Source organism: Hymenobacter taeanensis (genome assembly GCF_013137895.1).
Classification (GTDB): domain Bacteria; phylum Bacteroidota; class Bacteroidia; order Cytophagales; family Hymenobacteraceae; genus Hymenobacter; species Hymenobacter taeanensis.
In genome coordinates this window covers 3,247,319-3,304,989 of the sequence record NZ_CP053538.1, presented here as the reverse complement: position 1 = coordinate 3,304,989, position 57,671 = coordinate 3,247,319, and the positions used below count along the sequence as shown (strand labels likewise).

Genomic DNA, 57,671 nt, shown 5'->3' with positions numbered 1-57,671 from the left:
CCAGCCTTAAACTCGGCTTCGGCGGCCGTCAAGTACACATCAGCCAAGCGAATCACGTAGGCGTCGCGGGCGCTCTGCTCCTCGGCAATGGTGGGCCGGGTAGGGTCCATGAACTTCTTCATGGTCACGTAGTGAATACGGTCGCCGCTGATGGTGCCATTAGGTCGGTACACGGCACTCTGGTCCCAGATGCGATACTTCTTCTGGGCCTTTACCGAGGCCGGAATAATGTACTTGCTGGCTATAATGGCGGTATCACCCACGGCAATGCCCGTTACGGCCCGGTTGGCCAGCCACACCGTCTGGAAGGTGGCGGCGTAACGCGAGTCTATCTTCTCATTGAACAGGTTCAGGTAGAAGAGCGAAGGCATGAAGCGGTTGAACGGCCGGCCGTACGGAATGTCGCGGATTACGCCGGGCTGGTCGTCGTACTTCATCAGGAAGAGTAAGTGCCCATTATTGCCGCCGCGGGGGTGGCCATCGGGATACAGCGTGGCATCTACCCGGTCGTTCAGGCTGAGGTCCTTGGAGTAGTTCACCGCCCACAGAATCTCCTTGTTCTCCAGGTTGCTCATTGACCATAGGTCGGCAAACTTGGGCTGCAGCGCGTACCCGTAGCTGCTAATTACCTTTTGGGCCAGATCCGCGGCTTCGCGGTTTTGGCCGCGGGTCAGGTACATCTTCGCCAGAAACGCTTCGGCAGCGGGCTTGGTTACGCGGCCGTAGTCGGTGGTAGTGGTGGGCAGGTTGGCCACTGCCACGGTCAGGTCCTCAAAAATTTGCTTGTAGAAGGTTTCTACCGGGGTTTTGTTGGCCGTATTCTGCACGGCGGTGGCCTCCTCGGTGGTGAAGTGTACGCCTCCCCAGGTTTCTACAATCTCCCAGTAATAAAAGGCCCGCAGGAAGCGCAGCTCCCCTTCGCGGGTCTTCTTCAGCGCATCCGTCATGCCCGACTGGCCTACGCGGCCAATACCAGCGTTGCAGACGTTTACACCGGCGTACAAACGGTTCCAAAGATCGGTGAGGGCGGCGGAGCTGCCCTGCAGCGTAGTATATTCCGTTAGGTCAGGATTCACGTCGCCGGCACCGCGCTGCCAGAGGTCGGTGCCCATCTCTGAGATGCTGTAGCCGTTTTCCTTGCCGTACCACCAACGGTTATACGAGTAGGCGGCGTTTACCAGCGTCTCAAAGCCAGCAGGGGTGCTGTACACGGCTTCGGCCGTGAGGCCCGAGGGGTTATATTCTTCCAGCTGCTTGTCGCAGGCCGGTAGGGTGAGCGAAAGCACCCCGGCGGTCAGCAGCAGTTTAAGCGTATGTTGAGTGGAGATTTTCATCTTTCTATGCAGCGTTAAACGAGCCCTATCCTCTTAAAAACCCAGGTTGATACCAGCAGTCAGCACCCGCGGGATGGGGGTGGTGATGGCGCCGCCCCGCTCGGGGTCGTAGTTGTCGATGTGGCTCCAGGTGTAAAGGTTTTTGCCCTGCACGTACACCCGCAGCGCCGACATATGCAGGCGCGAAGCCAGGCCTGCCGGGAACGTGTAGCCCAGCGTGGCCGCCCGCAATTTGGCGTATGAGCCGTTTTCGTAGAGCAGAGAGGTGCCGTAGAGGGAGTTCTGCAGCGTACTCTTCGAGAGGCTGGCGTCGGGACGAGGATAGGCGTTGGAAGGGTTTTCGGGCGTCCAGTAGTTTTGGTGCGAGCTATTCTCAATGCCCTGCGGATCGAAGAAGCCGTTGTACTCGTAGTTGAGCATCTGGCCAATGCGGGCAAACAGCTGCAACGACAGATCGAAGCCTTTGTAGCTCAAATCAGTGTTCAGGGAACCGCTCCACTTTGGCACCGTTGAGCCCAGTACTTTACGGTCGTCGGTGGCCGTGATGCGGCCGTCGCCGTTCAGGTCGCGCACCTTGATCTGGCCAGGCTTCTGGCCGAAGGCTTTCGCCTCATCAGCCTCACTGGTCTGCCAAATACCAATCTTTTCGTAGTCGTAGAACACGTTTACCGGTGAGCCGATAAACCAGCGGTTGCTTACATCGTTGCCAGAGATGGTGAGGGCCGTAATTTCCTCCTTGTTCTTAAACCAGGTAGCCCCTACGTTCCAGCGGAAGTTATCCGTTTCTACTACTCGAGCATTTAAGCCTACCTCTACCCCACGGTTGCGGGTCTTACCCGCATTTTCCGTCACTACTGAGTAGCCGGAGGTAGCAGGCAGCACCCGGTTCAGCAGTAGGTTGCTGGTGCGGGTATCATACACATCCACCGAGCCGGAGACGCGGTTCTGCAGCAGCGCAAAGTCAAGGCCGAAGTTCAGAGTATTCGACAGCTCCCAGCCCAGCTCTTTGTTGCCGATGCGGTTAGCGAAGGTGTAAGCCGGTGCCGATGTTTCGCCGAAGGCAAACGGAATGCGCACCAGCAACGACTGCGTGGAGTATGCCGGAATATCATAGTTGCCGGCGCGGCCGTAGCTGGCCCGCACTTTCAGGTCGGTGATGGGCGTTACGTTCTTCATGAAGTCCTCCTCAATGATGCGCCAGGCCACGGCCGCCGAGGGGAAAAAGGCCCACTTGTTGCCGGGCGCCAGCACGGAGGAGCCATCGGAGCGGCCCGTGAGCGTGAGCAGGTAACGGCTCTTGAAGTTGTACTGCACGCGGCCCGTGAAGGAAATCAGCTTGCTATCTACATAGCCGCTGTTGATACCTACCTGCTGGTTGGCGTTGGCCAGGGCGTAATAGCCTTGATAATCAAGCAGCTGGTTGCGTCCCTGGGCGTTAGAGCTTTCCGTGTTAAACGTAAGCAGCGAGGTTACCCCCGTCGCGCTAATGGTATGGTCACCGAAAGTCTTGTTGTAGTTCAGGATATTCTCCCAGCTCCAGTTGGTCAGGAAATCTGTGCCGTAGGCCGACTGTGCCACCGAGCCGTTGCGGTCCAGGGTATTAGACCCTTGGTAGATACCGGTGCGGGTATTAGATAGCGTGAGGCCCAGGTTGGAGCGCAGGTTCAGGCTAGGTAGAATCTGGTAGCTGGCGTAGGCCGTGGTGAACGTGCGGGTAGTGCGCACATTGTTCTGGTAATTGCCCGGCTGCTCGTCAATGAGTGGGTTGATGAAGTTACCCGCATTCGGGAACACAGCCAGGTTGCCGTTCTCATCATACGGCGACAACAACGGGTTGATCTTGTTGGCCTGGTTGGTGGGGTCGCGGCGGCGGTTCTGGTTGAAGTAGGTGAGCTGGCTCTGCAGGCCTACGCGCACCTTGGAGTTAATTTCCTGATCGAGGTTGAAGCGGATAGAGTACCGGTTCAGATCATCCATCCGGAACAAGCCTTGCTCGTTGAAGTAATCGAAGGAAGTGTAGATCTTGGTTTTGTCGGAACCGCCGGAGAGGCCAATCTGGTGCTCCTGCTGCACACCCTGGCGCAGCAGCTTATCCATCCAGTTGGTGCTGACGCCATTGGCAATGTTCTGGATTTCCAGGGGCGTAAAGATCTTTGAGTCGTCGGCGGGGCTGGCCCAGTTGCCAGTGGTACGGTTAGCCTCGCGCTTCTGCGCTACGTAGGCCGCCGCGTCGTTTACGCGTGGGTAGTACACGGCATCGGTAATGCCGTAGTAAGAGTTTATAGTTACGCGGGGCTGACCAGCAGCCCCCTTCTTGGTGGTTACAATGATTACCCCGTTGGCGCCGCGTGAGCCATAAATGGCAGTGGAGGCGGCATCCTTGAGCACTTCCATGCTCTGAATGTCATTGGGGTTGATGTCCTGAATGGAATTGTACTGCACGCCATCCACAATGAACAGCGGACCGTTCTGCGCCGTGATGGAGCGGTTACCCCGCACGGCAATATTCACTCCTGAGCCGGCCGAGCCACTGCTGCGGGTGATATCTACGCCGGGCAGCCTGCCCTGCAGGGTTTCCATCACGTTGGCCGAGGGCACCTTCTTGAGGTCCTCTTCCTTCACCGATACAATGGCACCCGTAACATCACTCTTCTTGACCTGCCCGTAGCCGATTACTACTACTTCATCGAGGGCTTTTTGGTCAGACTTAAGCGCAATCTTGAGCTTGGTCTGTGAGCCAACACTCACCGTTTGCGGCACGTAGCCTATGTAGCTGAAAGTCAAGGCCACATCGCCTCCTTCTGGCACGCCCAGCGTGAAGTTGCCTTCCCCATCAGTGGTAGCACCTAGCGTAGAGTTCTTGACGATAACGGTTACGCCTGGCAGGCCTTCGCCCGTTGTTCCATCAATCACCCGTCCCTGTACCTGGCGAGTTTGCTGCGCCATTGCCGACACGGCTGTGCTAAGCGCTAGAGCACTTAGTAGTAAACCTTTTCTCATGGTGTGGGAATTTGATTACTCGAAGAAAGAACTGCTAGGCCACCCGAAGTAAGCCCTTACTAATGTTAGAGGAATGGCGCCGGAATGCGCTGAATAGGGCGCTGAATATTTGTGCAATCGTTATCGGGAACGTTGCCAGAAGCGCAAAATCAACGCTTGTTAGTCTTTTTCTTAGCCGCCTTAGTCCTTTTCCTGCTTCACTCACCCTATCCCACAGTGCTTAGTCAGCCTAGTAACTATTGCACTAAAGCCAGAACTAGCCGGGCTCTCTTTCTACTTCTGCCTCACCTGCTAGGCCTAGTCTATGCGTCGCAAAATCCATAGCACGGCACTCACCAGCAGGCTCACCAGTAACATAGAGACAATAGGCGCATACAACCGGAAGCCCGGCCGCTCAATCCGGATGTCGCCGGGCAGGTGACCGAACCAACTTATCAAGCGTCCGCTACCCAACCACAGAAAGAGGCCTAGCGCTACGAGGAACAGACCTAAAATGAAGATAGTTTTGCCGAGTTGCGGGTTCATATCAGGCATTACTCATGCTCTATAGCTCAACTCTTACCGCAGTATCAGAAACGCTGCGCCTAGCACTACCACTAAGAAAACACCAAAGGCTAGCCACTCCTCCCGGAGCTTGAAATCTTGGGGGTAAGACTTTCGAATTTTGGCCTGCCCCCAAATGGCCGCGAAAATCGCTCCCATGAGCAATGCCAATGATATAGTAGATGGCAACAGATTGCGGGTGAAGAAATAAAGCACCAGCAGTACAGGCAAGCCCATGCAATAAGCGGCGAACCGAGGAAGGAAGGTAGATTCTTTCACTGCACTATAGCTTTTAGAGAGTTATAAATGTAGGCCTTGCGGATGATTTAGGCTGGATAAGAAGAATGGCAACTCAGCGCCACTGAGCTTGACCATGCTTATCTACGATTTTGGTGCGTTTTTCAATATCATAATATACTATTGCAAGCATTTATCAATCAACCATATACAGCGCAGCAACTCAAGACGCAAAGTCTAACAGGGTAACTTTTAGAGTGCGGCTAGTGCGGCAGATTCTTCAACTAGCAGTGCGATTCCAACACACTACCACCCCACAACTACTTATTCCGATATGCTTTTACTGTTACTGCCCACGTCACCAGCGTACTACTTCATCTTCTACGTTGCCGGTTTCGCGGTAGCAGGCGCCTTGCTCACGTGGGAAGCTCACCGGCGGCAATACGTATGGCGTCAGTGGCTTCCACTTCTTGCCGGAACGATGCTGAGCCTGATTCTCGGCACGCGCCTGGTAGCTGGCTCCGGTGCTGAATGGCAGCACCTGTTTGCGCACGGGGAGTGGACGGGCCCCGACAGCCGGTCTATTCTGGGCGGAATACTGGGCGCTACGCTGGCCCTGGCGGTGCTGCGGCGGGTACTGGGTTTTAGTCGCAATGTATATGATGCCTTTGCCCTGCCCTTGTTTGTAGGGTTAGCGGTTCAGGGCGTGGGCTGCTTGCTTACTGGGTGCTGCTTTGGCACACCCACCGAAGCACTAGTGGGAATTAGGTACGCACCGCATACTCTCCCCTTCCTGGCGCAAGCAGCCCGGGGTGTACTACCAGCCACTGCGGCGTATTCGCTGCCCGTGCACCCGGCCCAACTGTATCAAATTCTGCTTTGCTTGCTGATAGTGAGGTGCCTGAAGTGCAGCCGCCGCCGCCAGCAAGCGCCGGGGCAGCAGTTTATCTTGGCTATTCTGCTGTACGCGGTGGGCCGGTTTGGGCTGGAGTTCGTGCGAGATAGTGCCGGCGATGTGCTGGGTACTTCTCTCTGGCACGGCCTGAAACAGGTGCAATGGTTCCTGCTGCTGGCAGTAGCTACGCTGGCAGGACTATGGCTCTACCGGGGCCGCGCAGGGCACCAGCATTTCGCACCAACTTCACTAGGCCACTGGCAGCCGCGGCTGGTACTAGGTGCGCTCCTGATGATTACCGCACTGCTGAGCACTGGTTGGCTGACAGTGCCCGAGCAATTGGTTATAAAGAGCCTGCTCCTGGTAAGCTTAGTACTTGAGGCTAGTATTTGGTTACGCAAGCAAACGGCTCAGTCACCGCAAGCACTAGCCTTGCCGGTATTATTAGGTGGCGTGGTTATGCTGCTAACTAGCCAGGCTCCGGCCCCGAACTCGCGGCGTTACACTACCATCAGCGCGGGTGGCGTAGCGGGCACCTCTGAGCAGTATTTCGACTACCCTTACGGCTGCTCCGGAACGAAGGCCCCCGCATACACCTATCAGCAAAAATTTAAGGTTGGCTCCGTAGGCCTTGCGCGAACAATACCTATCAGGGAAGCTGGCACGCTCACGTTTGGCTTGGATCTGAGCTTAGGGCGCAGCAATTTTTACACTCCTCAGGATTGTGTTTACGTCCGGAGTTCTTACGACTCCTTCAATGAAAAGCCTTTTGAGCAAGGACTCGCCCCGCTGTACAGCATCAGCCCATATGTAGAGCTTGCTCACCCTACTTATTTCCGGTTTGGCCTAGGCGCCCACATAGGCAAGGTGGCCTACGACTATGTGTACCGGCCTGGGGAAGTAAACCCGGTTCGGCTACAGAGTATGCTGGATGTGGGCCTGCTACGGGTTATCTATTTACATACCAGTATCAACCACGGCTTACAGGGCCTGGGCAATGGGTTCAGTACTCTTGGGCTAGGTACCGGTTTCGGGCAGGACCGCCTGCGTTTGGTTGGGGGCGTTGCTTTGGCAAACAGCCAAGCCAATGCCGGTCTACTTGACCGCACCGAGGCCCGCTCGTTCCCTTTCCTGCAGGCGCAACTACCTCTAGGGGAACGCTGGACTTTGGAGCCATTTGCAGCAACTAATTTTGGCTCCGTACAGAAGTTCCAACTGTGCGCAAGCTTCCGGTTACCTCCTAGTCGCGCCACGGCAGATAGCAAGTAAGTGGCCTACTTACCTGCGTAACCCCACTACTGAATTATCCTTTATCAAATACCGGCTCAATCCGGCCATCTGCACCTACTTGCAAGGCGGCTTCGTAGCGGTTGCCAGTTTTGGAGGAGATAAAGCCCCGGATGACACCGGTCTTGCCCTTGCGCAGGAGTTGGTTCATTTGGGCATCGGTGAGGGTTTTACCACCCCACTCAAAGGGCGCGCGGAATTGACAATCCTCCCGGAAGCGGGAGCAGCCCCAGGCACTTTTGCCTTTCAGCATCTGGCCCAGGCGGCACACCGGGCACGGAATCTGGCCGGGGTCAACGGCGGTAGTGGGCTTGCTTTCGGCGGCGCGTACCAGCTCCAGCGTGTGCTGGGGCGTGAGCTTGATGGCGGCGCCAAACTTGTTGCCGGCATCATCCAGAAAGCCCTGCATTACCTGCGTACGGCCTTTTTTCAGCAAATCACCCACTTGCTTGTCGGTAAACTTCTTACCTTCAAACTCAATGGGCAGGCGCAGACTACAGCCCTCACGCCAGCGTGAGCAGCCAAACGCCGACTTGCCCCGCAGCACGTGCCCACTGCCACAAGCCGGGCACTGGCCTAGCGCCCCCGGCACAGCGGGTGTAGCAGCTGCTTTTGGGGCGGCCGGGCGCGGAGCAGCTGTTTTGCCAGCTACTGCAGTTTCAGCGTTGGCTACCGTAACGGCGCGGCCGGAACCATCCTGCTTTACCTCCTGCACCATCTCGCGCACCAGCTGCCGCAGCTCACCCAAAAATTGGTCTGATTGCAGCTCACCACCCTCAATCTGGCGCAGCTTCCGCTCCCACTGCCCCGTCAGCTCCGCCGACTTGAGCGTGGGGTTGCGGATGAGGCCGATAAGCTCAACACCGGTAGGTGTAGGCACAATTTTCTTTTTGTCGCGCCGGATGTAGCCGCGCTTGAACAGCGTTTCAATGATGGCGGCACGGGTACTAGGCCTCCCGATGCCGTTTTCCTTCATGGCTTGGCGCAGCTCCTCATCGTCCACGTTGCGGCCCGCGGTTTCCATGCCGCGTAGCAACATGGCCTCGGAGTACTCGCGGGGCGGTTGGGTTACTTTCTGGTCGAGGCGGGGCTTATGGGGGCCGCTTTCGCCCTTCTCAAAGTTGGGCAACACCGTGTTTACTACGTCGTCTTCGCCCTCAGTGCCGGGAGCTTTGGGCGCGGACGGTGCCTGTTGCTTCTCTGGGTCGCCGTACACTACACGCCAACCGGGGTTCAGAATCTGGCGGCCCCTCACCCGGAACGGGTAACCGCCGGCTTCGGCGGTAACGGAAGTATTCGAGACTTCGCAGTCGGGGTAAAAAGCTGCCAGAAAGCGCCGCACAATGATATCGTATACGCTCTGCTCAGTGCCACCCAGGCCACCCGCACTGGCCCCCGTTGGGATGATGGCGTGGTGGTCGGTGACTTTGTTGTTGTTAAATACCTTGCCCGACTTCTTGATTTTACCGGCTAACAGCGGCGCCGTGAGGACACTGTAGGCACTCAGGCCGCGCAGAATACCGGGTATTTTGGCGTACTGGTCGTCGGGCAGGAAGGTGGTGTCAACGCGGGGGTAGCTCACCACTTTTTTCTCGTAAAGGCCCTGCACGGTTTTGAGCGTATCCTCGGCGGAGAGGCCTAGCTGGTTGTTGCACTGCACCTGCAGGGAGGTGAGGTCGAACAAAGAGGGTGGCGTTTCCAGGCCCTTCTTGATTTCGACGTTCATCACCGTCAGGGGCACGTCTTTCACGGCGGCCAGGGCCACATCGGCTTCTTCCTGGCTCACAAAGTAGCCACGGGCTTTTAGGCGAGCCTTCTCGTCGGGCTCATCATCTTCCCCTTTGCCCTTCTTGGGTGGTGCCACGTGGCTGAACATAGTACCGCGGTACTCCGTGCGCAGCACCCAGTAGGGCTCCGGCTTAAAGTTCTGGATTTCGTGGTAGCGGTCTACCAGCAGGGCTAGCGTGGGGGTTTGCACCCGCCCAATGCTGAGCACCTGGCGCTGACCAGGCGCATACTTTAGCGTAAAGAGGCGCGTGGCATTCAGGCCCAGCAGCCAGTCGCCGGCGGCGCGGCTCTTGCCGGCCTGGTAGAGGTTATCAAACTCAGAGCCCTCACGCAGGTTAGAGAAGCCCTGCCGGATGGCTTCTTCGGTGAGCGAGGATATCCAGAGGCGCTTAAACGGCTTGCGGTATTTGGCTTCCATCAGCACCCAGCGCTGAATTACCTCCCCTTCCTGCCCGGCGTCACCGCAGTTAATCACTTCCTCGGCGTTGGCCAGCAGGTTCTTAATAACATTGAACTGGCGCACCACGCCATCATCGCGGCGCATAAGCTTGATGCCGAACTGCTCGGGCATCATGGGCAGGTCGTGAATGCTCCAACGCTTCCACTCGGGGCGGTAATCTTCGGGCTCCCGGAGCTGGCAGAAATGGCCGAACGTCCAGGTAACCTGGTAGCCATTGCCCTCAAAGTAGCCATCCATTTTGCGGTTGGCACCCAGCACCTGGGCAATTTCGCGGGCTACGCTGGGCTTTTCGGCAATGCAAACTTTCAAAATCGCTGAATCTCGCTGGGTAAACTGATTTTTGCCAACTGGTAAGGTCAGCCAGGAATCAACAAAGATAACAGGAGAAAAAGTCGGTGCCGTGCGCCAAATTATACGTTGGCGCCAGCGTCACTAACGCAAGGCCTAGCGTTTACTCAGGAAGCCGAGGCCATGCGCAAGTGGCCGCTGGCTACCATAAAGTGGTAGCGCACTTCGTAGAAACCCATATCGAGGGTGCGGTCTAGCAGGGTTACACTCTCAATTTCGAATGGCAGCCCGCGCGAGACAACTTTCACCGGGTTCAGGCTACGCTGCAGCGTTATTTCTTCGCGAGCCATATTCAGGGCTGCCTCCTCATTAGAGGCCTTTACCCGCACATAGAACAGGTTAGCCATTGGGAACTGCATATGTTCCTGAACTTCCCCGTCCCAGTTATTGAAGTTGTCAAGCTCCTCCGGGAATACGCCTTCGTAGCGCTCATCCAGCACCCGCTGCTTCACTTGATGGTAGGCCACCGTTGTATTCATATGGTGGGTGAGCAGCTTAATCAGGTCGTCTACGCTAAGGTTTGAAGCCTGACTAACCAGCTTGCTGCGGTAGTACAAGCCGTAGCTATCCTGGGCCTCATTATGCGCAATAACTACCCCGTTTTCGGCGGCTACCTGTTGCAGCTTCTGGCCGTAGGCAGTTTGGTTGGTGAGGAGCTGCCCCCAAGCCTGATTAGGCTGCATAATCACCCCGAACTCATCCGGAGGCGTGAGCACCATGGTGGTTGAGTTGTCGCCGTCGAATACTCGCGGGTAGTATTTCTTTAGCTGGCTGAGGCTTAACCCAGCCACCCACAGAGCCAGCGTAGTACGGAGCAGGCAAAAGGTTCCTGTACCGTTGCTTACCTGATAACCAAGGCATGAGCTAACGTTACCCTGGTGCAGCGGCAAACTGATAACTTGAGTCTGCTGCGTGTCTATGCCGGAAAACCTGGGGTGGCCCTGCTCCTCCAGTTCCAGCATGTATAGGCCAAAGGGGATATACTCCTGCTCCCCAATTTGGGTCTCAGGTCTGGACCGGGCGTCGTGCTCACGCAACTCGCTGGCGAGTTGCATGAGTGCATCGTATGTAAACAGCCGTTCGACTTTCCGTAACCCAGACATATCTGCAGGATATGATTTTTGTATTTTTCTGCAATATATTACGTTGTTTCTAATCTATCGCAATTAATAATGCAATATAGAGAAGATATAATTATATTGGATAAATACTATATAATTAACTGCAATAAACTCTTACATTTAACGACGTGTGTAACACCCTAGTTATTCCCATAATGGGAATAACTCGACTTTAAGTCGAGTTTCCAAGCTGCCTTAACTCTAAATAAACCACTCATAGAAAGGCATTTATATCAACATCAACAGTAGTCCTGCCTAACATCAGTACTTCTCCATTTTTAGGCGGGTCTTAGTGGGGCCAATTGCTGGTTTGGCTATAGCCCAGGTTAGGTTCTTCTTATTGGGTCACTATAAGAGGTGTTTTTGCCAGTCAATTACCAGCCAAGCTCCTGAGTTCATTCAAATTGCTTTCTTCTTGGAAACAACCGCCAAAACTCCTGGCTAAGCCTTAGGCGTTGGTCATAGCTAAGAGCTACTTACCTGATCTACGGGCAGTTGTATGTACTTACACCAATCAATAGAGCTTCCTAAGTTTCACCCTACCAAGTTTATTGTAACCTACGGCTCACAAAGGTGCGTAAACACAACCCTGTGCATCTTTATCTTCCACCATGGAAGCCGCCTCTCCCCTACCCAACCTAGAACTCCCTACGCCTGCCGACGGCCTTAAAGCCTGGACTCGTACTGGTTTTGCCTCAATTGGGTTTGTACACCTTGTACTAGGAGGCCTAGCCGCTATGGCAGCCCTTGGCGTGCGAGGCAGCAACACGCCTAACCAGCGGGAGGTATTTCAGGCAATCCAGCACATGCCTTTAGGCCAGGTACTATTGTGGCTGGTGGCAGGAGGTTTGTTGGGTTACGTAGCTTGGCGCATGGCACAGGCCTTTTATGACACAGAAGGCAAGGGTACTACAATTCAGGGAATTGCCGTGCGTTGTTTTTACTGCTTTAGCGGACTGCTGTACGGATTTTTAGCTTACTATGCGGGCAAGCTAGCTTGGTACGGGCATTTACCAAAAGCCCCCGAAACGGGCAAATCAACCTTGCAACAGGTACTGCACCACCCACACGGCCAAGCCATAGTGGCGCTTATAGGCCTAGTGGTACTTGGGGCCAGCGCCGTTCAGTTATACCGGGCCTGGTCTGGTAAATTTGATACCGATGTTAATTCCAGCCCGTTCACGCATGCCCAGCGGCGCTTGGTGTACCACATGGGCCAAATAGGCTACACTGCCCGTGGGATAGTATTGGGCAGCATGGGATATTTCTGCTTTCTAGCGGCTCAGCACGCTAACGGCAACGAGATTCGAGACACCGAAGGCTGCTTCAATGCCTTCCAGGCCATTGGACCACACGTATTAAGCCTAGTGGCTACTGGCCTCATAATTTATGGTTTGTATATGCTGGTTCAGGCTCGCTTCCCTATTCTACGGGGCCTCTAGCTTTTGGGCGCTGCTGCTTATTGGGTGTTTGTTACTTTATTGAGGACTTATGCTTCGATACATGTCCTTTTAAAAGGCAATTAGCGTACCCATAAATCAGTCATCATCAGTCCTGATTTATCTGTATGTGGGTATTGTTTTCATTGTTAGCGGCGCTTTCTGCTGCTGCTGTTGTAACGCTATCAAAAGTAGGCGTAAAAAATATTGAGTCCAGCCTAGCCTTTGCCATTCAATCGGTGCTGATTATTACGGTAGCCTGGAGCGTGGTGGCCTACCAGGGGCACCTCTCCCAAATTGCACAAATAGACCGGCGCACATGGCTTTTTCTGATTGCAGCGGGCATTGTTACTTGTTTGTCTTCGCTGTTTTCGTTTCAGGCCTTGAAGCTAGGTCAGGCTTCGCGCACGTCATCATTCGATAAAATCTCCCTAGTGTTTTCTATCATTCTGGCCAGTGTATTTCTGAAAGAGAAACTCACCTGGCAAGTAATACTTGGGGCCACTCTCATGGCCGGTGGTGCTATTCTTATTGCCTTCTCCAAACCCTCAGAGGGCTAGGCAGCCGAAACCGATAGTCTGAATTTTCTTCGTCAGGCAGCGGGAGAGAAATCGATATTCGCCGTTTTGTCGTAAATATCTCCTGGCACGCTAGTTATGGCGGCGCGCAGCTTACCCAATAAACACACCGGCTATGCAACTATCTGCTACCGGCAAAGTCCATTTACGCACTGTTCTACCTTCTCGCTCACACCATGCCTTCTATTGCACCCAACCCTTGCCTTGCCGCTTTCCCCAGCACTTTAAAAGCTTTGATTCTGTTGTCGAGTCAAAGAATGTAAACCGGCGCCCCAGCACCTGCCATTTAGAAAATGATGCCACTGGTGCGGTAGCGGTCAGCTAATATCTTGTCCATAAGTTCAAGATATAATTCTATATTGAATTCTTAAGCTATTAGCTGCCAGCTCCGGCTAGCTGCTGGTTCTGTTGCGTCCTTTTCAGCCAAGTTTTGGCTGGCAGTGCACATCCCTCAGGTTGCGCCTTTCCCCTCAATTTCTTTTACTGAGAACAGCGGTGCTGTGTTCCGACAGTTCGGCTGGCGACCCGCTGTTTTACCGAAGTACTCCCTTCGAGAAGGACTATCCTTTTTAATCCACTAAGCCCTTATGCTCCCTAATTTATATGATGCCCCTTCTATATTTTGAAAATGCCATGGGGCGCATTCTGGAGCATCCGAACGGCTATGTGCTTATCCGCTACCATCCTGGCAAACGCTCTCTCGTTGACTTGCAGGAGTTTTTAACGCACGTAGGCCGCTTGCTACAACTGCGAAACTGGCACAAGCTGCTCAGCGACCAGCGTTTGCTCAGCCCGTTAACGGAGGAAGAGCAGGCCCTGATTCTGGACTATTGGCAAGCGCGCCATTTCACCTTCGGGGCTACCGATGGCGCGGTGCTGCTCTCCCACAACGTGCATTCCCAGCGTACCTTCGCGCACTTTCGGGACCAAACCCACGGCTCCCTACGTTACCGCCAGTTTGAGAATGAGCTTGATGCGGATGCCTGGCTGCGCCAGCTATAGCACACCCCAGGGCCTCAGATACACCGGGGCCGTTCTGTAGTGTGCCACGGGAACACCGCGCAAGCAGGCCTGGAAGTTTGGCAGGCATTTTAGCTAGCTATTAAGTCACAAAAAAGGGTACCCAAAAAGCAGTTAGGCAAGTAGAATGAGGATATGCAGCCGCCCTACCTTAATATTGAGGCCGGCGTACTGCTGTTTTCTTCACCCTTCTGTCGTTTTTGCTATGCCCTTGTCCTCTATTCGGGCTGCCTTTGAGCAGCAGTTCCAGCATCAGCCCCTGGTGGTGCGCGCTCCTGGCCGCGTTAATCTGATTGGTGAGCATACGGATTACAATAATGGCTTTGTATTGCCCGCCGCCATCGACCGTGAAATATTTTTTGCGGTAGGCCTGAACGGAACTTCCCAAATCCGTCTGTTCTCCTACGATCAGCAGGAGTCATTTCAGACGGAGGTAACCGCTGTGCATCCCAGCGAAACGCAGTGGGCTAATTACCTGCTGGGCGTAGTAGCACAGTTTCAGGGCAAGGGAATAACTATACCCGGCTTCGACTGCGTGTTTGGTGGCAATGTGCCCATTGGCGCGGGCCTGTCATCGTCGGCGGCCGTAGAATGTGGCTTAGCCTTCGCCCTCAACACCCTGCTCAACACCAACCTGGAGCGCATGCAGCTAGCCCGCATGAGCCAGCTGGCCGAGCACACCTATGCCGGCGTACAGTGCGGCATCATGGACCAGTTCGCCAGTTTGTTTGGGCAGGCCGGCCACGTAGTACGCCTCGACTGCCGGTCGTTGGAGTACGCCTATTTTCCCTTCGATACCACGCATCATCAACTGGTGCTGTGCAACTCAGGAGTGAAGCACTCCTTAGCCAGCTCTGAGTACAATACCCGCCGCCAAGAGTGCGAGCAAGGTGTATCTATTCTGCGGCAGTATTACCCTGAGGTGCAAAGCCTGCGCGATGCTACCTTGGCCCAGCTGGAAGAGCACCGGCAGGAGCTAGGCGACGTAGTGTACCGCCGCTGCAGCTACGTGGTGGAGGAAAACCTGCGCGTAGAAGCAGCCTGCCAGAGCTTGGTAGCCGGTGACCTGCGCGCGTTTGGCCAAGAAATGTATGGTTCGCACGCTGGCCTGCGCGATAAGTACGAAGTAAGCTGCCCTGAGCTGGATGTACTGGTGGAACTGGCCCAGGAATTTCCGGGGGTGCTGGGTTCCCGGATGATGGGGGGCGGCTTCGGCGGCTGCACCATTAATCTGGTAGAAACCGGCCAGGTTGAGGCCTTCGTGCAGCACGCTACTCAAGGCTACCAGCAGCGCCTAGGCCTGCCCCTCGAAACCTACCAGACCACCATTACGGCCGGAGTAGGCGTGCTGGAGCCTACCATTGCGTAAGCTATCAGCTAAGGTAACTAGTGGCCTAGGGCCCCGTTCATCTACCAACCTGCCGCAGGCGGGTACCAGCTTTTTAGATCATGAGTGAGTTCAATCCGAAAGAGCAAGCGCACCGGCGCTTTAACCCGCTAAATGGCGAATGGATTCTGGTGTCGCCGCACCGCTCTAAGCGGCCGTGGCAGGGTCAGCAGGAAGCCCCTGACCGTAGCCAGCGCCCTACCTACGACCCTACCTGCTACCTCTGCCCCGGCAACACGCGCGCTAATGGAGAGGTAAACCCCAACTACGAAGGCACGTTCGTATTCGACAACGACTTTGCCGCCCTTACGCCCGAGGTACCTACCGGCTCTACCGACATTGGGGGCCTATTGCGGGCAGAGGCGGAGTCGGGAGTGGGACGCGTTATCTGCTTCTCCCCACGGCACGACCTGACGCTACCGGAAATGAGCGTATCGGACATCCGGCGCGTGGTAGATGTCTGGACCGATGAGTACCGAACCCTCGGGGCCCGGCCCGACATCAACTACGTGCAGATATTCGAGAACAAAGGTCAGGTGATGGGCTGCTCTAACCCGCACCCGCACGGGCAAATCTGGGCGCAGCGCACCGTACCCGGTGAGCCCGCTAAGGAGACAACCCAGCAGCTGGCTTACTTTGAAAAGAACGGCCGCAGCCTGCTCTCTGATTATCTGAGAATTGAAGGCCAAGAGCAGCAGCGCATCGTATTTGAGAATGCGCACTGGGTGGTGCTGGTGCCGTACTGGGCCATCTGGCCCTTTGAAACACTGGTGGTACCCCGCCGCCACGTGCAGGATATCACCCAACTCACTGACGAAGAGAAAGATGCGCTGGCCGAAGCCATACAGCAGCTCACCATCCGCTACGACAACCTCTTCCAGACCTCTTTCCCATACTCCGCTGGCCTGCACCAGCGCCCCACCGATGGGCAGGAGCACCCGGAATGGCACCTGCACATGCACTTCTACCCACCCCTGTTGCGCTCAGCCACGGTTCGTAAGTTTATGGTGGGCTATGAGCTGCTAGCCAATGCCCAGCGCGATATTACGGCCGAGTACGCTGCCCAGCGCCTGCGGGAGCAGTCCAATGTGCACTACAAGCAACAGCCGGATGTAACTCCAGCACCAGAACAGGCCTAGACCCTACTATCAGTTTCGACAGCATGTCATCCTGACGCAGAAAAGATCTTCTCATAGTAGCACGAGGCGTTAGGCTAGTTGTGCACTGCTGAGAGGATCTTTCCTGCATCAGAATGACGTACAGGGCTGATGGATTCAACCAAATTAGTGCAGTATTCAGCTAAGCTGTCTTTCGCCAATGCAAACTGACCAAAGCTTTTTGGCTCCCCCTTTTCAGGCCACTAGCGGTTGGCTAGCCGTACGTAGCGAATTTGTTGGAACACCCTCTGTTCCGGCTTCCAGATAGGAATTTCCACTTGCAGTACTTTCCGCGTCAGCTTTGTAATTGCCTGAGTGTCGAGGGTTGGGGCTGAGTGGTCGGTGTCTGCGCTGTAACTGGTGAGCACGCCGTTTTTTACTTGGTAGCGGCCTTGCTCTGTGTAGAAGGGCTGCTTCTCCCGAATCATCTCGTAGCGGTACGTACCATCGGCCCGGAACTCTATTTGTACGGTGAGCGTGCCTTCCTTCACGGCAGAGTTGGTTTCACCGGCGGGGCTGTAGAACAGCTTTTGCTGCAATGAATCGGGCAGTGGCCTACGGGCCTCAAAGGAAATCTGCTGCAGCGCCCAGCGCCCTACCAGCGCCTGTGGCACCTGCGCCTGCACGCTCTGCGCCAGCAGTAGCAGAAACAGGACAAGGCAAAAGCGCCAGCTATACAGTTGGCGCTTTACTGTTTCAAAGGGTATTAGGATACGCCACATGGGGCCAAGTTGCGAAATACAACTATATATCCCGTTTTAAGGGCCAGCAGCCCGGCTGAACGGCTCGTTATTCCTGGCACTCGCGGCACACCCCGGCCAGCAGGTAGTCGCGGGTTTTAGCCTCAAACTTAGCGGGCAGCGTCACGGCCGGAATGGCTACCTGGTTAAGGCAGTAAATGTGCTGGCAATTGGTACACTTAAAATGCACGTGGTTATCAAAGTGCTCGTGGGCACTGCATTCAATAGAGCAGGCGGCGTAGCGCACCGTGTCGCTGGTATCAATCACCCGATGAATCAGACCGCTTTCCTCAAAGGTTTTGAGGGTGCGATACAGCGTGATTCGGTCAATCTCGCTCCCAATCTTTTGCTCAATCTCATTCCCCGAAAGGGCGAAGGAGGAATCAAGCAGCGTTTGGAGCACGGCCCGGCGCACGGGCGTCTGGCGCAGCTCGTGGCGAACGAGGGTTTGTGAAATACGGTCAGAACTTGCCATAGAACTACAAAGATACGGCGAATATGCGGGGCTATTCTTGAGGAGAGAACACAGATTCCGGCCGTTAAGTTGACGTCAGTTGAGCTCCGGTTAGCGGCACTTCGCGGGCTTATTGCGAAGAAATGCGAAACTTGGGTGTCCGCTCCTCTAATTCCCATGAATCGTTGTTCTTTCCTACCGGCGTTTTTTAGGCTCTGCGGCCTATGCTGCGGCATTCTGCTGTGGTTGGTGGGCTGCTCCCCTTCTACCCCACCTCCCAAGTACACCATCGGCTTTTCGCAGTGTACCAATGGCGATGCGTGGCGGCAGGCTATGCTGGCGGGCATGCAGAAGGAGCTGAGCTTTTATCCCGAAGTGCGCTTTCGCATCAAGGATGCCCACGATGACAGCCGGCTGCAGGAAAAGCAGATCCGGGAGTTCCTGCGGGAAAAGGTAGATCTGCTCATCGTATCCGCCAACGAGGCTGAGCCCATTACGCCCATCGTAGAAGAAGCCTTTAACCGGGGCATTCCCGTCGTGATTCTTGACCGGCGTACCACGTCTAAGCTCTACACGGCTTACGTGGGTGGCAATAACCTGGAGGTGGGCCAGGCCGCCGGCAACTACGTAGGCAACCTGCTGCAGGGCCGGGGCAACGTGCTGGAGGTGCTGGGCGCGCCCGGCGCCTCTCCGGCCGTAGATCGGCACCGGGGCTTTGCACAGGCACTGGCCTCCTACCCTGGCCTACACTTAGTGGCTCAAGTGCACGGCGACTGGAAGCGCCCCTCCGTAATGGCGCGCCTGCCCACCATACTGCGCCAGCACCCTGAAACCAACCTGATTTTTGCCCACAACGACCGCATGGCCCTGGGTGCCTATCAGGTCTGTAAGAAGCTGGGCCTTGATCAGCGCATTCGGGTGATTGGGGTTGATGGGCTGCCGGGGCCGCACGGAGGCCTGCAGTTTGTGCAGGATGGCGTGCTGGCGGCTACCATGCTGTACCCGCCCGGCGGGGAAGAGGCCATCCGGACGGCCATGAAAATTCTGCGCAAAGAGACCTACGAGAAAGAGAACACGCTCAGCACCATGGTCATCGACTCGACCAACGTGCTCACCATGAAGCTCCAGACCGAAAAGCTCACCAGCCAGCAGCAGGACATTCAGCGCCAGCAGCGGCTCCTACAGCAGCAGCGCGACACCTACGCCAGCCAGCAAACGGTGCTGTACGTATTGGCGGCGGCGCTGCTGGGCGCGGGCGTGCTAGGCCTGCTGGTGTGGCGGGCGTTTCGGGCCAACCGGCGCATCAATCGGCAGCTGGGCGAGCAGAATCAGGAAATACTCTCGCAGCGCAACCAGATTCAGGAGTTTGCGGAGCGGGCCCGGGTAGAGACGGAGGCCAAGCTTCGCTTCTTTACCAACTTTTCGCACGAGCTGCGCACCCCGCTTACACTTATTTTGGGGCCCGTTGAGGAAATGCTCACCAGCGGCCCGGAGATGCCCGCCGCCCAGCGCCAGGACCTGGGCCTCATCCGGCGCAATGCCCAGCGCCTGCTGCAACTCGTTAATCAGCTCATGGATTTCCGCAAGATTGATGTGGGCAAAATGCCCGTGCGCGCTACCGAGGGCAACCTGGTGGCGTTTGTGCGCGAGATTATGGATGTGTTTGAGCGGCCAGCCCGGCAGCGCGGCATTAGTCTACGCTTTCTGCCCGCAGAGCCGGTTATTCCGCTCTGGTTTGATGTGAACATTCTGGATAAGGTATTCTTTAATCTGCTCAGCAACGCCCTAAAGTTTACGCCCGACCGGGGCCACATCACCGTCAGCATTCAGCCCCTGCCCGCCGACCGCACGGTGCGCATAAGCGTGGAAGATGACGGCAGCGGCATTTCAGATGAAGACAAAGCCCACATTTTTGAGTGGTTTTACCAAGGCCAGCAGTCAGTGGCGAAAGGCTCTGGCATGGGCCTGGCCCTGGCGCTGGGTCTCACTCGCCTGCACCAAGGCCAGCTTACCTTCACCAGCCAGCCCGGCAAGGGCAGCACCTTCGTGGTAACGCTGCCCCTGGAGCTGCCCGCTACCCTGCGTTCTGATAGCCCATCTGCCCTGGTTTCGCCGGCATTCGCGCTTGATGAAGGCATTACCAACCCGGGCTTAGCACCAGACCTTGCCGGCACACTTGCGACGGGCGCCAGCAGCGAAGCCCTGGTGCTCGTTATTGAGGATAACCCCGAAGTCAACGCCTTTCTGGCGCAGAAGCTGCAGCCACACTTCCAGGTAAGCACGGCTTTCGATGGGGCTACTGGCCTACGAATGGCCGCGGAGTCAATCCCTGACCTGATTGTGTGCGATGTGATGCTGCCCGAGCTGAGTGGCCTGGAAGTGGTAGCCCAACTAAAAGGCGACTGGCGCACCTCCCATATACCAGTGGTGCTGCTTACGGCCCGCAATGCCCCCGAGCAGCAGGTAGAAGGCGTGCAGGCTGGCGCCGACCTTTACCTCACTAAACCCTTCAACCCCACGTTTCTGCTCGAAAGCCTGCGCACGTTGCTTGCCAACCGCGAGAAACAGCGGGAGCATTTCCGGCGGGAGCTTTCCGTAGACACCGTTACAGTGGCTCCGCAGCGCGTAGACCAGAAGTTCCTGGCCGACCTCACGGCCATTATAGAAGCTAACCTTAGCCGCTCGGAGCTCAGCGTGGAGGATGTGGCTCGCAGCCTCGGTATTTCGCGGGTGCAGCTCTACCGCAAAGTAAAGGCCGTGCTGGGCACCGGCGTTACTGATTTTATTCAGGGAATCCGCCTTACCAAAGCCCGCCAGCTCCTGCTCGATGATGAGCTGACCATTGCCGAAGTGGCCTACCAGCTTGGCTTTTCCTCGCCCTCGTATTTCTCTACCAGCTTCAAAGCACGCTACCAAGTTTCGCCCTCTGAGTTTCGGGCCATGCATACCACAGCTGGCTAGCCGGCTGTAGCACATCAAGCCTGCTGATTCGCAATGGTGAATCAGCAGGCTTGATGCAGCCTTCCACTTTTTATTAAGGGCTCTATTGCATAGGTGCGGTGTTATGCCTCCGTCATGTTTGATCCGGCGGCCTGTTGGCTCCCGTGCTTCCTCGAAGCCAGCACACGATATAGTTTAGGCCGCACCCCAGTTTCCGCCATCGGCGTAGAGGGTTTGCCCCGTAATCCAGCTGCCGGCGTCACTGGCCAGAAACGTTACTACCGCGGCAATATCCCCCGCATTGCCCAACCGACCCAGGGCGGTAGATTGGGCAATGTAGTTGCGTACTTCCTCCGGGAAGCCACTGGCCATGTCGGTGGCCGTTAGGCCCGGCGCTACGGCGTTTACCCGAATGCCGCGCGGCCCCAGCAACGCCGCCAGACTTTTGGTGATAGAGTCAACCGCCGCTTTGGTAGCTCCGTAGGCCACACTCATGGTGGAGGGGCGGCTGCCCAGCACCGACGATAAGTTGATGATGCGCCCACCATCAGGGCCGAAGCGCGCAGCAGCTTCTTGGGCCGCAAACAGCACGCCGCGCACATTCACATCAAACAAGGCCGCAAAGCCCACCTCATCGAGGGAGCCGAACGCTGGCTCTCCCGCAACCCCGGCGTTGTTAACCAGAATATCAAGGCGGCCAAACTCCTGCTGGGTTTGCTCAAACAGGCGGCGTATATCACTAGCGTTACCGATATTGGCCTGCACGGCCAGCGCCCGGCCTCCTTGGGCTATGAGGGCCGCTACTACTTCCTCGGCTTTAGTGGCATTTTGAGAGTAGTTGACCACCACTGCCGCGCCCTGCTGGCCTAGCTGCTCGGCCACCGCCCGCCCAATTCCGCGTGAGGCGCCCGTTACAATGGCTACTTTGCCGGCAAGCGGCCTCCCTGAATTTTGTACGTTTTCCATGAGATGGAGTAAGATGAAAAGAGAAAAAACGAATTTGACCAATCGGTCAAAAACAAGACAAAAAAATTAATCGAGGGCGGCCAGGGCCAATTTCGCTATCTGATGAAGCTCCCGCACATTCTCATGGGTGCGGGCCAGTACGCGCAAGCCCTGCAGATTATTGAGCAGGAAAGCGGCCAGCACCTGCAACTCCTGGGGTGAGCGGCTTGGTATTTCCCCCGCCGCCTGGGCTTCCTGGAGCGCCTTCAGTAACCCCTGCCCTAGCTGCTGTTGACTAAGGGCAACTTTCGCCGCTACCTGTTCATCGCACAGGCTCAGCTCCATGGTGGCATTAGTGTACAGGCAGCCCCGACGCCCATTGTCAGTAGCGAAGTTGTTGACCATCGTCTGAAACAGCGCCTGGATAGCGGCCTTCTTTGAGCCGGGCTGCTGCAGAATAGTCAGCAGCTTAGCGCCTACTTTCTTCTGGTAGAAATCAAGCACCTCTAGATAGAGCGTGTGCTTGTCGCCGAAGGAGTCGTAGAGCGTGCCGCGGTGAATGTCTAGGCCAGTAAGCAGGTCCTGCACCGACGTGGCTTCGTAGCCCCTGGTCCAGAAAAGGTCCAGGGCTTTTTCTAGCATCACATCACGGTCGTATTTGGCGGGGCGAGCCATAGCACTGCGGAGAAGTAAGGAGGCAAAGATAGATATTTGAACGAAAGGTCAAAAATAAAGTTGCTTTTCACCTCCTGCTAGAGTGGCCTAGCAACATGGTGCCGCGCAGGTGATATATCGGCTTGCTGGCAGGTGGTGCGTGAGGTCACGGCCTTGGTAGGCAGGCATGCCTCCAATACTATGCAGCTCATCATGATATAGTGCCGTCACAACATGTCAAAACCCATGTATCATTTTTAAAAACAGGTATCAAAAACGAAAATCATGGGCTGTAACAAAACCATTAAACACAATACAATTTGTTGATTTACAATATTATATAACACAAATCAATATTGACACAAATTCAAAAGACTTTGAGTGAATAGAGTAAGCCTGTGCTCTGATACTCCCGGATATTTGGAACAGTTCTTCGGCTCTGCTACTGGGATAGGTATTCCCTTCCTGACTCTAACCAGTGGGTACTAGTGGACCATAAGTAGCCTATGTAGAACCCATCAGCGTCATGGCTTCTCCTGCCTGAGTGCTGCCAGATTGTCCCACACTTCTCTTTCTAATTCCCACATGAAACACACCGTACCCTCGCTGCGTCGGGCCGCCGGACTCACGCTGCTCGCCGCCTTGCCGCTGGCCACCGTTGCGCCCTCGCAGGCCTCTGCACTAGGCCACGCTACACCGGCCCCCGGTACCACTGCCGACGTTCCGGTAAAGGGCCGCGTGCTCGATGAGAACGGCGCCGGTATGCCTGGGGTAACCATCGTTGCCAAGGGTACCGCCATCGGTACCTCCACCGATAACGACGGCAATTTCACGTTGTCGGTGCCCGATAATGTTACCACTCTACTCGTCTCTTTCGTGGGCTACAAGTCGCAGGAGGTAGCCGTAGCAGGTGGCAACTTCAACATCACGCTGGCGCCCGATGCGGCGGCTCTGGATGAAGTGGTCGTGACCGGCTACCAGACCCAGCGCAAAGCCGACCTGACGGGTGCCGTGGCCGTGGTGAAGACGGAGGAAATTAAAGACATGGCCTCCAATGACGTGACGCGCAACCTGCAGGGCCGCGTACCAGGTGTGCAGATTACTACCGACGGTGCCCCGGGCAGCGCCGCTACCGTGCGTATTCGGGGCATTGGCACGCTGGGCAACAACGACCCGCTGTACGTTATCGACGGCATCCCGACCAAGGAAGGCATCAACCAGATCAACCAGAACGATATCGAGTCGATTCAGGTGCTGAAAGATGCGTCGGCGGCCAGCATCTACGGCTCACGGGCGGGCAACGGCGTTATCATCATCACGACTAAGAAGGCCAAGAAAGGCGCCACCCGGGTTGACTTCTCCACCTTCTTCAGTGTGCAGCAGCCCGGTCCGCACATTAAGCTGCTCAACACGCAGGATTACGGCCGCGTGTATGGTCAGGCCGCCATCAACGATGGCACCGTGCCCAGCCTCCCCTACTACAACTTCCAGACGCACCGCGACGCCGGCGGTAAGCTCGTGCTGGACGGCGTGACGGTGCCGGAGTTCATTGACGCCGATAAAACCCAGCGCGCCTCCAATACCGACTGGTTTAAGGAAACGCAGCAAAACGCCCTGATTCAGAGCTACAACCTGAGCCTGAGCAGCGGCAGTGAGCGGGGCGGCGCCCTATTCTCGCTGAACTACTACGACAACAGCGGCACCCTGAAGCACACCAGCTTCGACCGCATGACGGCCCGCATCAACTCCGACTACAACTTCCTGGAGGGCAAGCTGAAAGTAGGCGAAAACCTGACGGTGGTGAAGTCGCAGCGGGCAGAGTTTGACCTGAACCTGGTGCGCGACCGGACTACGCAGCTGCCCTCCATTGTGCCCGTGCATACCGTGGATGGTGTGGGCTGGGGTGGCCCGGTAGCAGGCATGAGCGACCGGGACAACCCGCTGCGCCTGCTCACCGACAACCAGCAGAACCGCTCGAACACGGGCCGCGTGTTTGGTAACCTGTTTGCCGATGCGGAGATACTGAAAGGCCTGCACCTGCGCACCAGCTTCGGCATCGACTACAGCCTCTTCAAGTACCGCCAGATTTATAAGACCTACAAGGCGGGCTTCCTGTCGGAGCAGAACAACCGCGTAACCGACAACAACCGGTTCTGGGGCAACTGGGTGTGGCAGAACACCCTGAACTACGACATGACCCTGGGTGGCAAGCACCAATTGGGCTTCGTGGCCGGCACCGAGCGCATCAGCTACTATGATGAGAGCAGCTACGCCTCGCGCACCAACTTTGCCAGCGAAGACCCTAACTACGCCTACCTCGATGCTGGTGCCGCTAACAAAGACAACGGCGGTGGAGCCACGGCTTACCGCCTGGCCTCTTACTTCGGCAAAATCAACTACTCCTTCGCCGATCGTTACCTGCTCTCGGCCACTATCCGCCGCGACGGTTCTTCGCGCTTCGGGCAAGATGAGCGGTTTGGGGTATTCCCGGCTCTCTCGGCGGGCTGGCGCCTGAGCGAGGAGACGTTTGTGAAGGACGCGGTACCGTTCCTGTCGGACTTGAAACTGCGTGCTGGCTGGGGCCAGACCGGCAACCAGGACATTGCCAACTTTGCCTCGCGGGGCCTCTACCAGTCGTTGCTGGGTACTCTGGACCCCAACTTCGACTACGACCACGGCACGGCCTACGACATTTACGGCAACGATACCAACCTGCCCTCGGGCTACCGGCGCTTTCAGCGGTCTAACCCCAGCCTGAAATGGGAAACCACTACTCAGACCAACGTAGGCCTAGATTTTGGCCTGCTGCAGAACAAGCTCTCGGGCTCGGTTGACTACTTCGTTAAGAACAGCAAGGATATTCTGGTGAATCTGCCTTTCCTGGCCGTAGTGGGTGAAGGCGGCGACAAGTTTGTGAACGGCGCCTCCATCCAGAACAAGGGCTGGGAATTCCTGCTCAGTTACCAAAGCGAGCTGACCAACGGCCTGACGTACGGCATCACGGGCAACCTTTCTACCTACCGCAATAAGCTCACCTACCTGCCCGATGAGGTGATCAATGCCTATGGCGGCAACGGCCAGGATGTAACCCGCCTAGGCCACTCCATTAATGCCGTGTACGGCTACGTGGCCGATGGCCTGTACCAGAACTCCGCCGAAGTGAGCGGCGGGCCTACGCAGGTGGGCGCCGCCCCCGGCCGCATCCGCTACAAAGATCTGAACGGCGACGGCAAAGTAGACAACTTCGACCAAACCTGGATTACGGAAGGTGTGCCCGATTTCAACTACGGCCTCAACCTGAGCGCAGGCTACAAAGGCTTCGATGTGCAGGTGTTCTTTCAGGGGGTGCAGGGCCTGTATGCCTTCAACAACGCCAAATTCCGGACCGATTTCTCGTCGATTGCCTCGGGTGAAAACTGGGGCCAGCGCCTGCTCGATGCCTGGACGCCGACCAACACCGGCTCTACCATTCCGGCCGCTACGCTCATCAACACCAACAATGAGGGCCGCGCTTCTACTTACTTCATCGAAAACGCTTCTTACATGAAGCTGCGCAACGTGCAAGTGGGCTATTCGCTGCCGAGTGGCCTGGTGAGCCGCTTTAAGCTGCAGGGCGTGCGCCTGTACGTGCAGGGCCAGAACATCTTCACGGTCAAGAGCAAAGAGTACACCGGCGCCGACCCCGAAGTGACCAACTACCAGTATCCGCTGCCGCGCATTTTCACCACCGGCCTTAACGTTTCCTTCTAAGATCAGAACTCAGAAACGAGAGCTCAGACCCCAGGCTACTACCAATAGTCGCCGCCTTCTAAGCTCTACTATCTAGGTTCTAAGTTCTAATCTAAATTCCCATGAAAATCTTCAAAACCAGCGTGTTGGCCCTGTCGCTACTCGCATTTGCTTCCGGCTGCAACGATAACAAGTTCCTCGACGTGGCCCCCATTGGTGCCCTCAGCGACGACCAGCTGAACACGCCCGCCAATATTGAAAAGCAGGTTATTGCCGCTTACTCCCAGCTCGGCAACGACGTGTACCGCGCCCCCTACACCTCCATGTGGCCCTACGGCAACGTGCGCGGCGGCGACGCCTACAAGGGCGGCAACGGTACCGCCGACGTAGACGCTTTCCACTTCTACGAAACCTTCACCTTCAACCGCGTCGATGTTGGCAACACCGACGAGCTATGGTTCCTGCTCTACATTGGCGTGTCGCGCTGCAACGATGCCCTGCGCCGCCTCGATGCCGTAGATGCCGCCGCCATGCCCACCAAGGCCGTGCGCCAGGGTGAGGTGCGCTTCCTGCGGGGCCACTACTACTTCCTGCTCAAGGAGCTGTTCAAGCGCGTGCCGTACATTGATCAGTCGGTGCCCACGGACAAGTACGGCGAGGTATCGAACGTAGACCTAAGCAATGATGCGCTCTGGACCAAGATTGCCGACGACTTCCGGTTTGCGGTAGCCAACCTGCCCGAAACTCAGCCCGAAACCGGACGTGTTACGAAGTCGGCGGCCCAGGCCTACCTGGCTAAAACGCTACTCTACCAAGCCTACGTGCAGAACGACAACCACGCCGTGACGAGCGTAGACCAGGCCAAGCTGCAGGAAGTAGTAACGCTCACTAACCAGGTTATCAACTCGGGCAAATACTCGCTGCACCCCGACTTTGCCACCAACTTTCTGACTGCCGGCGACAACGGCGTGGAGTCGGTGTTTGCCATTCAGTTTTCGCGCAACGATGGTACGCCCAAGGGCCGCACCCAACGCGGCAACGAGCTGAATTACCCTATGAACCCCGACTACGGCTGCTGCGGCTTTCATCAGCCCAGCCAGAACCTGGTCAACTCCTTTAAGACGGATGCGCAGGGCCTGCCGCTGTTCACCACCTTCAACAACTCGGACCTGACTACCGCTGCTGATTTCCAGGCCAATACCGTTGACCCGCGCCTCGACCACACCATTGCCATTCCGTCGCACCCCTATAAGTACCTGCCGTCGTTCATCTTTGAAACCTCGTGGCTGCGCGACCAGAACACGTACGGCGTGTACATGTCGATGAAGGAAACGGTGCTGCCCACTGACCCCAGCTTCCAGAAGACGCCGCCGTTCATGAACTCCTCCAAGAACTGGGCGCTGATCCGCTTTGCCGACGTGCTGCTGTGGAAGGCTGAAGCCCTGATTGAGCTGAACCGCGCATCTGAGGCTCTGCCCATCATCAACCAGATTCGGCAGCGCGCCCAGAACAGCACGGCCCGCCTGAAAACCACCACTGGCGCTAACATCTCCAACTACAAAATCGGGTTGTATTCCGCTGCCCAATGGAACCAGCAGTACGCCCGCGAAGCCCTGCGCTTTGAGCGCCGCCTGGAGTTTGCCATGGAAGGCTACCGCTTCTTTGACCTGGTGCGCTGGGGCATTGCCGGCGACTACCTGAACACCTACTTCGACAAGGAAAAGACCAAGCGCCTGTACCTGAAAGAAGCCCGCTTCACGAAAGGGCGCGACGAGTACCTGCCCATTCCACTCAACCAGATTAACTTCAGCAAAGGTCTGTACAAGCAGAACCCCGGCTGGTAGAGGTGAAATTGTGAAGTGGTGAAATGGTGAGTTTTCCTTTCGCCTGGCCAAGGCTGCGCAAATGACGCCATGCGTGCAAGGTTGCCCTGCAGACCCACCATTTCACCACCTCACAAATTCACCACTTCACCATTTCACCCTTGATTTCCCCGCCGTGAAAAATAGCAACGTTTTCTTCTGGTCCCTGGTGGTTGCGCTGGGCGGCTTCCTGTTCGGCTTCGATACCGCCGTGATTTCGGGAGCCGAAAAGGCCATCCAGCAGGTCTGGAGCCTAAGCCCCGTGGAGCACGGCTTCACCATTTCCATTGCTCTGATTGGCACCGTATTCGGCGCCATCTTCGGCGGTGTTCCTTCGGATAAGCTGGGCCGCCGCCAGACGCTCATCTGGATTGCGGTGCTCTACTTCGTGTCGGCGCTGGGTGCGGCGCTTACGCACAGCTGGTTGGCGTTTGTGGTGTTCCGCTTTTTGGGTGGCCTAGGCGTAGGAGCGTCGTCGGTTACGGCGCCGCTATACATCTCGGAGGTGTCGCCGCGCGAGTCGCGGGGGCGCATGGTAAGCATGTTCCAGTTCAATATTGTGCTGGGCATTCTGGTGGCCTACCTCTCCAACTACCTCCTGACGGGGGTGGGCGAGCAGGATTGGCGCTGGATGCTGGGCGTGCAGGTGGTGCCCGCGGCTCTGTTCTTTGTGCTGCTGTTCCGTGTGCCGGAAAGCCCCCGGTGGCTCATTGGGCGCGGCCGGGTGGAGGAAGGCCGCCAGATTTTGCACCTCATCAACCCCGCTTCCGCCAACGAAGACGTGACCAGCATCCTGACTACCAATGCCACTGATGAAGCTATGGTAGGCGGCCGTTCGTTGTTCGCCAAGCAATACCGCACCCCAGTTATGCTGGCCGTGCTGTTCGCGGTATTCAATCAGGTATCGGGCATTAACGCCATCATCTACTTCGCCCCGCGTATTTTCGAAATGACTGGCCTAGGCAAGGGCTCGGCCTTGCTGTCGTCGGCGGGCCTGGGCCTCGTGAACTTCGCCTTTACGCTGCTGGCCCGCCAGTTCATTGACCGCGTAGGCCGCCGCCAGCTCATGCTCATCGGCTCGTATGGGGTTATTGTTACGCTAGGCCTGGTGTCGTGGGCTTTCTATTCCCAGAATTTCAGCGCCTTGGGTGGTATGCTGGTGCCGGTGCTGCTGTTTGTGTACATCGCCTTTTTTGCCTTCTCACAGGGCGCAGTCATTTGGGTATTCATCTCCGAAATATTCCCGAATACGGTACGCGCAAAAGGTCAGGCCCTGGGCTCCTCCACGCACTGGGTTATGGCGGCTATCATTGCCTTTACCTTCCCTTATTTGGCTGAGAAACTGGGAGGAGGACACACCTTCGCCTTCTTTTGCGCCATGATGGTGCTGCAGCTGCTCTACGTATGGCGCCTGATGCCCGAAACCAAAGGCACCTCTCTGGAGCAGCTTGAAAAGACGCTTGTCATTCACTAGACCTCTTTAGCAAACGTACAAGAACGTCAAGCTAAGCAGTTTATCGCACCCAATAAGCCCGTCATGCTTGATCTGGCGTCCGCGCAGCCGAAGCATGACGGATAAACATTATCAGCGCGGGAAATAGGTGGTACCCTGCATGACGTTCTACTAAAACTCAACTTCTGATATCCATGTCTGACAAGAATATAGTCTGCTTTGGCGAAGTGCTCTGGGACGTGCTGCCCTCGGGCAAGCAGCCCGGCGGTGCCCCCTTCAACGTGGCCGTGCATCTGCATCAGCTGGGCCTGTCTGCCGACCTCATTAGCCGCGTCGGTGATGATGATCTGGGAACGGAGCTACTTGACTTTATCGAATCGAAAGGCCTCAGCACCGAGTTCGTGCAACACGGCAAAACCCACCTCACCGGCGTAGTGAAGGCCAACGTGGATGACGCCAACGAAGTCACCTACAAAATTGTGCAGCCCGTTGCCTGGGACTACATTCAGTATGCTGCTACCCTGGAAACCTTAGTGGAGCAAGCCGATATGTTTGTATTTGGGAGCCTGGCCGCGCGCCAGACTGCTACCCGCGAAACGCTGTATCGGCTGCTGGAGCATGCCCGGTTCAATGTTTTCGACGTGAACGTGCGCCCCCCGCACTACACGAAAGAAGTGGTGAAATACTTGCTTGAGAAGGCACATTTGGTAAAGATGAACCACCACGAACTGGCCGAAATTATGGCATGGTTTGGGGAAGCAACTGACCGCCCCACGGCTATGCAGTGGCTGGCGGCCCGTTTTGACCTGCGAGCCGTGTGCGTTACCTGCGGTGCCGATGGGGCCCTGCTCTGGACCAACAACCAGCTCTACCGCGCGCCCGGCGTTGCAGTAGAGGTAAAAGACACCATTGGCAGCGGCGACGCATTTCTGGCCGCCCTGCTTAAAGGGTGGCTTTCCGGCACCGAGCCGGGAGAGGCGCTGCGCTTCGCGTGTGCTACGGGGGCGCTGGTTGCTACTCACTTGGGTGCTACCCCAGCATTCTCTGAGCGTGATGTGGCGGAACTGCTGGCGGCCCAACCCGTGTAGGCCAGTTCAAAAGTCCGTTTCAGGCTGCAGTTTCTAAGCCTACTCCCTATTAGTTTCTCCTTCCCACCCGCATGAAAAAAGCTCTTCTCCTAGCCCTCTCCTTAACTGGCTTAGCCACAATCAGTCAGGCCCAGACGGTTAAACCCGTGCCACCGGCCACGCCTCAGTACCGCCCCGCCTACCATTTTACGCCGGCGGCCCACTGGATGAACGACCCCAATGGCATGGTGTACTACAAGGGCACCTACCACCTGTTCTTCCAGCACTACCCCGAGGGCATGGAGTGGGGCCCCATGCACTGGGGCCACGCCACCAGCCCCGACCTGGTAAACTGGAAAGAGCAGTCTATTGCCCTGTTCCCTGACAAGCTGGGGATGATTTTCTCGGGCAGCGCCGTGGTGGACGAGAACAACACCTCCGGCTTCGGCAAAAACGGGCAGGTGCCGCTGGTAGCTATTTTCACCCATCACAACGCAGACGAGGAAAAGAAAGGCACCCAGAAGCACCAGAACCAAAGCCTAGCCTACAGCCTGGATGAGGGTAAAACCTGGACGAAGTACGAAGGCAACCCCGTACTGCCCAACCCCGGCATTCAGGATTTCCGCGACCCAAAAGTGAGCTGGAACCCGGTAGCCAAGAAGTGGGTGATGACACTAGCCACCAAAGACCGCATCACGTTCTACTCCTCCCCTAACCTAAAAGAGTGGACCAAGCTCAGTGAGTTTGGAGAGAAGCTGGGCGCCCACGGCGGCGTGTGGGAGTGCCCCGACCTGTTTCCGCTTACGCTCAATGGTAAAACCTACTGGGTGCTGCTGGTGAGCATTAACCCCGGCGGCCCTAACGGCGGCTCGGCCACGCAGTACTTCGTAGGCCAGTTTGATGGCAACACCTTCACCCCCCAAACCACCACCCAAAAGTGGGTAGACTGGGGCAAGGACAACTACGCCGGCGTAACCTGGGGAAACACCGGCGCCCGCAAGATTTTCCTGGGCTGGATGAGCAACTGGGAGTATGCTAACCAAGCACCTACCTCGCCCTGGCGCAGCGCCATGACCACCCCACGCGACTTGGCGCTCAAGCAGGTAGGCTCCGAGCTTTACCTCACCTCCACACCCGTTCCGGAGGTTACGAAGCTGGCGCAACCCGCCCAAACGCTCAAGAACCTGACGGTGAAAGGCGAGCTAGGCCTGTCTGATAAACTCAGGATTACCAGCCCCCAGTTTCAGCTCAAGCTTAGCACCAAGCAGCTCCAGGATTTTGCTGTAGTGCTGTCCAATGCCAGCGGTGAAGAACTGGTAATTGGCTACGACAAAAAGGACAATAACTACTTCATCGACCGTAGCCAAGCGGGCCTCTCCGGCTTCAGCTCCACCTTCTCTGGGCGCCACCCCGGCCCGCGCCTGGCGACGAGTCCCGCCGCTAACCTCACGCTACTGTTTGATGCGGCGTCGGTGGAGCTGTTTGCTGATGGCGGCCTGACCACCATGACGGAAATCTTCTTCCCGAAGCAGCCCTTTACCCAGCTGAAATTACGCTCTGTGGCAGGCATGACAGTTGATGCCCTCTCCTACTCTACGCTGACGGGCACGGTGAAATAATTCACGCGAATGCCGTAACTAAAAGCCGACTCTCCTCAGGGAAAAGTCGGCTTTTTAGTGTGTAGCTGATGCCCGGCAGTTGCGCTAGGCCACTGCCTTTCGGGCTTAAAGAGATGCTCCACCCTACAGTAGCAAAAAACCGCCGCACCCAAGGGGTTGCGGCGGTTCCACACATCGAAGGCGCACTCCCCTCAGACTACGCCCGATGATATGGTTGAAGCAGATAGACCAGCCAAGAGTGTTTAGCGCTTTGCTACGCCAAATGCACTCCTCTTACTTCTCGGCTGATTTTCCTGCCTGCTTGCAGTTCAATTATGAATGAGCCACTTTGTTAGTAGTGTAAACATTCTTTAGCTCGGCTAGCTGGGAGCCTTCCACTTGCAGGTCCTTTAGCAACCCTTCTTTGATATCGTACACCAAGCCGTGCAGGCGGGGTGGGTTTCCGGTTTTCCAGGCGTTCTGAATGATGCTGGTTTTAGACAGGTTACGCACCTGCTCTATCACGTTCAGCTCCACGAGCCGGCGCAGGCGCGCTTGCTCATCACTGATACTCGTAAACTCCGCCTCATGTATCCGGATAACGTCGCGGATATTGGTCAGCCAACTGTCGATGAGACCGTACTGTTTGTCAGCCGCCGCTGCCGCTACGCCGCCACAGCCGTAGTGGCCTACCACCAGTATATCCTGCACACCTAACACCTCTACAGCGTATTGCAACACCGAGAGCAGATTCAGGTCGGTGTTTACCACCAGGTTAGCAATGTTGCGGTGCACGAACATGTCGCCGGGACCGGTGCCGGTGATGGCACTGGCTGGCACGCGGGAATCGGAGCAGCCAATGAACAGGTAGCGCGGTTTCTGGCCATCGGCCAAACGCGTAAAAAACTCAGGATCAGCAGCGCGTTGAGTATCAGCCCATTTGCGGTTATTCTCCAGAATTGGCTCAATGCCTTTCATACAGTATGGTTGAGGGGTGGGTGATAGTGAGTTTACGCGAAGAACAGTACTGTCTATATACCTACTAATCAGGTAGCTTGGCTTGCCCGGCTTAGTGGCCTAGCACATGCACCTGAGGAATAGCGCGCAACTCCAGGTCGATACCCCGCTCGGGAGCGGAGAGGCGGAAGTTCTCGATGGCTTCCAGCACATCGTAGTCGATGGATGCAGAACCAGTGCCATCCAGCACTACGCGCGAGCCATCGGGCAGGGCGTTCAGCACTTTTACAATGCTGGCCTTATTCAGAAATGAAACCTGCTCCGCTAATTTCAGGTGCACGTGCCCATCCTGGCGGGGTGTTTCCTCGTGCATGAAGAATGCCGACTCATAATTGGCCTTCAGGATATAGAAGATGCCTACTGCCAGGCCAATTGTTACGCCCTTGAGCAGGTCAGTGAACAGAATGGCTGCAATGGTAATAATGAAGGGCAGGAACTGCTGCCACCCCAACTGCCACTGCGTGCGGTACAGGGCCGGCTTGGTTAGGCGGAAGCCGATGACCAGCAGCACAGCCGCCAAAGCCGCCAGCGGAATCTGGTTTAACACGGACGCCAGAAATAGTAAGCTAGCGAGTAACAGCAAGCCATGAATAAACGAGGACATTTTAGATTGGGCGCCCGAGCTGACATTGGCAGAACTACGGACAATAACGGCTGTGAGTGGGAGGCCACCTAAAAAGCCGGCCACAATGTTACCCGCTCCTTGCGCCATCAACTCCCGGTTGGGCGGGGTGGTACGCTTGTGGGGGTCCAGCTTATCCACGGCCTCCACGCTCAGCAGGCTTTCCAAAGAAGCCACAATGGCAATGGTAAAGGCCAGCACGTACGTAGAGGTTTTGGTGAGAGCAGTCCAGTCGGGGCGTGGCAGCTCAGCTACCAGACTATCAAATGAGGTGATAATGGGCAGCTTCACCAAGTGTTCAGGCCGCACTTGCAGGGCAGGAGCCAGATTGCCCAACAGGTAGTTGAGGCCAATTGACAGCACCACCACAACTAGGGCTCCAGGCACTTGCCGAAGCGCCTTCACGCTCCGCACGGCGGGACTGTCCCACACAATCAGCACTCCCAGAGATATCAGTCCAATTAGGGCTGAGCCCCAGCTAATGGCGTTTGCCGCCGCCCCAATAGCCGAAAACGTGTTCTGACCATTGAACTGCAGAAAATCCATATCCTCGAAATAGTCCGTATCGGCCCCAAGGAAATGCGGAATCTGCTTCAGAATCAGAATCAGGCCAATAGCGGCCAGCATCCCCCGGATGACGGAAGTGGGGAAGTACAGCCCGATGATACCCGCCCGGGCCAGCCCTAGAATTATTTGCAATCCACCCGCCAGCATAGTTGCCACCAGCACGGCTTCAAACGACCCAAGCGTATGAATGGCCCCTAGCATGATGGCGGTGAGTCCGGCTGCCGGACCACTCACGCTCAGTTGCGAGCCGCTAGCCCAAGAAACCAATACTCCACCCACAATACCCGTAATAATGCCCGACAGCAAGGGGGCCCCTGAGGCCAGCGAAATACCCAGGCACAAGGGCAGCGCCACCAGGAATACTACTAACCCCGAAGGGGCATCCTGGCTAAGGGTGCTAAAGTAATTTGTGGGGCCGGTGGAAGTAAGGGCAGCGGTTTTAGCCGACGAAGCCTGACGGGTCTTTAGCATACGGAGGGGAGTAACAGGACCTGCTACCAAGCATTGCTGGCAAGGTTCAATGCAAGTGTACTTCCTCGTTGTTAAGCCCGTGTTAAAAGAATGTTAAAAGCGGATTAAAACAACAATTATATAGCATTCAAGCTCTTACGAGCATTTCCAGAGCATCCTGAACTCGGCTCTGTCGTGGGCCTCTGCTGCATCCGTCAGGCTTGCTACCTACTTGGCAGTAGTGAGTTATACCTGAAGGTACTGTTTGTGCTATAGTGGGGCTGACTTCAGCTAAGCACGGCCGGTAAATCGAGCACTACGGTGGTGCCGTGGCCTAGCTCGCTTTCTACGCGCACCTCTCCGTGGTGCAATTCCATAATCTTAGCCGTGAGGGGCAATCCAATACCATGCCCCGGCACGTTCCGGACGGCATCAGCCCGAAAGAAAGGTACAAATACCTGGCGCCGGTCAAAGTCGGTCATGCCTACTCCCTGGTCGCGCACTTCTAGCTGCACCCGGCCCGCGGGCGCCCGCAAAGCAGCCACTACGGGAGCGGCCCGGCCCACCGAGAATTTACAGGCGTTTTCCAATATGTTCAGGAAAGCGGAAAGCAGCAGTGCCTCATTCCCTCGCACTGTGTAGGGGGCTATCCGCGCTGGCCCCTGGGGCTCACTAAAGTCCAGATCAACGCGGCAGGTAGGATGCCGGCGCAAAACTTCCTCGTGGGCCTGCAGCAGTAGCTCGTCCAGCCGCACCAGGGTGAGAGGTACCTGGGAGGGGTCGTCGGAGGCTCGGGCAATCTGGAGCAGGCCGTTGGTAAGGTCTTTCAGCAGGCGGGCCGCATCCAGGGTGCTTTGCAGCACGTGGCGGTACTCCTGTGGAGTACGCTCCTGCTGCATCAGGGCCACTTCCAGCTGCCCAATGAGCACGGTAAGGGGCGTACGCAACTCGTGGGAGGCATCCCGCACAAAGGTGCGCTGCCCGGCAAAGGCTGTTTCCAACCGGTCGAGCAGACGATTAAAGCGTTGCGCCAGCAACGATACCTCGTCCTGGCCATCAGCCTGCGACAAACGGTGGTGCAAATCAGAGGCGGTAATACTATCTACCTCGTGAACAATGCGTTGCATGGGCAGCAAAGCTTGACCAGCAAAAAACCAGCCTCCAATTCCCACTATCACGAAGGTGGCCAGTAGGCCAGTGGTTAGCACGGTCCGTAAGTCGGCAAGCTTCTGCCGGCTGTCAGCATCTACGGAAGAAGCCACCACCACAAAGTCGCCCCGGTGGGCGTCGCGGTACAACAGGCCTACTGTTTGCCGGTAGTCAGACTCCAGCACCACTTCGCGGCCATCTTTGCGCACCAGCCCCAGAAACCCAATTAAATTCGACTGCTGCCCGGGCTTCCCTTCCTGAAATACTACGTGGTTTTGGGCATCAAATACCCGTACCTCTTCTTCGGGCAGGGTGCGGTAGAACTGCCGCAGATAGCGCCGGTAAGAAGCCTGACTATCCTGGTCGCCGCGGTTGGTGCCATCGAGATATACGTGGGCTACAATTCGGGCGCGGGCAAAGAGGCTTTCTGAGAAGAATTCGCGCCGGGAATGATAGGTAAAAAAGTATATCACCACCGAAAACACTAGTAGGGTAACGGCCAGAATAGCCGCAAACTGCAGTGCCAAACGGGTGCGAATAGTCATAGTTGATTACTGGTTGTGAGCAACTTATTGTCAGTGCAGTACCTGTCAGTGGTCAGGAACAGTAAGGTACCAGCTGTTATTGCCACTCTGTTTCTGGCAGTTTACTCCGGCAGTTGCTTACTCCTCCTTCATCACGTAGCCCATCCCCACCAGGGTATGAATAAGCTTGGGGGTGAAATCCTTGTCTATTTTTTTCCGCAGGAAGTTGATGTACACATCGATGACGTTGGAACCCGTGTCGAAATTGGTTTCCCACACGTGCTCCAGAATATCCACGCGGGAAACCACGCGGCCCTGCTGGCGTAACAGATACTCTAGCAAGGCAAACTCGCGGGCCGTGAGCTGTATAGGCTGCCCGGCCCGCTGCACTACTTTGCTGGCAGGGTCCAGCGTGAGGTCGGCGAGGCGTAGCAGGGCTTGAGCCGCGGGCGCCTCATGCCGCCGCCGTGCCAGCGCCCTAATGCGCGCCAGTAACTCCTGAAAGGCAAAGGGCTTCACTAAGTAATCGTCGGCGCCCGCGTCGAGTCCCCGAATTTTATCGTCGGTTTCGCCGAGGGCCGTGAGCATCAGAATGGGCGTGCCCGCATCGTGCGCCCGCACTTGGCGGCATACTTCCAGGCCACTCAACCCCGGCAATAGCGTATCAAGAATTATCAGGTCATAGCCTCCGGCCAAAGCCAGGCGCAGGCCTAGCAGCCCCTCCAGGGCCAGATCTACGGTGTGCTGTTGTTCAGTGAGGCCTTGGTGTAAGAAGGAAGCAACCTTCGGTTCGTCTTCAACCAGCAGAATTTTCATGGGGTCAACAATACACAGGTTTGGCTGGCCAAGGTAGCTACTACACTTTATACGCTCGCGGTGGCTGTGCCCGGCACACCGGTAACCTCTCGGTAAAACGAGAGGTTTTACGAATCACTTGCGGAAGCTGCATTTAGCCACTATGGTTCACTTGGCAACCCAAGATTAAGCTTGGCTATTGCCGTTGTTTACCGTTGCGTAACAAGGGCCCATCTCTGTACAATTGTAATACTATAATGACACTTATCTATTAGCCTGACCAATGAAAAGGGCACCATACCCAATAGCTGGAGTTGTTAAAATAACCTTTACCTGTAGGCAACGTTATAACCTCTTGCGTTTTAAAAATCGACTAATAGAGACCCCACATTTTTGCACTATGCTTACCCTAAAACGCAAAAGAAGACATTATTCCCACCCTTCAATCGCCTCGTCTAACAAGTGGGTGTGGTGGCTTTGCATTGGTGCTTTCGCTTTACTCTGCAGCCTCATTTTAGCTTTTGGCTGGTAGTAGCCTTGGCCATCTACTTTCTGCCAATACAGTAATCTTCTCTTCCCAACTGTGCTGCCTTACTAAAAAACCCCGTCAGGTTGCTCCTAACGGGGTTTCTTGTACAAAAGAGTGGGCCCAACTGGAATCGAACCAGTGACCTGCTGATTATGAGTCAGCTGCTCTAACCGATTGAGCTATAGGCCCAGCGTGAATAGCAACCAACAGACAGGAGCAATTCAGCTGCGCAAACTTCCCATTTTGTAAGCGGAATTGCAATTCCAAAACCAAGATTTAAGACATTGACCCCGTAAAACGGTTATGCTTTTTTGGTTTACCTAGCTCTTTTTGCGGTTCTACCCTCGCTGCTTTCTATGCCCAAGCCTCATCTACTCTTTGATTTTGGAGGAGTACTCATCAACATAAACTATCAGCTCACCCTAGAGGCCATGCGACGCCTGCACCGGCACGGAGGCACCATTGAGTTTACCCAGGCTGCTCAGGCAGAGCTGTTTGACGCATTAGAAACCGGCCGCCTTACCCCTACTGAGTTTCGGGCGGCCTTGCGTGAGCACTACGAGTTGCAGGCTACGGATGAAGAGCTGGATGCTGCCTGGAATGCCATGCTGCTGGATGTACCCGCTGAGCGCCTGGCCCTGGTTGCAGACCTCCGGGCCCAGGGCTACCAAACGGCGCTCCTTTCTAATACCAACCATATCCATATTGCGGCTATCAATGCTGTGCTGAAAAATGAGTATGGGTTTGAGCATGGCATTGCCGATTGCCTGGACCGGGTGTTCTACTCCCAGGAGGTAGGCCTACGCAAGCCAGGCGAAGAAATTTTTCGGCATGCGCTGCGGGAGATGAACTGGAAGGCTGAGGAAACGCTTTTTATTGAAGACAGCCCCCAGCACATTGAAACCGCTCGCCGCCTGGGACTGCACACGCTGTACCTCGCCCCGCCCCTTACCCTCACTGACGCTCTGCCCGACGCCCTCCGTGCCTTCCACTGATACTCCTCCGCTCCTGCCTTTTCCGGATGCGCCAGCCCCCACCGGCCTCTCCCCCGCCGAAGAGGCAGCGGCAGCCTTTACGCGCTACGAGCGGCCCGCCCCACCCCGGTGGCGCACGTACCTCCTGCATATCCTCCTGTTTTTGCTCACGCTGCTTACCACCACGCTGGTAGGCCTAGTGTTGCGCGCCGGGAGTGTTGTGCAGGTACCACCTTATGAAGTGCTGTTGCAATCGTGGCCGGTAATCTGGCGCACGTTGCAGCCTGGTCTGTGGTATTCACTGCCTTTCTTGAGCGTACTAACGGTGCACGAGTTTGGTCACTATTTCACTTCACGCTATTACCGCATCCGGGCTACGCTGCCGTTTTTTATTCCGTTTCCATTCGGTATTGGCACATTCGGGGCTGTCATTCGCATCAAAGACCGGATTTTCTCCCGCAAAGAGTTTTTCGATGTGGGCTTAGCCGGGCCGCTGGCAGGGTTTGTGGCAGCTTTGGTAGTATTGATCTACGGCCTGACGCATTTGCCTACGTTGGAGTACCTGTATAGCATCCATCCCGAGTATCGGCTGTACGGCGCGGACTATGCCCGCTTTGTTTACCCTGGCAACCAAGAAGGTAGCACCTTGCTGGCCCAGCCCCTGCTGTTCAAACTACTAGCGCTTGTATTCGCCGACCCTGGCCGGATGCCTCACCCCAACGAGCTGATGCATTACCCGGTGTTGGTAGCTGGGGTGCTCTCCCTATTTTTTACGGCACTTAACCTACTGCCAATTGGCCAGTTAGATGGCGGCCACATCCTCTACGGCCTACTAGGCCAGCGCCGGGCGGGGCGCCTGTCGGCGCTGTTCTTTATTGGTTTCATCTTCTATGCAGGCCTAGGCCTGTTTTCCTTACAAACCAGCGGCCAGGACTGGCTGTATTGGGGTGGCCCTTACCTGCTGTACCTGCTGTTGGCCTTTTGGAAAGCGCTGCCTACCAAACGCCGCGTAGTGCTGTTGGCACTGGCCGTATGGGCTACCCAGATAGTGGTGGCGTCGGCATGGCCCACCATAGAAGGCAACCCCGGCTGGCTAGTATTTGGGCTGCTACTGGGCCGCGTGACGGGCATCTACCACCCTGGTGCCCCCGATGAGCGCCCCCTATCGTTTGGCCGCAAGGTGCTGGGCTGGGTAATGCTGGTTATTTTTGTGCTTTGCTTTACCCCCGCACCGTTCACTATTCAATAGCTGCTAAGGCAGTACGGTGCATTTCTTACCTCATGAATCTTACCTATCAGCACCCTTTTCTGTATCAAACACATTTGTCGTTGCGGGGGCAGAGCATGTACGTGCGCCGCAGCAACTCTCAGTGGCAGCCGGCCCTAGAGTTGGCTGTTCCCTTCGAGGAAATTCTGCCACTTCGCACCGAAAAAGTTCGGCACGTGCCCAAGCAGCGCTTGCTAGGCCTGTTGTTTATGCTGGCCTGGATTGGGCAGGATGTAGTGCGCCACGCCACCCCCGACTTTCAACTTACCACTGAGGTGCAGCTTTACGGGGGTATGATTCTGTTTATAGTGGCCTACTGCGTGTACGGCTGGTTTAACTGGTGGAATGTGTGGCACCTGCGCACCCCTCACCTTTCCCTCACCCTCCCCGACTGGCCCAGCCGCCGCAAGCCGTTCCAGCAGTTTGCCTTCAGCGTTGAACAGCGGGCCCACGATTACCTGCGCCAAGAGTATGCTGAGATAAACCCACTGGGCCCCATTGAGCTACAGATACACCGCTTGCATTGGCTGCATCGCCTCGGCGTACTATCGCCTAAAGAGCTCCAAACGCTCAGCACCCGCCTCACTGGCCGCGTTTCTCTCGACCCGCTCAACCTTATGGGCCAGGAGTTGGAGTCGGTGTATGTGAATTAACAACCAGGTAACTGCACATAAGTCAAAAAGCACGTCATCCTGAACTCCGGATGACGTGCTTTTTGACTTATGTGCAGTTACCTGCCAGAGAGTGGCCTAGCGGCCTTCCAGCGCAGCTACGCCGGGCAACTCTTTGCCCTCCATATACTCCAGCAGGGCGCCGCCGCCGGTGCTGATGTAGGAAACTTGATCGGCGAAGCCTAGCTGGTTTACAGCTGCCGCTGAGTCGCCGCCGCCGATGAGGCTGAAGGCGCCGCCTTTGGTGGCTTCGGCAATGGCCTGAGCTACGGTTTCAGTGCCTTTGGCGAAGCTGCTCATCTCGAACACACCCATGGGGCCGTTCCAGAGGATGGTCTTCGACTGGCGCACGATGTCAGAAAACGCTTTAATCGACTCAGGGCCGAGGTCAAGGCCGAGCCAGCCTTCCGGAATCTGGTCGTTGGGGGCTACTTTGGTTTGGGCGTCGTTGGCGAATTTATCGGCAATAACGCTATCAGTAGGTAGCACCAGGTTTACGCCCTTGGCTTTGGCCTTCTCAATGAGCTCCAGGGCGAGGTCCATCTTGTCGGCTTCCAGCAGGGAGCTACCGATTTCACCGCCCTGGGCTTTGGCGAAGGTGTAGGCCATGCCGCCCCCGATGAGCAGGTTATCCACTTTATCCAACAGCTTCTCGATGATGAGAATCTTGTCGGAGATTTTGGCGCCGCCCATAATGGCCGTGAAGGGGCGCTCAGCTTGTTCCAGCACTTTCTTGGCGTTGTCTAGCTCACCCTGCAGCAGGTAGCCCGCAACGCGGTCTTCGGGCGCGAAGCTGCTGGTCATAACGGCCGTAGAGGCGTGCTTGCGATGGGCAGCGCCAAAGGCGTCGTTTACATACACAGTGCCGAGCTTAGCCAGCTTCTCGGCGAAGGCGGCATCACCTTTTTCTTCTTCGCCATAGAAGCGCACGTTTTCTACTAGTAGTACCTGACCGGGCTGGAGGGCAGTAGCCTTTTCTTCGGCCTGCAGAGCGTCATCGGCAAACTGTACTTCCTGCCCGTACTCCTGGCCCAGGCGCGCTACCAGGTGCTGGAGAGAGTATTTGTTCTCGGGTCCGCCTTTTGGGCGGCCCAGGTGCGAGAGCAGCACCACCGAGCCACCATCGGCCAGAATTTTCTTGATAGTAGGCGTAGCGGCCCGAATCCGCGTGTCGTCGGTGATGCGGAAATCATTGTCGAGCGGCACGTTGAAGTCCACACGTACCACGGCACGCTTGCCGGCGAAGTTGTACTGATCGAGGGTTTTCATGGAATAGAAATGGGGTTGGATACGGCGAAGATAGGTAATGAGGTGTTCTAGGCCTGTCATTGCGAGCGAAGCAATCCGTCCTGTTCAACGTACTCAACCCTGAGATGCGACAAGCCCAAAGCTACCTCACAGCTGATCGAACAGATCTTGCCACTCTTTATTAAACCCATTTATTAGATCGAGCTTTTTCTGCCGAGAGCCGCCTTTCAGTTGCTTCTCCCGATCAATTGCTGCTTTGATATCCGGATAGGTTTCAAAATAAACCAGTTGATGTACGTTGTACTTCTTTGTAAACCCAGGATGAATTCCTGCTTTGTGCTCACTAACCCTATGTTTCAATTCGCTGGTAACACCGATGTAAAGCACTGTGCGGTTTTGGTTAGTGAGGATGTAGGTGTAATACTGATTCATAGGAATAGGTTTGGGCTTTGGAAGATAGTAGAGGGAGAGCTTGTCACGTCTTAAGGCTTTTCACTCTGTTAAGGACGGATTGCTTCGCTTCACTCGCAATGACAGGCCCAGTACACCTCATCATCCCGACACTTTCTTACCCCATCACCTCATCACCTCATTACCTATCTTTGCGCCACGTATGAAAATAGGCATCTTCTTCGGCGGCCCGTCGCGTGAGCGGGAAATCTCCTTTGCGGGCGGCCGCACTGTATATGATAACCTGGATAAGTCTTTGTTTGAGGCCGTGCCCGTGTTTGTGGACAGCCTTGGCAACTTCATCCTGCTAGACTGGCACTACATCTATAAGGGCACCATCCGCGACTTCTACCCACCGGTGTCGGCGCTGCCACGCACGGAGCTGCCGGTACAGATGTACCTGGAAAGCCTGGGCGAGCTGAGCCTGGAGGAGCAGGACCGCATTATTGCGGAAGTGGGCCGGCGCGTGCTGCCCCATGAACTGCCCCAGCTCATCGACTTCGCGTTCCTGGCTCTGCACGGCCCCGGCGGTGAAGACGGCGCGATTCAGGGCCTGTTTGAGTGGTACGGCATCCCCTACTCCGGCTCCGGCATTCTGCCCTCGGCGTTTGGCATCGATAAAATTACCCAGAAGAAGCTCCTGACCGCGCTGAACCGCCCCACGCCCACCTTCCGCCAGATTACGACCGAAGAATGGGACGCCGCCGACCATGCCGCTACGCTGGACTATTTGGTGCGCGAGCTAGGCCTGCCGCTGGTGTTCAAAGCCCCGCGCCAGGGTTCCAGCATCGGCATCAGCATTCTGCGCGAAGCGGATCTAGCGAAGTTTGAAGCCGCCATGGAGCGCAGCCTGTTCCGCAAAACCGTAACTCAACAAGAGTGGGCCGGCCTTTCGGAGCAGAAGCGCATCATGTGGCTGCAGCAGCTAGTGGATATCCGCGAGGGTATTGGCCTGCCAGTGGTATTGAACGACGAGGCTGAACTGATTTATCAGCCCGAGCAGCTGCTCAATACGCTCAACGAGCGCCTGCAAACTGCCGAAAGCGTCCGCCTGACTAGTGTGGAAGGCGAAACGCAGGTGCTGGTGGAAAGCTTCGTGCAGGGTCGTGAGTTCTCCTGCATTGTGGTGGAAGACCCTACTGGTAAGCCATTGGCGCTGCCGCCTACCGAGATTGTGAAGGGCGAGGAGATGTTCGACTACCGCTCGAAGTACCTCCCTGGCCTGGCGCGCAAAATCACGCCCATTGACCTGCCCGAGGCTGAAATTCAGCGCATCCGGGAAGCCTGTGAGGAGATGTTCACCACCTTCGGCTTCCAGGTGTATGCCCGCCTCGATGGCTTCTTAGTAACCGGTGATGAAGTGAAAGGTGAAGAGGTAAATAGTGGGCAGACTTCTTCGACCCATCACCCCGTCACATCATCACCTAAACTTTTCCTGAACGACCCGAACACCACGTCGGGGATGCTGCCGGCTTCGTTCTTCTTCCACCAGGCGGCGGAAATTGGGCTGAACCCGTCGCAGTTCCTGACTTATCTGATTCGTACTTCCCTGGCAGCGCGCCGCCGGGGTGGCCTACGGCCGGTGAAGCTGGCAGGCTTATTGGCCCAGCTGGATGCTGCCGTGGCAGCCCGCGCCAGTGAGGAGCGCACCCGCACTAAAGTAGCCGTGATCATGGGTGGCTATTCGTCGGAGCGTCACATTTCGGTGGAAAGCGGCCGCAACATCTATGAGAAGCTCAGCTCCTCGGTGAAGTACGAGCCGGTGCCCGTATTCCTGACCGGCAACAGCCAGGAGTTTCGCCTCTACGTGCTGCCCATCAACGTGATGCTGAAGGACAACGCCGACGACATCCGGGAGAAAGTAGAGCATATGGAGGCCGGCCATGGCCTGCACCCCGTGCTGGCCCGCATTCGGCAGGAAGCTCACGAAATCACGAATACCTACGCGGGTCAGCCCACGGCGCAGCCCCAGCGCGTATCGTTTGAGGAGCTGGCCAAGATGGTAGATGAGGTGTTCATTGCCCTGCACGGCCGCCCTGGTGAGGATGGCGCCCTGCAGCGCGAGCTGGAAAAGCTAGGCCTGCCTTACAACGGCTCGGGCGTAGCCAGCAGCTCCATCACCATTAATAAATTTGAGACGAACCGCCGCCTGCGCGAGGCTGGCTTGCGCGTAGCAGAGCACCGCATGGCCAACCGTCTGGAGTGGGATGCCGATGCCGAAGGTTTCTACCGCAGCCTGGAAGCCCAGTTCCCCTACCCCTTCATTGCCAAGCCCGCCGACGACGGCTGCTCTTCCGCGGTGAAGAAAATCAAGAACCGCGCGGAGCTGGAGGCCTTCACGAAGCTCATCTTCCGCAACCAGGAAGACTTGATGATCGAGGATGCCAAAACCCTGCAATTGGGCTTCAAGGAAGAATTCCCGCAGAAGGATGCCTTCCTGGTAGAAACGCTTATTGACCGCGACGGCGCCGCACACTTCCTGGAAGTTACGGGTGGCCTACTGACCCACTGGGGCGACAACGGTGAGCTGGAAATTGAGGTGTTTGAGGCTTCAGAAGCTCTGGCAACCGGTGAGGTGCTGAGCCTGGAAGAGAAGTTTCTGGCTGGAGAAGGTCAGAACATCACGCCAGCCCGCTACGCCGTGGAGCCTACTGAGCGCCAGCGCATTTCTGATGAAGTAAAGCAGGAGCTGCGCCGCGTGGCTGAGGTGCTCAACATTCAGGGCTACGCTCGCATTGACGCCTTCGTGCGGGTGCGCCAGAACGGAGCCGTGGAAGTACTCATCATTGAGGTGAACTCCCTGCCCGGCATGACGCCCGCCACCTGCATCTTCCACCAGACCGCTCTGGCCGGCTACACCCCCTACGACTTCATCGACCAGATTCTGGAGTTCGGTAAAGCCCGTCAGGAGAAAGCTACTGTGTAAAGCTAGAAGCTAGTTCCCCTCCGCAGATGTGGAGGGGAACTAGCTTCTAGCTTTCTAATTCCTAGTTTTGTCGGTGGGCTTCTTGCTCCAGACTCCTAGTTTCTAATATCTCCCAGAATGTCCTTTTTCAAATCCGATACACCCGCCGACGTACTGAAGCACCTACTGGTGATTCTGGTAGCCGCAGGAATGCTCATTTTCGGCTTTTTTTACGTGTATCTGCCCCTGACTACCAACCACGGTGAGGTAATTGAGGTGCCCAAGATTACGGGCATGCAGCAGGTTGATCTGGAAGATTACCTGGATGAGCGGGACTTGGCCTACTTCGTGGATGACAGCACCTACCGCCCGGAAATCAAGCCGGGCACGGTGCTTAACCAGGAGCCCAAGCCGGGGGAAAAAGTGAAGGAAGGCCGTAAGATCTACATTACGGTGGCCATGAAAAACCCGCCGGTTATCAAAATGCCTAAGCTTACGGATGGCTCATTGAAAAACGCGCAGATGATCCTGAAGAGCTACGACCTGGTAATTGGTCAGATCAAACTGGTCCCTAATATCCAGCAGAACGCGGTGCTAAAGCAGTTTGCCAATGGTAAAGAAATTGCCCCCGGTGCCCCCATTGCCAAAAATACCCGCGTAGACCTGGAGGTTGGTGACGGACTTGGCAACCAGGAATTTCCCGTTCCGAACCTGGTGAATATGCCCGCCGATGAGGCCGTAACGCTGCTGGCCGGGCAGGGCTTACAGGTAGGCGAACGGTTTTACCAGGAGCCTGCCGAAGGCGAAACGGAAGGCACCGTGGTAAAGCAGCGCCCCGTACCGGGCCCCGGCGCCACCATTCGCATGGGTCAGTTGGTTGACCTCTGGATAGCTGGCCGCGAACCAATCCGCGGCGTAGAATAATGCGCGTACTACTGGTGGCCTGAACTCTTCGGCTCCCGGATAAAAGAAACCAGAATAAGGTTCGTTGTTTCGGCAGCGGACCTTTTTCATTTCCGTATGGGATATGGTTGGAACTGCTGGCGCGTGGTAGTTGCCGTGGCTTTCCGACCTTCGCCCCCTGCCTTCCTTTTACTGGTATTGTTCTGTATGCTTCGTCCCTTACGCCGTGTAGTTCTTCTGACCTCTGCCCTGCTAGGCCTGTTGCCCCTGCTAGGCCACGCTCAAGTAGTGCAGCCCCTGTCCTCGGCCCCACCCCAACCATCGGCGCCAGTTACGGCCCGCCGGGTTCAGGCCCTAACGCTGCCTTTCTTTGATGATTTTGCGGGGCAACCCGAAGGCCGGCCCAACGAGCAACACTGGCTAACTACCGGCGGCACCCTGGTTAATAACCGGTTTGCCCGCCGTCCGCCCTCTAAGGGTGTGGCTACGTTTGATGGGTTTACGGCCGCTGGCGGTTCATATGGTGGCGTTTCCTCCTTTGGGGCTACTGACTCCCTCACCTCGCAGCCCCTCGACCTGAGTGGCCTACAAGCTTCTGACAACGTATTTCTAAGCTTTTTTTGGCAAGCCGGCACCCTCGTGGGTCCACCAGTGGCTGCTACTAGTTCCCGGCCCACTGGCCTGTACATCGACTTTTTAGATGATGCCGGTAACTGGCGCGAGGTAAGTCAGATCCGGAGCAGTGGCGACACCACTAATTTCCGGTTTCGGGCGCTACCTGTCAATCAGGCCAGCTACCTGCACAAGGCATTTCAGTTTCGGTTTCGGGTGTTTGGCTACCAGTACAACGGCCGCGACGCCTGGAGCATCGACTACGTCCGGCTCGACCGTAATCGTTCGGCCACTGACTCTACCTTCCGCGATATTGCCCTGAGCCAGCGCCTGCCTAGTGCACTACGGCAGTACACCGCCATGCCCGTAGGCCAGTTCAACCAGAATCCTAGCCAGGAGCTAACCCCTCGCACCCGCACCACCATCAACAACCTCGACCCTGGCCCAGCTCCTACGCCCATCACAATTACCGGAACGCTCGATGTGCTGCCAGGTGGACCGAGCACCCAATTTCTTACCAGCAACCGCTCTCTAAACGCCGGCATTGGTGGCCAGCAGCAGGCCGTTGTAGCCAGTCTGCAGGCTGCAACGGTCTCCATTTCTGCTGCTCCCAAGTTGCTGCGCCAGCGCATTACGCTCGTAACCAACGAGACCAACCCGCTCACGCTATTCAACGACACGCTCTCCCGAACCACAGAGCTAGCCGACTACTATGCGTATGATGATGGCAGCGCCGAGGCCACCCTCAGCCTGCCAACTGCCGCTACGGGGCCCGTGGCCTATTATGCTACTCGCTATGATCTAAATGCGCCAGACGTGGTTCGGGCAATTCGTTTTTATCCGATGGCCACGGCGCTAGGCCGCACGGTTACGGTTGCTATCTGGGATGATGCCAGTAACCAGCCCGCAGCTGCTCCCAAAGCCACTCAAAGCTTTTCGATACCAGCCACTCTGCCTGCCGGCCAAGCCTACGTAGATGTGCCCTTTCCTACACCGGTAGCCGTAACTGGCAGGTTTTACGCTGGCTATGGCCAGGCTTCTTCCCCTCAGTTTGTGGAAATAGGCGTTGACTTGAACAATGCGCCACCCGCTAACTACTTCTTCATCAATCTGTTTAACGCATGGAGCAGCCTGTCGCTGGCCACCACTAAAAGTCCTAACGGTGCGTTAATGTTGCGGCCGCTTATGGGGGCGGGTACAGTTACGGCCACTGCTTCAGCTACTTTAGCTGCCAGCTATAGTGTTTTCCCTAACCCCACCTCCGATGGCGTGGTGCGGGTAGAAGGCCGCTTCACTCGTGCTACTGTGCTCGATGCTCTGGGCCGCACGGTGTGGGAGCAGCCCACCGCTCAGGCAGGACAAGCGCTACTGCCCTTGCAACAGCTGCGGCCAGGGGTGTACCTGGTGCGGCTTAAGCTGGCCGATGGCACCACGATAACCAAACGACTAGTTCGGGAGCAGTAATAATTGGCCCAAGGTTTGCCGGGAGCGTAGTACCGTTGGCAATGCTGTATGGCTGCTAATTGTTAGGTTTACACTTGCATTCAATCAACCTCCACCCATTCATGAACGACATCACCTCTACTGAGCTAAAAGAACGTCAGGCCAATGGCACTGCGCCGGTTATCATCGACGTGCGCGAAATTTGGGAAAACGAGGAATCTCGTATTGAGGGCAGCCAGAACATTCCGCTGGGTATGCTCCCGCAGAAGCTCGACGACCTGGAGGACTTAAAGGAACAAGAGGTGGTAGTGCACTGCAAAGGCGGTGGGCGCTCTGCTTCGGCAAAAGCCTATCTCTCCCAACAAGGATTTCAGAAAGTGCGTAACCTGATTGGAGGCATTCAGGCCTACCAGCAAGGATAATCACCCCCAGATGCTTTTACCAACGAAGCCCTGCTAAGCGGGGCTTCGTTGTTTTCGGGCCTTTACCAGGCAATACATGCGCAAGGTGCAACAGCCAAAAGGCGTAAACTACAGGTAGCGTAGGTTGCTACTGCAGCCCACCCGCACAAGCTTGATGTGGCCATTAGCCAAGTGTACTTAAGCCAACCGCCAGGTGGATTTTTGTTTGAAAAATGCGCCATTCCGAGTGCCTTAGCTTTCCGTGCTACAGAATCAGCAAAATATTTATCATTGATAAGCAGAACTTTAAGACAAAATAATCTATTTAGTTGCGCACAATTAAACATGACACAACCTTTTACCGTTTATTTGCCGAACGAGTATGAGCAACCAACTTCCTCCTGAGGCTATCAACCCACTGCTGCAACTGGAAAACCAGTTGTGCTTCCCGCTTTACGCCCTCTCGCGGATGATTACGAAGGCCTACCAGCCGTTGCTGCAGGAGCTTGATCTCACCTACCCCCAGTACTTGGTGTTTCTGCTTTTGTGGGAACACAAGGAGCTTACTGTTAAGGAACTCGGCGAGAAGCTGCTGCTTGACTCAGGTACCCTTACTCCCCTGCTGAAGCGCCTGGAGCAGAAGCAGTGGATAAGCCGCCGCCGCGACCCGCGTGATGAGCGCTCCGTAATTATCGGGCTGCTGCCCGCGGGCCAGGCGCTGCAGGCCCGGTCCTGCCAAATTCCGGAGGAAATCTTCGCCAGGCTCAACATGCCGCCCGCTGATTTTGAGGCGCTGCGGCAGCAACTCAATTCTTTGCTTACCCAACTGGCCTAGGCCAGTGTTCTTTCACTTTTCACTTCTTCCCGATGAAAATCGTAGAAAAATTCTTCACTGCTCAAGCCAAAGCCAAAGGTGGCCGCGACGGTCACGTTACCTCCAATAACAACGTGCTCGACATTGACCTTAGCACGCCTAAAGAAATGGGTGGCCCTGGCAAATCGGGGGCTACCAACCCCGAGCAGCTGTTTGCCGCTGGCTATGCTGCCTGCTTTGAAGGGGCGCTGGGTGTGGCCGCCCGCCAGGCTAGCGTAAAGCTGGAAGGCGTAACGGTAGAGGCCTTTATCGGCTTCGGTAAAGCCGAAGATGGCGGCTACGGTATATCAGCTGATCTGCACGTAAACATTCCCGGCCTGGAGCAGTCTCAGGCAGAGCAATTAGTAGAAGCCGCTCACGGCATTTGCCCCTACTCGCGTGCTACTAAAGGCAACATTGAGGTAAACCTCAATACCACAACCAACGCTGCCTAGGCTCGTTCTTTTTTTGTCATTCCGAGCGTAGCGAGGAATCTGGGTGAATCATCAGATGCTACCCTGGTTTCCTTGCTGCGCTCGGAATGCTGGTTTTACTCCTGTCCACTTCTTTCCGCGCTATGCAAAACCAAACCATCCTGCTCGCCAGCCGCCCCAGGGTGAGCCTACCGCCGCCCAATTCAGCTTTGAAACCAGCGAAGTCCCCTCTCCCGCTCAAGGCCAGGTGCTCCTGAAGGCTCGCTACGTTTCCGTTGATCCGTATATGCGGGGCCGCATGAACGCGGGCAAGTCGTATGTGCCGCCGTTTGAAGTAGGCCAGCCCATTTCGGGCGGCGTGGTGGCGGAGGTGGTCGAGAGCCGGCTGGATACGCTGCCGGTGGGGAGCGTGGTGGTGGGCAACCTGCCCTGGCGGCAATACAGCGTGTCGGATGGGCGCGGCTTGCAGCAAATTCCTACGGATCAGGCGCCTATTAGCTACTTCCTGGGCTTGCTGGGCATGCCGGGCCTCACGGCCTACTTCGGGCTGCTGGATATCTGCCAGCCTAAAGCCGGCGAAACCGTAGTGGTATCGGGCGCCGCCGGGGCCGTGGGAATAGTGGTGGGCCAGTTGGCTAAAATTAAAGGGTGCCGCGTGATTGGCACCGCCGGCTCCGAGGCAAAGGTGGCTTACCTTAAGCAGCTGGGCTTCGACGAAGCCATCAATTACAAAACTGCCAACATTCTGGAAGCCTTGGCCGCCGCCGCACCCAACGGCGTAGACTGCTACTTCGACAACGTGGGCGGTGCCATTACCGATGCAGTGTATAACCTGCTCAACAAGCACGCCCGCATTGCCCTCTGCGGCCAGATTGCCAGCTACAATGCGACTGAAGCGCCCGTGGGTCCGCGCCCCGAAGGCAAGCTTCTCACTACCAGCTCCAAGCTGCAGGGCTTCATTGTAAGCGACTACTTGCCACAGTGGCCCAAGGGCATTAAGCAGCTCACTGAGTGGTATAGCCAGGGCAAGCTGCAGTTTGAGGAAACCATTACCGAAGGCTTCGACCAAATACCCAACGCTTTCCTAGGCCTGTTTAAGGGCGAGAACACCGGCAAAGCCATTGTAAAGGTGGCCTAGCAAACGTGCCTGCTCGCTTTTGCGGCGAGTAATAGCGCTGCAACTAACACCCCCGCATTTCCTATTGCACTAGGAGGTGCGAGGGTGTTTGCGTATAAGCCGGCACCCAGCAACTAGGGCTGCCCCACGCTACTGGCATCAACAGGCCGATTCTTGCCGAAAAACAAGGCATAGAACCCCTGCATATATCGTTTCTCCACCAAGAAAAAGAGCACCGTGCACAGTACCGTGGTGGCCATGATGACGGCGAAGGTGATGGTTTGGATGGCTGGGCCAGTTGGCAGCCCCCGTTGGGAGGGTAAGGTGGCCAGCACGGCCGCACCCAGGCCTTTGGGTATCATCACACTCATGAAAGCCATATCAAACTGGGGCGTAGTTGGCGCAGTGGTGGCAAGAACCACCGGAATGCGGAACAGGAGCAGCAGCACTGTTATGGTTACTCCCAACCCAATCAGAGACCAGTTATCAAGGACGATGGACATGCCTACGTACACGAAGAAAAACGTGCGCAGCAGAAATACTATCTCCGCGAAGAAATCCTTTTCCTTGGAAGTCAGCTCCACGTGTTCCGTAGGCTGAGGCAGGTACCAATTACGCTTACGAGGCTTCAGCAGCGCTACATTGCCGAGCGTGATGCTGAAAAACAGCACGGCAATAGGGCCGCTGAAATCCAGCATTTCTACCAACCCGTAGAGAATGAATACGAAGGCCGGCGTAGAGAAATGAGTTTTAAGCAACGTAGGCACCCGGTTCAGCAGCACAGACCAGAAGTACCCGCTAACGGCGCCCGTTAATATTGCCACAAACAGGGAGGCCAGAATTTGCGTGAACAGCGTACTCACGCTAAAAGACGAGCCGGTGTACACGCTGATCAGGGCAATTGGCACGGCCAGGGTAAACACATCGCTCAGCGCCGACTCCATCACGAGCGTAGTGGAGGTTTGTGGTAAGATGTTCACGCTGCGGGTTAGGGTGGTAACCACCGCCGACGAAGTGCCGCCCAGTATGCTGCCTAAAATTACGGAACTCAGAAAGTCCAGCCCTGCAAAGAGCTGCCCCATAATGGCCACTACCAGCGTGGTAACAACGAAGTTGAGGGTGGTAAGGCTGACCGTTCCGCGCAGCGACGCTTGCAGCTGATCAAAACGCACCTCTAGGCCACTTTCGAAAAGGATAAACACCAGTACTACGTTAGAAAAAACGCGGCCGGCCTGCCCAAAGGCTATTGGGTTTATCAGGTGGAAAATAGGACCGAGCAGTATACCTACCAGGAGCAGCCCTACTACATCCGGAATCTTGGTGCGTTCAAATAACTGGGCTAAATAGTGGCCTAGGAAGATGATAAACCCAATAAGAACAATTAAAATGGGAGTGGTCATGCACGCGAAATAAGGCCAGATAAGTAAGCGTACATAGTAAAGTCAGCAGAAGTTATACTCCGCCAATGATACGGTTAAGCTACCTGATTCAGTACAAACCTGGCACTTGCTACCATGCAGAGGTTAGTCTGAAGGCGTATTGCTGGCGCTGCGCTACGGGTTTCAACTTACGCAACGGCTACCCGTTTAGCCGCCCATCAGCCGCATAGCGTACCTCTCCCAAGTCTACCAGCTCGCGCAATAGCTCCGTTACGGAGGTGGCCTGCCCCGGCGCGAAATGCGTCAGGACTTCGCGCGGAGTTTGTGGGTTAGCTTTTACCAGCGCCACCAATTGCTCGCGCAGGCCACTAGCTACTGCGGCCTCCTGCCGGGCCTTCTTCTTGGCCAGGCAAAAGTCGCAGACATTGCAAGGCGCTGCATCCAACTCCCCAAAATACTCTAACAACAGTTGCTGCCGGCAGCGCCCCCCGGCGGCATACTGAACTACCGACTCAGTCTTGTGGCGGGCCAGCTCGCGGGCCTGGTTCAGGCGCTTCTGGTCCAGCGGGAGCTTGTCGGCGTCATAGCGCGGGGTGGTGAACAGGGCCTGCGGCGCCTCATGCTTGGGCTGGTACTGGATGATGCCGGAACGGTGCAGGAACACCAGCATCTTGCGCACATCTACCACGCTTAGACGCAGATGCTGGGCCAGGCTGTTCTCAGAAATTCGTTGGAAGCCCGCAAACAGCTCGCCCCCATTAAAGCGCAGCAAGCTCTTAATGAGCTGGTCGTGCTGCTGATTGGCCACCTGGAAGCGGTAGAGGTCGGTGTGGTCGATGGGGATATGGACGCGGGCGGGGTTGTTTACGGCTTCGTTTACCTGCACAAACCCTTCCCGCTCTAAGGTGCGCAGACTGTTGTGGGCATCCAAGGCCTTGATGCGGTAGGTTTCCGCGAATTGTTGCAGGTCGAAGTCAAAGGCGACCAGCTCGCCCCCACCCACGGCCGTGCGCGAGAAGTTTGCCAGGGCCTGGTACACGCGCCGCACGGTATCCAGGGGTGGGTAGGCCTGTTGGGTACGGCGGCGCAGCTCATCGGCATCGTTGGGCCCCTGGAGCAGCACCGCAAAGGCATACTTCTCGTCGCGGCCGGCGCGGCCGGCTTCCTGGTAGTAGGCCTCCAGGTTGTCGGGGGCATCAAGGTGAACCACCAGGCGCACATCGGGCTTATCGATGCCCATGCCGAAGGCGTTGGTGGCCACTATGCAGCGCGTTTTGTTCTGCATCCAGTCTTGCTGGGTGCGGGTGCGCTGCTCACTGGGCAGGCCGGCGTGGTAGGGCGCGGCAGCCACCCCTTGCTGGCGCAGGTAATTGGCGGCTTCCTCAGTTTGGCGGCGGGTGCGGGCGTACACAATGCTTGTCTTATTGGCCCCCACTCCCCGCACCACTTCCAGCAGGCGCTTGAGCTTGTCTTCGGTGCTCAGGACAGAATACGACAGGTTGGGCCGGGCGAAGCTCTGCTGAAACACCCGATGCGAGGCACCAAACTGCAGCTTCTCCACAATATCGGCGCGTACCTGCTCAGTGGCGGTGGCAGTGAGGGCAATGCAGGGCACACCGGGCAGCAGCTCCCGCAGTTCCTGAATACGCAGGTAGGGCGGCCGGAAGTCGTAACCCCATTGTGACAGGCAGTGCGCTTCATCAATGGCCAGCAGGCTCACCTTCATTTTGCCCACCCGCGCCCGGAACATGTCCGTCAGTAGCCGCTCCGGCGACACGTACAGGAACTTCACGGGCCCATACACGCAGTTATCCAGGGTCTGGTCAATTTCCTGATGGCTCATGCCAGCGTACACGGCTTCGGCCTTGATATTACGCTGGCGCAGGTTTTCCACCTGGTCCTTCATCAACGCAATCAGCGGCGACACCACCAGGCACAGACCTGGCCTGGCCAGGGCCGGTACCTGGAAGCAGATACTCTTGCCGCCGCCCGTGGGCAGGAGGGCCAAGGTATCCTGCCCCGCCAGCACCGACCTAATGATGTCTTCCTGCATGGGCCGAAACCGGGTATGACCCCAATTTTGGCGCAGTACGTGCAGAATATCGTCGGTGGGGTGAAGCAAGGTAGGCTAGGCTTAAGGACTACGAAGGTAACGCCGCCCGCCGGGAAACGGAAGACAGCTCCTCCGCTAACATGTGGCGCTGTGCGCATACAGTGTTGCTATGTTATCAGTACACGCCAGGCGCAGCACAGAACTCTAAGCTAAAACACAAAAAAGCCCGGCTCCTACCGGAACCGGGCTTTTAGTATATGCAGTTGGGAGAGGCTTAGGCAGCGGCCGACTGCCCATTCTCCCGATCGTCGATTGCCTTCTTCAACTTGGCAATGGCCTGGGTAGCACGCTCCTCGTCGAGACGGTTAATGTTTAGCAGCATCTTGGTCTTCTCGGGGCGAGTAATCACCGGGTGGTTCAGCAGACGAATGATTTCCTCCTTCTGCGAAGCCGAAGCATAAGCGGGAACCGTAGCTTCGGCGGCTGCCGGAGCAGCAGGCTCGGCAGGCACAGCCTTCATAGCTGCCGGTGCTTCAGCAGCCACCGGTGCGGGAGCTGCAGCCGGAGCTACTATCATGGCAGGCTGGGCAGCAGCGGGCGTGTTACCGCCATACTCCATTTCCTCAGCGGGCGTAGGCTCGTAACCTGCCGCCCGGATGATCCAGGCCAGAATATTGCGGTACGCCTTGCCAATGGCACGCGTCTGGGCCATGCTCATGATGGCAAACTCCTGGTAAAACTTCTTGCCCTGCTCTTTATTGGAGCAAATGGCAAAACCAGCACCTACCGTGTGGCCCGACTTGATGTCGAACAAAGTCACCTTAGCTTGGTATTTAATTTCTTGCTCAGTTGAGACGTTGATAACGTGGTCGACGATGGGCACAATGCCCAGGCGCGAGCCAGCATACTGCCAGCCTTCCACGTTCACGAACTCTTTACCCTGCACCGTGGTGCTGAGCTTGTTGTCCTTGATGAATTTAGCAAGGTCCGTCGCCAGATGCAACGTTTCGTCGGAGCGTGAGATATCAAAGCTCTCAACTTTAGTCTTACGAACGGGCTCTTTGATGTTCTTGATTGCTTCGCTCATGGCGTCTTTCCTTTAAGTCCTGTAGTACCGTATTGTTGTTCGAATATATAACCAAACCGCCACTAGAAAGGTGCAAAAAGCGTCATTTTTATATGTATTTTTTATGATTGAATATCAGATACTTGCAAATATTTTTTCCAATTTTGTTAGGCAACTAACTTTTTTGGAAATAATCTAACCACAACAGCTCGCTTTTACCTGCGTTTCGGTTTGCTTGGCCGCAGCCCTAAGGGCAGAAAAAACCCATCAGCCTGTGTCCGGAAAACAAGTTGATGGGTTAACTAAATGACTCGGGGCAAACCGAATGCATTGCCAGGAAGCAAAAACGCTCAGTCGGATCTAGCTCCAACTATCTACTCAACAGGTAGGCTGTTACGCTGGTTCCCTCGGTGGCTTAAGCAATCAGGTGAAGTGGCCTAGCCGAATTAAATAAGCACGCCATCCTGACGCAGCAAGGATCTTCTCACGTTGTCGAGAGGCGCTAGGCCAGTCGGGCATATCGTGAAAAGATCCTTGCTGCGTCAGGATGACACGTGGGGTTGATGTGGCCGTCAGCACGCGAACTACCTCGTCAGGCGCGGAATGACATTTGTGCTTTTTAGACAGCCCAAGTGGCCTATCCTTCCCAGATGTGGCCGTCCTTCATCGTGATTTTACGGTCGGCCATTTCGGCTAGCTGGTCGTTGTGGGTGATGATAACGAAGGTCTGGCCGAGCTCCTTGCGCAGCAGAAAGAAGATCTGGTGCAGCTCCTGAGCATTCTGCGAGTCGAGGTTGCCGCTGGGCTCGTCGGCGAAGATGATTTCGGGGGAGTTGATGAGGGCCCGGGCTACGGCCGTGCGCTGCTGCTCACCGCCGCTCATTTCGGAGGGCTTATGGTCGGCGCGACGTTCCAGGTTCAGCATCCCAAGCAATTCGCGGGCTCGCACGCGGGTTTCCTTCTCTGAGCGGCCCGCCAGGTAAGCCGGCAGGCACACGTTTTCGAGGGCCGTAAACTCGGGCAGCAGGTTATGAAACTGGAAGATAAAGCCAATGTGGCGGTTGCGGAACCGCGCCAGATCAGAGCGGCCCAGCGAGCTTACTGACTCACCATCGAACAGCACTTCGCCAGAATCGGGGTTGTCGAGCGTGCCCAGAATGTGCAGCAGCGTGCTTTTGCCCGCTCCCGAAGAACCTACAATGGATACGATTTCTGACTTTTCAATCGTCAGATCGATGCCCTTAAGAACTTCCAGCGTGTTATAGCTTTTGCGGACGTTGATAGCTTGCAGCAAAACAAAGCAGTATTAGTAGTGAGCCGTAGGTACGGGAAACAAATCTACGGAATGTAAAGAGTTGCCGTGCAGATTGTGCAGATTAGCCTCAGCAACTGGCCTAGAATAACCTAACTAACTCAAGTTGCGGATTAAAGCTATAGTCTGGACGCCAGCTTTTGCCCTCGGATGATTCTGCACATTAAGCGGCGTGGGGTTGGGGTAGTTGACAATCGTTGTTTACATTGACCCTCATGTCGAGCCAAGCGCGGCATCTGGCTCAAATCGTTAGGTGCCTACTCCAACATCAGCACGCGAGATGCTTCGGCTGCGCTCAGCAGGACGTTCAGACGTAGGTTGTTCCAGGCTACTCCAACTACCCTTGGTTTCTAGTTTATAGCTCAGGTTGCTTGCCACCTGGCGCGTCAGGCTGCCCCGCTCCTATGCTGTTCGTTTCTATGTCTGCTTTCCGCACTTTGGCTCGCTTCGGGCTGCTGCTCCTAGGCCTGTTGCTGCTGAGCGTAGCCGCGTGGTGGAACTGGCCCCGCCGCCCGGCAACAGCTTCTACTGATGCTCTGGCCTCCGTTGGCCCCGTGCTACCCCCGCCTGCCGACAACCGCATGCGCGGCGTAAACTGGGTAGCTGCCGACTCCACCTCCTCCACCGACATGGAGCCCCTGGTTCGGGCGCACATCACCTGGATTGCTCAAACCCCCTTTGGCTGGCAGGCGGCCGCAGCCCAACCCGAAATTAGGTTGCACACGGGCAGTGCCAAAGGCGGGCGCGGCGGCTACTGGGGTGAGAGTGATGCTGGCCTCATTTTTACGGCCATCCAGGCCCGGCAGCGCGGTGTTAAAACTCTGCTCAAGCCTCACCTGTGGCTGCGCAACGGCGGCACCTGGCCCGGCGACATCAACATGACCACCCCCGCCG

General features: G+C 56.3%; 42 protein-coding genes and 1 tRNA gene (2 of these 43 running past the window's edge). 23 read left to right on the top strand and 20 right to left on the bottom strand.

Features of this window, described 5'->3' with window-relative positions:
• From HMJ29_RS13995 to HMJ29_RS13985, 3 genes are all read right to left on the bottom strand, one after another.
• Positions 1-1,334, bottom strand: partial view of a RagB/SusD family nutrient uptake outer membrane protein gene (locus tag HMJ29_RS13995; RefSeq protein ID WP_171592079.1) — the 5' portion only. 322 nt of this gene lie to the left of the window's left edge; only the first 1,334 of its 1,656 coding nucleotides appear in the window; it begins with the start codon at positions 1,332-1,334; its stop codon lies beyond the left edge, outside the window.
• Positions 1,335-1,367: 33 nt separating this feature from the next.
• Positions 1,368-4,280: a SusC/RagA family TonB-linked outer membrane protein gene (locus HMJ29_RS13990; RefSeq protein ID WP_171592078.1), complete on the bottom strand. Its 2,913-nt coding sequence runs from the start codon at positions 4,278-4,280 to the stop codon at positions 1,368-1,370.
• A 351-nt stretch (positions 4,281-4,631) separates the two neighbouring features.
• On the bottom strand, positions 4,632-4,859 hold the full coding sequence (locus HMJ29_RS13985) for a DUF2905 domain-containing protein (RefSeq protein WP_171592077.1): 228 nt from the start codon (positions 4,857-4,859) through the stop codon (positions 4,632-4,634).
• A 589-nt stretch (positions 4,860-5,448) separates the two neighbouring features.
• Between HMJ29_RS13985 and HMJ29_RS13980 the strand changes: the two genes are divergently transcribed.
• Positions 5,449-7,278 (top strand): prolipoprotein diacylglyceryl transferase, encoded by a 1,830-nt coding sequence (locus tag HMJ29_RS13980; RefSeq protein WP_171592076.1) that lies wholly within the window; start codon positions 5,449-5,451, stop codon positions 7,276-7,278.
• A gap of 34 nt (positions 7,279-7,312) precedes the next feature.
• Here the strand turns inward: HMJ29_RS13980 and HMJ29_RS13975 are convergent, their stop codons facing one another.
• Complete coding sequence (locus HMJ29_RS13975) at positions 7,313-9,853, bottom strand: type IA DNA topoisomerase (RefSeq protein WP_171592075.1); 2,541 nt, start codon at positions 9,851-9,853, stop codon at positions 7,313-7,315.
• 146 nt (positions 9,854-9,999) lie between these two features.
• Complete coding sequence (locus HMJ29_RS13970; RefSeq protein WP_171592074.1) at positions 10,000-10,947, bottom strand: hypothetical protein; 948 nt, start codon at positions 10,945-10,947, stop codon at positions 10,000-10,002.
• Positions 10,948-11,624: 677 nt separating this feature from the next.
• Here HMJ29_RS13970 and HMJ29_RS13965 point away from each other — a divergent pair.
• The 5 genes from HMJ29_RS13965 to HMJ29_RS13945 all read left to right on the top strand — a co-directional run bounded on the left by HMJ29_RS13965 (position 11,625) and on the right by HMJ29_RS13945 (position 16,576).
• Positions 11,625-12,455, top strand: coding sequence for a DUF1206 domain-containing protein (locus HMJ29_RS13965; RefSeq protein WP_171592073.1), 831 nt, complete (start codon positions 11,625-11,627; stop codon positions 12,453-12,455).
• Positions 12,456-12,580: 125 nt separating this feature from the next.
• A complete protein-coding gene (locus tag HMJ29_RS13960; protein WP_171592072.1) occupies positions 12,581-13,012 on the top strand; it encodes an EamA family transporter in 432 nt (143 codons plus the stop codon).
• A gap of 621 nt (positions 13,013-13,633) precedes the next feature.
• On the top strand, positions 13,634-14,032 hold the full coding sequence (locus HMJ29_RS13955; RefSeq protein ID WP_171592071.1) for a hypothetical protein: 399 nt from the start codon (positions 13,634-13,636) through the stop codon (positions 14,030-14,032).
• Positions 14,033-14,255: 223 nt separating this feature from the next.
• On the top strand, positions 14,256-15,419 hold the full coding sequence (gene galK, locus HMJ29_RS13950; RefSeq protein WP_171592070.1) for a galactokinase: 1,164 nt from the start codon (positions 14,256-14,258) through the stop codon (positions 15,417-15,419).
• 80 nt (positions 15,420-15,499) lie between these two features.
• Entirely contained in the window at positions 15,500-16,576 is a 1,077-nt protein-coding gene (locus HMJ29_RS13945) for a UDP-glucose--hexose-1-phosphate uridylyltransferase (protein WP_171592069.1), read from the top strand.
• Positions 16,577-16,797: 221 nt separating this feature from the next.
• On the opposite strand, the gene HMJ29_RS13940 is transcribed toward HMJ29_RS13945, so the two are convergent.
• Together HMJ29_RS13940 and HMJ29_RS13935 are read right to left on the bottom strand one after the other, a co-directional pair.
• Entirely contained in the window at positions 16,798-17,316 is a 519-nt protein-coding gene (locus HMJ29_RS13940; protein WP_171592068.1) for a hypothetical protein, read from the bottom strand.
• Positions 17,317-17,383: 67 nt separating this feature from the next.
• Positions 17,384-17,809: a Fur family transcriptional regulator gene (locus HMJ29_RS13935; protein WP_171592067.1), complete on the bottom strand. Its 426-nt coding sequence runs from the start codon at positions 17,807-17,809 to the stop codon at positions 17,384-17,386.
• 156 nt (positions 17,810-17,965) lie between these two features.
• On the opposite strand from HMJ29_RS13935, the gene HMJ29_RS13930 reads away from it, so the two are divergent.
• On the top strand, positions 17,966-20,749 hold the full coding sequence (locus tag HMJ29_RS13930; RefSeq protein WP_171592066.1) for a substrate-binding domain-containing protein: 2,784 nt from the start codon (positions 17,966-17,968) through the stop codon (positions 20,747-20,749).
• Between the two features lie 174 nt (positions 20,750-20,923).
• Here HMJ29_RS13930 and HMJ29_RS13925 read toward each other — a convergent pair whose 3' ends face one another.
• The gene (locus tag HMJ29_RS13925) at positions 20,924-21,694 is read right to left on the bottom strand and encodes an SDR family NAD(P)-dependent oxidoreductase (RefSeq protein ID WP_171592065.1); all 771 of its coding nucleotides are present in this window, start codon (positions 21,692-21,694) and stop codon (positions 20,924-20,926) included.
• A gap of 66 nt (positions 21,695-21,760) precedes the next feature.
• Positions 21,761-22,348 (bottom strand): TetR/AcrR family transcriptional regulator, encoded by a 588-nt coding sequence (locus HMJ29_RS13920; protein ID WP_171592064.1) that lies wholly within the window; start codon positions 22,346-22,348, stop codon positions 21,761-21,763.
• A gap of 564 nt (positions 22,349-22,912) precedes the next feature.
• Here HMJ29_RS13920 and HMJ29_RS13915 point away from each other — a divergent pair.
• The 5 genes from HMJ29_RS13915 (at position 22,913) to HMJ29_RS13895 (ending at position 32,057) form a co-directional block, all read left to right on the top strand.
• A complete protein-coding gene (locus HMJ29_RS13915; RefSeq protein WP_171592063.1) occupies positions 22,913-26,077 on the top strand; it encodes a SusC/RagA family TonB-linked outer membrane protein in 3,165 nt (1,054 codons plus the stop codon).
• Positions 26,078-26,178: 101 nt separating this feature from the next.
• Complete coding sequence (locus HMJ29_RS13910) at positions 26,179-27,900, top strand: RagB/SusD family nutrient uptake outer membrane protein (protein ID WP_171592062.1); 1,722 nt, start codon at positions 26,179-26,181, stop codon at positions 27,898-27,900.
• 154 nt (positions 27,901-28,054) lie between these two features.
• Positions 28,055-29,392 (top strand): sugar porter family MFS transporter, encoded by a 1,338-nt coding sequence (locus HMJ29_RS13905; protein ID WP_244679248.1) that lies wholly within the window; start codon positions 28,055-28,057, stop codon positions 29,390-29,392.
• A 173-nt stretch (positions 29,393-29,565) separates the two neighbouring features.
• Positions 29,566-30,459, top strand: coding sequence for a carbohydrate kinase family protein (locus HMJ29_RS13900; protein ID WP_171592060.1), 894 nt, complete (start codon positions 29,566-29,568; stop codon positions 30,457-30,459).
• 71 nt (positions 30,460-30,530) lie between these two features.
• Positions 30,531-32,057 (top strand): glycoside hydrolase family 32 protein, encoded by a 1,527-nt coding sequence (locus HMJ29_RS13895; RefSeq protein WP_171592059.1) that lies wholly within the window; start codon positions 30,531-30,533, stop codon positions 32,055-32,057.
• A 312-nt stretch (positions 32,058-32,369) separates the two neighbouring features.
• Here the strand turns inward: HMJ29_RS13895 and HMJ29_RS13890 are convergent, their stop codons facing one another.
• The 5 genes from HMJ29_RS13890 to HMJ29_RS13870 all read right to left on the bottom strand — a co-directional run bounded on the left by HMJ29_RS13890 (position 32,370) and on the right by HMJ29_RS13870 (position 37,878).
• Complete coding sequence (locus HMJ29_RS13890) at positions 32,370-33,014, bottom strand: carbonic anhydrase (protein ID WP_171592058.1); 645 nt, start codon at positions 33,012-33,014, stop codon at positions 32,370-32,372.
• A 91-nt stretch (positions 33,015-33,105) separates the two neighbouring features.
• On the bottom strand, positions 33,106-34,713 hold the full coding sequence (locus tag HMJ29_RS13885; RefSeq protein ID WP_171592057.1) for a SulP family inorganic anion transporter: 1,608 nt from the start codon (positions 34,711-34,713) through the stop codon (positions 33,106-33,108).
• A 266-nt stretch (positions 34,714-34,979) separates the two neighbouring features.
• Positions 34,980-36,386, bottom strand: coding sequence for a sensor histidine kinase (locus HMJ29_RS13880; RefSeq protein ID WP_171592056.1), 1,407 nt, complete (start codon positions 36,384-36,386; stop codon positions 34,980-34,982).
• Between the two features lie 117 nt (positions 36,387-36,503).
• A complete protein-coding gene (locus tag HMJ29_RS13875; protein WP_171592055.1) occupies positions 36,504-37,181 on the bottom strand; it encodes a response regulator in 678 nt (225 codons plus the stop codon).
• Between the two features lie 623 nt (positions 37,182-37,804).
• Positions 37,805-37,878: transfer RNA gene (locus HMJ29_RS13870), tRNA-Ile, on the bottom strand.
• A 167-nt stretch (positions 37,879-38,045) separates the two neighbouring features.
• On the opposite strand from HMJ29_RS13870, the gene HMJ29_RS13865 reads away from it, so the two are divergent.
• From HMJ29_RS13865 to HMJ29_RS13855, 3 genes are read left to right on the top strand one after another with little or no spacing between them, the layout of a single operon-like run.
• Entirely contained in the window at positions 38,046-38,684 is a 639-nt protein-coding gene (locus tag HMJ29_RS13865; protein WP_171592054.1) for an HAD family hydrolase, read from the top strand.
• A complete protein-coding gene (locus tag HMJ29_RS13860) occupies positions 38,671-39,912 on the top strand; it encodes a site-2 protease family protein (RefSeq protein WP_244679249.1) in 1,242 nt (413 codons plus the stop codon). The genes HMJ29_RS13865 and HMJ29_RS13860 overlap by 14 nt, the downstream gene beginning before the upstream one ends.
• A gap of 32 nt (positions 39,913-39,944) precedes the next feature.
• Entirely contained in the window at positions 39,945-40,583 is a 639-nt protein-coding gene (locus tag HMJ29_RS13855; RefSeq protein WP_171592053.1) for a hypothetical protein, read from the top strand.
• A 96-nt stretch (positions 40,584-40,679) separates the two neighbouring features.
• Here the strand turns inward: HMJ29_RS13855 and HMJ29_RS13850 are convergent, their stop codons facing one another.
• Positions 40,680-41,870 (bottom strand): phosphoglycerate kinase, encoded by a 1,191-nt coding sequence (locus tag HMJ29_RS13850; RefSeq protein WP_171592052.1) that lies wholly within the window; start codon positions 41,868-41,870, stop codon positions 40,680-40,682.
• Between the two features lie 126 nt (positions 41,871-41,996).
• Positions 41,997-42,281 carry a GIY-YIG nuclease family protein gene (locus tag HMJ29_RS13845; RefSeq protein ID WP_171592051.1) on the bottom strand — a complete coding sequence of 95 codons (285 nt, stop codon included), beginning with the start codon at positions 42,279-42,281 and terminating at the stop codon, positions 41,997-41,999.
• Between the two features lie 181 nt (positions 42,282-42,462).
• Here HMJ29_RS13845 and HMJ29_RS13840 point away from each other — a divergent pair, with 181 nt between their 5' ends.
• The 7 genes from HMJ29_RS13840 (at position 42,463) to HMJ29_RS13810 (ending at position 50,988) form a co-directional block, all read left to right on the top strand.
• On the top strand, positions 42,463-45,225 hold the full coding sequence (locus tag HMJ29_RS13840) for a D-alanine--D-alanine ligase family protein (RefSeq protein WP_171592050.1): 2,763 nt from the start codon (positions 42,463-42,465) through the stop codon (positions 45,223-45,225).
• A 117-nt stretch (positions 45,226-45,342) separates the two neighbouring features.
• On the top strand, positions 45,343-46,128 hold the full coding sequence (locus HMJ29_RS13835) for a PASTA domain-containing protein (RefSeq protein ID WP_171592049.1): 786 nt from the start codon (positions 45,343-45,345) through the stop codon (positions 46,126-46,128).
• Between the two features lie 186 nt (positions 46,129-46,314).
• Positions 46,315-48,183 carry a T9SS type A sorting domain-containing protein gene (locus HMJ29_RS13830; protein WP_171592048.1) on the top strand — a complete coding sequence of 623 codons (1,869 nt, stop codon included), beginning with the start codon at positions 46,315-46,317 and terminating at the stop codon, positions 48,181-48,183.
• 101 nt (positions 48,184-48,284) lie between these two features.
• Positions 48,285-48,584 (top strand): rhodanese-like domain-containing protein, encoded by a 300-nt coding sequence (locus tag HMJ29_RS13825; RefSeq protein ID WP_135528746.1) that lies wholly within the window; start codon positions 48,285-48,287, stop codon positions 48,582-48,584.
• A gap of 361 nt (positions 48,585-48,945) precedes the next feature.
• Positions 48,946-49,398: a MarR family winged helix-turn-helix transcriptional regulator gene (locus tag HMJ29_RS13820; protein WP_171592047.1), complete on the top strand. Its 453-nt coding sequence runs from the start codon at positions 48,946-48,948 to the stop codon at positions 49,396-49,398.
• A 32-nt stretch (positions 49,399-49,430) separates the two neighbouring features.
• Positions 49,431-49,871, top strand: a complete 441-nt coding sequence (locus tag HMJ29_RS13815; protein ID WP_171592046.1) for an organic hydroperoxide resistance protein — start codon at positions 49,431-49,433, stop codon at positions 49,869-49,871.
• A gap of 55 nt (positions 49,872-49,926) precedes the next feature.
• A complete protein-coding gene (locus HMJ29_RS13810; RefSeq protein ID WP_171592045.1) occupies positions 49,927-50,988 on the top strand; it encodes an NADP-dependent oxidoreductase in 1,062 nt (353 codons plus the stop codon).
• Positions 50,989-51,101: 113 nt separating this feature from the next.
• Here HMJ29_RS13810 and HMJ29_RS13805 read toward each other — a convergent pair whose 3' ends face one another.
• The 4 genes from HMJ29_RS13805 to HMJ29_RS13790 form a co-directional block, all read right to left on the bottom strand.
• Positions 51,102-52,367 carry a cation:proton antiporter gene (locus HMJ29_RS13805; RefSeq protein ID WP_171592044.1) on the bottom strand — a complete coding sequence of 422 codons (1,266 nt, stop codon included), beginning with the start codon at positions 52,365-52,367 and terminating at the stop codon, positions 51,102-51,104.
• A gap of 178 nt (positions 52,368-52,545) precedes the next feature.
• Positions 52,546-54,468, bottom strand: a complete 1,923-nt coding sequence (locus HMJ29_RS13800; protein WP_244679250.1) for a RecQ family ATP-dependent DNA helicase — start codon at positions 54,466-54,468, stop codon at positions 52,546-52,548.
• 205 nt (positions 54,469-54,673) lie between these two features.
• Positions 54,674-55,486 carry a hypothetical protein gene (locus HMJ29_RS13795; protein WP_171592043.1) on the bottom strand — a complete coding sequence of 271 codons (813 nt, stop codon included), beginning with the start codon at positions 55,484-55,486 and terminating at the stop codon, positions 54,674-54,676.
• Between the two features lie 616 nt (positions 55,487-56,102).
• Positions 56,103-56,759, bottom strand: a complete 657-nt coding sequence (locus HMJ29_RS13790) for an ABC transporter ATP-binding protein (RefSeq protein ID WP_088842932.1) — start codon at positions 56,757-56,759, stop codon at positions 56,103-56,105.
• 437 nt (positions 56,760-57,196) lie between these two features.
• Here HMJ29_RS13790 and HMJ29_RS13785 point away from each other — a divergent pair, with 437 nt between their 5' ends.
• A protein-coding gene (locus HMJ29_RS13785) for a glycoside hydrolase family 113 (protein ID WP_171592042.1) crosses the window boundary here: on the top strand, positions 57,197-57,671 show its 5' portion. Its footprint extends 650 nt past the window's final position; 475 of the gene's 1,125 nt are visible here — the first part of the coding sequence; it begins with the start codon at positions 57,197-57,199; its stop codon lies off the right edge, out of view.

Coding starts and splice junctions, on each gene's coding strand:
- HMJ29_RS13990 (WP_171592078.1), bottom strand. CDS start 4,280: ATGGCGCAGCAAACTCGCCAGGTACAGGGACGGGTGATTGATGGAACA.
- HMJ29_RS13985 (WP_171592077.1), bottom strand. CDS start 4,859: ATGAACCCGCAACTCGGCAAAACTATCTTCATTTTAGGTCTGTTCCTC.
- HMJ29_RS13980 (WP_171592076.1), top strand. CDS start 5,449: ATGCTTTTACTGTTACTGCCCACGTCACCAGCGTACTACTTCATCTTC.
- HMJ29_RS13970 (WP_171592074.1), bottom strand. CDS start 10,947: ATGCAACTCGCCAGCGAGTTGCGTGAGCACGACGCCCGGTCCAGACCT.
- HMJ29_RS13965 (WP_171592073.1), top strand. CDS start 11,625: ATGGAAGCCGCCTCTCCCCTACCCAACCTAGAACTCCCTACGCCTGCC.
- HMJ29_RS13960 (WP_171592072.1), top strand. CDS start 12,581: ATGTGGGTATTGTTTTCATTGTTAGCGGCGCTTTCTGCTGCTGCTGTT.
- HMJ29_RS13955 (WP_171592071.1), top strand. CDS start 13,634: ATGATGCCCCTTCTATATTTTGAAAATGCCATGGGGCGCATTCTGGAG.
- galK (WP_171592070.1), top strand. CDS start 14,256: ATGCCCTTGTCCTCTATTCGGGCTGCCTTTGAGCAGCAGTTCCAGCAT.
- HMJ29_RS13945 (WP_171592069.1), top strand. CDS start 15,500: ATGAGTGAGTTCAATCCGAAAGAGCAAGCGCACCGGCGCTTTAACCCG.
- HMJ29_RS13940 (WP_171592068.1), bottom strand. CDS start 17,316: ATGTGGCGTATCCTAATACCCTTTGAAACAGTAAAGCGCCAACTGTAT.
- HMJ29_RS13935 (WP_171592067.1), bottom strand. CDS start 17,809: ATGGCAAGTTCTGACCGTATTTCACAAACCCTCGTTCGCCACGAGCTG.
- HMJ29_RS13930 (WP_171592066.1), top strand. CDS start 17,966: ATGAATCGTTGTTCTTTCCTACCGGCGTTTTTTAGGCTCTGCGGCCTA.
- HMJ29_RS13925 (WP_171592065.1), bottom strand. CDS start 21,694: ATGGAAAACGTACAAAATTCAGGGAGGCCGCTTGCCGGCAAAGTAGCC.
- HMJ29_RS13920 (WP_171592064.1), bottom strand. CDS start 22,348: ATGGCTCGCCCCGCCAAATACGACCGTGATGTGATGCTAGAAAAAGCC.
- HMJ29_RS13915 (WP_171592063.1), top strand. CDS start 22,913: ATGAAACACACCGTACCCTCGCTGCGTCGGGCCGCCGGACTCACGCTG.
- HMJ29_RS13910 (WP_171592062.1), top strand. CDS start 26,179: ATGAAAATCTTCAAAACCAGCGTGTTGGCCCTGTCGCTACTCGCATTT.
- HMJ29_RS13900 (WP_171592060.1), top strand. CDS start 29,566: ATGTCTGACAAGAATATAGTCTGCTTTGGCGAAGTGCTCTGGGACGTG.
- HMJ29_RS13895 (WP_171592059.1), top strand. CDS start 30,531: ATGAAAAAAGCTCTTCTCCTAGCCCTCTCCTTAACTGGCTTAGCCACA.
- HMJ29_RS13890 (WP_171592058.1), bottom strand. CDS start 33,014: ATGAAAGGCATTGAGCCAATTCTGGAGAATAACCGCAAATGGGCTGAT.
- HMJ29_RS13885 (WP_171592057.1), bottom strand. CDS start 34,713: ATGCTAAAGACCCGTCAGGCTTCGTCGGCTAAAACCGCTGCCCTTACT.
- HMJ29_RS13880 (WP_171592056.1), bottom strand. CDS start 36,386: ATGACTATTCGCACCCGTTTGGCACTGCAGTTTGCGGCTATTCTGGCC.
- HMJ29_RS13875 (WP_171592055.1), bottom strand. CDS start 37,181: ATGAAAATTCTGCTGGTTGAAGACGAACCGAAGGTTGCTTCCTTCTTA.
- HMJ29_RS13865 (WP_171592054.1), top strand. CDS start 38,046: ATGCCCAAGCCTCATCTACTCTTTGATTTTGGAGGAGTACTCATCAAC.
- HMJ29_RS13855 (WP_171592053.1), top strand. CDS start 39,945: ATGAATCTTACCTATCAGCACCCTTTTCTGTATCAAACACATTTGTCG.
- HMJ29_RS13850 (WP_171592052.1), bottom strand. CDS start 41,870: ATGAAAACCCTCGATCAGTACAACTTCGCCGGCAAGCGTGCCGTGGTA.
- HMJ29_RS13845 (WP_171592051.1), bottom strand. CDS start 42,281: ATGAATCAGTATTACACCTACATCCTCACTAACCAAAACCGCACAGTG.
- HMJ29_RS13840 (WP_171592050.1), top strand. CDS start 42,463: ATGAAAATAGGCATCTTCTTCGGCGGCCCGTCGCGTGAGCGGGAAATC.
- HMJ29_RS13835 (WP_171592049.1), top strand. CDS start 45,343: ATGTCCTTTTTCAAATCCGATACACCCGCCGACGTACTGAAGCACCTA.
- HMJ29_RS13830 (WP_171592048.1), top strand. CDS start 46,315: ATGCTTCGTCCCTTACGCCGTGTAGTTCTTCTGACCTCTGCCCTGCTA.
- HMJ29_RS13825 (WP_135528746.1), top strand. CDS start 48,285: ATGAACGACATCACCTCTACTGAGCTAAAAGAACGTCAGGCCAATGGC.
- HMJ29_RS13820 (WP_171592047.1), top strand. CDS start 48,946: ATGAGCAACCAACTTCCTCCTGAGGCTATCAACCCACTGCTGCAACTG.
- HMJ29_RS13815 (WP_171592046.1), top strand. CDS start 49,431: ATGAAAATCGTAGAAAAATTCTTCACTGCTCAAGCCAAAGCCAAAGGT.
- HMJ29_RS13810 (WP_171592045.1), top strand. CDS start 49,927: ATGCTACCCTGGTTTCCTTGCTGCGCTCGGAATGCTGGTTTTACTCCT.
- HMJ29_RS13805 (WP_171592044.1), bottom strand. CDS start 52,367: ATGACCACTCCCATTTTAATTGTTCTTATTGGGTTTATCATCTTCCTA.
- HMJ29_RS13795 (WP_171592043.1), bottom strand. CDS start 55,486: ATGAGCGAAGCAATCAAGAACATCAAAGAGCCCGTTCGTAAGACTAAA.